We start from the raw sequence: 57,671 nt of genomic DNA, 5'->3' as shown, positions 1-57,671 counted from the left end.
CGACCTGATCGAGCATGCAGACGGTCTGATCGAAGGCTATCGGCCAGGAGTGATGGAGCGGCTGGGTGTCGGTCCGGATGTCTGTCTTGCCCGTAATCCCAGCCTTGTGTTCGGGAGGATGACCGGCTGGGGACAGAGCGGGCCGATGGCCATGCGCGCGGGACATGACATCAACTATCTCGCAATCACAGGGGCGCTGCATGCCATGGGCAAGACCGGGGAGCCGCCGCCAGTCCCTCTCAATCTCGTCGGTGATTACGGCGGCGGCGCGATGTTCCTCATATTCGGAATGTTGAGCGCCTTGCTTTCGGCACGGCGGACGGGGGCGGGCCAAGTGGTTGATGCCTGCATCACGGACGGCGTCGCGTCGCTCATGAGCCTGTTCTACGCTTGGCAGCCGAAGGGCCTTTGGAATGATGCACCCGCATCCAATCTTCTTGACGGCGGTGCGCCGTTCTATCGATGCTACGCCTGTGCCGACGGCAAATTCGTGGCCGTGGGCTGTCTGGAACCCAAGTTCTTTGCGCAGATGCTCGAGGGTCTGGGCCTTGCAGGTCGCGGTTACGATCAACATGAGCGGGCGGGGTGGCCTGGGATGGAAGCCGATTTCGAAGCGGTCTTCCGGACGCGTACGCGCGACGAATGGGGCGAGACCTTTGCGTCGACCGATGCCTGCGTGACGCCGGTCCTAAGCATGGCCGAGGCTCCGGCGAGCCCTCACAACAACGCCCGAGATACTTTCGTCACCCTGGGCGGCGTAACGCAGCCGGCGCCATCGCCCCGTCTCACGGGGACTGTCCCGGCAATCACCGCCGGGACTGAGGCCACCATCGCGGACCTCATTCGGGCTTGGGCGCAGCCGCGTTATTGAAACTCGCAGTGACCATACGCCTCGCAGGTGGCGGTGGTAAGTATCGGCGGAGCCCCGGCTGCCCAGTCCATAAAACTGAACAGTTTTGCCCTCTTTTGTATCATTTCCTCTCCGAAGATAGGTGGTGAAAGACCGTGAATAGCGGCCATTCAGAGTGCTTTGAAAAGCCTGCGAAGAGACAGGCGGCGGGAGAGAGAGTTGATGAAATCGCGTTTGCTGAGACTTGCGCTGTTGTCGGCAGGAACGACCTTGGCCGTCCCGGCGTGGGCGCAGGATGAGAACGCTTCTGCCCCTCAGATGGAAAGCGCGGCGACGGGTGACATTATTGTCACCGCTCGCCGGCGCGAGGAGCGACTGCAGGATGTTTCCGTCTCCATTTCAGCGTTTTCCGCTGAAGCGCTCGAGCGCAGCACGGTCCAGACAGTGAGTGATTTGAGGACAATTACGCCAGGGTTCACGTTCTCGGCTGAAGGCGGTAAGGACAACGTGGCGCTGACGCTTCGCGGCATTGGCCAGCTCCCACTGGGTGAAGTAACCCCGGGCGTCGTGATCTACGTGAACGATACGCCGCTCCCGGCTGTGGGATCGAACGTGCCGACTTACGATATAAGCAGCATTCAGGTTCTGAAAGGCCCCCAAGGCACGCTGTTCGGGCGCAATACGCTCGGCGGTGCGGTGGTGATCGGCACGCAAAAGCCGACATACCGTTTCGAGGGCTTTGGCGAAGGCACATACGGCCGCTTCGACTATCGGGAGCTGCAAGGCGCGATCAACATCCCCATCGTCGAGGACAAGGTCGCGTTTCGCGCCGCGGGTCAGATTCGCCGTCAGGACCCGCGAACGATCGCCTTTGACGAGGGCCCCGGGTTCGACAATATCCATCAGGACGCCTTCCGGCTTTCGCTGCTGATTGAACCCTTCGATGGGTTCACCAGCACCACCGTATATGAGTATTTCAAGGGCGACGAGCTGGCTGGCGGGCTCTATCTTTTGCGTCAGAATTTTCCTTTCGCGGCGCTGGGCCTCGCGGCCGTCGATCCTCAAGTCGAAGCCGCGTTGGCAACCCAGGCTTCCAATCGGCGCGGATCGTTCGACGGGGGAATCGACGGAGGTGCCTCGTATCGCAAGGCAACTGCGATCACCAACGACACGTCTTACAGTTTCGGCGACATGACGGTTCGGAACATCTTTGGTTATCGGAAGAACTACAGTTACCAGCTGATCAATACGGGCGGCCTGCCGATACTCCAGATTCCCACCGGCCTCTCCGCCCCGCTGCCGGCATGGGTGCCATTCACGCTGTTTACGGCGTCGTCGGTAATTGACCGCCAATATCTCACCAACGAGACACAGCTGCTCGGCAACTTCGGCGCGTTCAATTTTATAGCGGGCGTCTTCTACAACAACGACAAGCCCCACGGGCCCACCGGATCGCAGTTCACCGCGTTCTCGGTGGGCGGGGTTCCCGCTCCTGCGGTCACGTCCCATGTCCGTAACCGAAACTGGGCTATTTATGGGCAGATCGGGTACGACATAACCGACAAGCTGAAATTGAACCTGGGGGGACGCTACAGCTGGGACAAGGTTTCAGCGTGCGGCGGCACTATCGGGACCAGCTATGTGGACGAAGCGACTTGCCTGGCAACCGCGAACACCGGGGCAATTGATGGCGTGGGCACAGTATCGAACAAGGGGCAGGAGCCCAGTTGGACGGTCGGCCTCGACTACAAGGCGACGCCCGATTGGCTGCTCTATATCGTATCGCGTCGCGGCTATCGTGGTGCCAACGTCAACACGCCGAAATTCGAAACCGTCTATACGACTGGTGGAACCGATCCTGCTTGTGTCGCAACCGGAGGTGTTTGCCCCGATCTCCGGCCATTCCAGAAGACCAACGAAGAGACGATTACCGATCTCGAAGTCGGTTCCAAGTATGACTATCGCGTGGGAACCGCGCGGGGCCACCTCAATATTGCAGCTTACTATAGCAAATACAAGAATGCCCTCCAGTTCCTGAATACGCAGACGACCGTTCCCAACGGAACGCCGGATTCTCCTTCGAATGGTTCGCTCGCGGTCAATGCGGCGAACTTGCGGATCTGGGGCGTCGAACTCGAGGCCTCGATAAGCCCGGCACGCAGTGTAACCGTCGGCTTTAACGCGGCCTATACGAACGTGACGGTCGAAAGCCTTACCCTTCCCGCTGATTTGCCGCCGACGATCGTGCTCGGAAAGGATCAGATCAACAAGTATTCACCGAGCTTTTCCGGTACGGCCAGCTTCAACTGGATCCTCCCGGTGCGGCCCGCGAATGGCGAAGTCAGCTTCAATGCCGACGTATTCATGACCGCCGATTACGGTGGCCAGAACGGCGAGAAGCTGCCCGGCTACGAATTGGCGAATGCGCGCCTGGACTGGCGGGGAATTGCGGATACCGGGATCGATCTCGGAATCTTTGTGAAGAACGTTTTCAACGAAAAGTATTTCTCGGCCGCGAGCGTGCTTCTCCCGTCCTTCCCGACGAGTTCCGTTTATGCCGGCGACCCCAGGATTTGGGGCGTGTCGGCAAAGTACACGTTCTAGAGCGGCCGGAGCGACCGGTATGAAAATCGGCCTCGAACTATCACGGAGAATGTTGTGATGCTCGACCAACTGCACCTGAGCCACGATGATGCAAATCGCATTTACAGCGCTCTCACTTCGATTTCCCTCAACGAAATGATGGCCACGGCGGAGGCGATGACGCTCGCCGCCCATGGTCCGCGCATGACATATTCGCGCAAGGTCTTCATCCCGCTGACCAAACTGTGCCGCGACGTCTGCCACTATTGCACTTTCGCCACCACGCCCGGTCGGATCGACAAAGCCTACCTGGCCGCGGAGGATGTACTGGCGATAGCGCGCGCCGGTGTGGCGGCAGGATGCCGCGAGGCGCTTTTCACACTCGGGGATCGACCTGAACTTCGCTACGGAGCCGCACGCGACGCCTTGGCCAGATTGGGGCACGAAACGACCCTTTCCTATCTCGGCGAAATGGCAGCGCTCGTCTTGAACGAAACCGGGCTGCTTCCGCACCTCAATCCGGGGCTGATGGGTGCTGCCGACTATGCCTCACTGCGTCCGCATGCGGCCTCGATGGGCCTGATGCTTGAAAGTAGCTCGCAGCGCCTGTGCGAGAGAGGAGGGCCGCACTTTGGATCGCCCGACAAGGAGCCGGCGCGGCGGCTTGAGTCGATTGCTCAGGCAGGGCTTGCCAAGGTTCCTTTCACTACCGGCCTGCTGATCGGCATCGGCGAAACGTGCCGCGAGCAGGTTGATGCACTTGTCGCCATCCGCGACCTGCATCGCCAATACGGGCACATACAGGAAGTCATAATCCAGAACTTCCGCGCCAAGCCCGGCACGCAGATGGTAGATTTCCCAGAGCCGGCATTGGATGACCATCTCTGGGCCATCGCGGCTGCTCGTATCATCCTCGGCCCCGAGATGACGATTCAGGCTCCGCCAAATCTTCAGGAAAGCCATAATTTCGCTCCGCTGCTTCGCGCTGGCGTCAATGACTGGGGAGGAGTCTCTCCGGTAACGCCTGACCATGTCAATCCGGAAGCGCCTTGGCCGCACCTCGACATGCTCGAACGCGCCACCAATGCCGCCGGGCGCACATTGCACCAGCGCCTTGCGATCGGCCCCCGCTATGCAACGGCCGCAAGGCAATGGGCCGCGCCGCCTGTCGCGGCAACCGTTCTTCGGGCAATCGATGCTCGCGGACTGCCAAAAATCGACGATTGGGCCGCGGGCAGAGGCGATGCTGCGCCGCAGCAGATCTCGGCGGGTGGATTTGCGGTATCCCCGCGCATATCGTCGATACTTGACAGCGTGAAAGCCGGCCACGTGCTGGGCGAAGCGGATATCGTGTCGATGTTCGATGCCGAAGGAGCCGACTTCACAGCGATCGTGAACTTCGCCGATCGCCTTCGCAGGGACGTAGTGGGCGAAACGCTGACTTTTGCGGTCAACCGAAACATCAATTACACCAATATCTGCCTCTACAAATGCGGCTTCTGCGCGTTTTCCAAGGGTAGTACCAAGGCCATGCGCGGGCCGGCATATCGGCTCGATTTCGCCGAGATTGGCCGCCGGTCCGCCGAAGCCTGGGATCGCGGGGCCACCGAAGTCTGCCTGCAAGGCGGTATCCACCCCGATTACGACGGTAACACCTATCTGGATATACTTCGCGCAGTGCGTCAGGCGGCGCCGGATATCCATATCCATGCCTTCTCCCCGCTTGAGGTGACGCACGGCGCGAGAACATTGGGGCTACCGCTCGAAGACTTTCTGGCCCGTCTGAAAGCAGCCGGGTTGTCGACGCTGCCCGGCACGGCCGCCGAAATCCTCGATCCCGAAATCCGCGACATCATCTGCCCGGACAAGGTTACAGCGGACGAGTGGATCGAGGTCATGCGTGTCGCCCATGGCGTTGGACTGCGCAGCACCGCCACGATCATGTTCGGCCACGTCGAGGGATATCGTCACTGGGCACGTCATCTCCTGTCGATCCGATTGCTTCAGGACGAGACAGGTGGGTTTACCGAATTCGTCCCGCTGCCTTTCGTCCATATGGAAGCGCCGATCTGGCAAAAAGGCCTGGCACGGTCGGGTCCGAGCTACCGCGAGGCGGTGCTGATGCATGCCGTCGCCCGTATCGTGCTGCATCCCGTGATCGCCAATATCCAGGTCTCGTGGGTCAAGATGGGGCCTGAGGGCGCAGCGGCGATCCTGCAGGCAGGTGCAAACGACATGGGCGGCACCCTGATGGACGAGTCGATCACCCGTGCCGCCGGCGGCGTCAACGGGCAAGAATTTGGGCCGACGCAAATGCGGGCGCTCGCCGCTTCCGTCAACCGGCCCGTGCGCCAGCGCACCACTTTGTATGAAGATCCGCCGGTTCGTCACGGCCATTGCATGGAGACGTTATGATCGATCTATCCTTTCCGTTGCGCGACAAGGTGGCTCTCGTCACCGGAGGCGGCAGCGGCATCGGGCGCGCTACCGCCCGCATGTTCGCGCAGCGCGGCGCCATGGTCGCCGTCGCCGGCCTCGACGAGGCGCCGCTGCTTCTGGTTGCCGAGGAAATTGTCGCCGCCGGCGGGCAGGCATTGCCGATTGTCATGGACGTGACGAGCGAAGACGCGATCGCAGGGGGCGTTGCGCGCCTCGCGGATCGCTTCGGCAGGCTGGATATTCTTCACAGCAATGCGGCGCAGACCGGCGAACTGCAGGAGGATGGCCTCATCGATGCAATGGACGCGGACTTTTGGGACCGCACGTTCTCGATCAACCTGCGCGGATCCATGCTTTGCGCCAAGCACGCCATTCCGCTCTTGCTGACGAGCGGGGGGGGCTCGATCATTTTCACCGGCTCCGGCAAGGGTCTCGCCGGCGATCTTGATTACCCGGCTTACGGCACGTCAAAGGCGGCCTTGCTGGGACTTTCGCGCTACATCGCGACCCAGTACGGGAAGCAGGGCATTCGCTCCAATGTCGTTGTCGTGGGCCTAGCCATGACCGAGGCGCTTGACAGGAACATGCCCGAGGCGGCGCAGAAGCTGATGACCGAGCACAATCTGGTCGACCACCTCGGCAGGCCCGAGGACATTGCCGAAGTGGTCGCATTTCTAGCTTCCGAGCAATCCCGCTACATCACGGGAGCAGCGATCGTCGCTGACGGCGGCTTCACTTCGCACTCGGCCGTCTATGCGGACATGCTGCGCTTTGCAGCGATGGATACCGGAGCCAAGGCATGACGCAACCTTCTATTGCCGTCGTTGGCGGCACGGGAAACCTTGGTGCGGCTATTGCCTGGCGGCTTGCCCGAGCAGGTTATGAGGTCGTAATCGGATCGCGAAATGCCCAAAGTGCGCAGGACGCGGCATCGGGGTTGGGGCACGGACTTCGCGGCGCGAGTAATGTCGACGCGGTGGCAGGAGCCGATATCGTGATCGTCACGGTTCCCTTCGCCGCGCAGCAATCGACGCTTGCTGATATTGCGCCGCATGTCGCAGGAAAGCTGGTGGTGGATACTACCGTTCCCCTAGTTCCTCCCAAGGTCATGCGCGTGCAACTGCCCGATGAGGGATCGGCAGCCATGAGAGCGCAAGCGGCTCTTGGCCCCAGTGCCGTGGTCGTGTCGGCGTTCCATAACGTCGCTGCGCACAAGCTCGCTCAGGACGTCGATGTCGGCTGCGATGTCCTCGTATTCGGAGACGACAAGGAAGCGCGCGGACGGATTGTGGACCTTGCCGATGCCATGGGGCTTCGGGGTCTTCACGGCGGCGCGCTTGTCAATTCCGCCGCAGCCGAGGCGCTGACCTCCATCCTCATTTTCATGAACAAGACGTACCGTGTCGACGGCGCCGGCATTCGGATCACGGGCGAGCTTATCCCGCCAGATCAGCAATAGGCAGCGGCGATGATCGAAATAGTCGAACTGAGCGGCATCGGCGAAATCGCGCCCGGCGACGACCTCGCAGCGATACTTCGAGATGCCCTCCAACGGTGTGGATCGCCGCTTCGCGATGGGGATGTACTCGTGGTAACCCAGAAGATTGTCTCGAAGGCCGAAGGACGGCAGGTCGATCTTGAGCAAGTCGAACCGGGTGAGCCGGCCCGCGAACTGTCCCAATTGACGCGCAAGGATCCGCGCATGGTTCAACTGGTGCTCGACGAATCGAGTGAGATTGTGCGAGCGGTTCCCGAAGTGCTGATCACGCGGCACAAATTGGGTCACGTCATGGCCAACGCGGGGATCGATCGTTCCAACATCGGTCCATCACTGGGCGCTCGTGCACTGCTGCTCCCCCTGGATCCTGACGCAACAGCGGCGAATTTGCATAGCGCGCTTGGAGTGCCGGTAGTGATCTCGGACAGCTTTGGAAGGCCCTGGCGCCTTGGTGTGGTCTGTGTTGCCATCGGCGCAGCGGGCCTGCCGGCTCTCCACGATCGCCGCGGCGAACTCGATCGCGACGATCGCCCTCTGGAAGTCACTCAGGTGGCGCTGGCCGACATGATAGCCAGCGCGGCAGGGTTGGTGACGGGTGAAGGCGCAGAAGGCATACCGGCCGTTCTCGTCCGCGGATGCCGCCTTGAGGGGATGCCGCGCAAAGCCGCCGAACTGGTACGCCCGAGGCGCGAAGACCTGTTTGCATGAACGGGGCGCCTGCGCGCGCCTTCGTATTTGCAATTAGCTCCGCCGCAGGACTTGCACGATGAGAAACTGGATCGCTGTGGTTCCCTGGAAACAGGGGAGGGAAACGAAGTCGCGACTGGCCCCGAGCCTGAGTGCGAGAAAGCGGCAGGCGTTGGCCTGCACGATGGCGGCGCACGTCGTGGGCTGCCTTTCCGGGATCGAGGCAATCGAATCGACTTTCGTCCTGGCGCCTGCCAGCGTGGAAGGTTGGCCGGTGCAATGGCTGCGCGACAGCGGCTTTGGTCTCAACGGCGAACTGAACAGGATCCGCGAACATTTCGGCAGTCGGCCGCTCCTTGTTATCCATGCCGACCTGCCTGCGTTGGTCGGTGAAGACGTGGAGGCCCTGCTTGCCGCGGCGCGGGGGACAGGACGCGCATTCGCCCCCGACCGGCATGGCAAAGGCACCAATGCAATCGCTCTTGCGGACTCGGGCTCTTTCACCTTCGCATTCGGTCCTGGCAGTCTAGCACATCACCGGGCGCAGTCGCCTGCTGCCGCCATTGTCGAAAGGGCGGGCCTGGGTTTCGATCTCGATACTCCGGCCGATCTCGAACACGCAGTTTCCCGACGCCTGATCAGGCAAGCCGCATGAGCCTTCGCCGCTCGCTCCCCTTCCTAAGGAAAGGTGCGAGCACGCCGCCGCGCTTCACTATCCGCCCGACATCGTGAGAGGACAGCAGATGAAACTGAACGTCAGTGTGCCCAACAGCATGCACGTGGCTGCGATGACCCAGCCCTGGGAGCATGCCCTGACGGGCGACGATATTGGGCATGCGCTGAAAATTGCAGACGATCTCGGCTTCAACAAGTGCATGCTGGGCGAGCATTTCATAATTCCCCGTGAGCACATCGAACTGTCAGGCGACCATTACGTTCATGGAACAGTGGCTCTCGCATTCCTTGCCGGCCGAACCTCCAGGATGAAAGTCAGCTCTTCGGTCACGATCCTGCCCCTCCAAAACCCGATCGTCCAGGCCAAGGCATGGTCTACGCTCGACTGGTTGAGCGGTGGGCGGGCGACCGCGCTGTTCGGCGTGGGATGGCTCAAGGAAGAGTTCGACATGCTGGGAGTGGATTTCCATAACCGGGGACGAATGGCCGACGAGTACGTGGCTGCGATCATCGAGCTGTGGACCGCTGACAATCCGGAATTCGACGGCGAGTTCGTGAAATTCAGCAATGTCGGGTTCGCACCGAAGCCGGTCCAAAAGCCGGGCCTGCCGATCTGGTTCGGCGGCGACGCGGAAGCTGTTCTCAAGCGCGTGGCAAAGTTTGGCGACGGTTGGTCTCCGTTCAGGACACCGCCCGAAAAATTCCCGGAGTGCCTGGATTTCATCCGGTCCCAGCCCGAATATGACGGGCGCCCCATCGACTTGTTCTTCGCGCTCGAAATGCTCAATGTCGGTGCGCATCACGAAATCATGGACGACCCGCGCGCGCCAGGAACTCGCGACGCGCAGAAGATCATCGACCAGATCGGATGGCTTCGCGACCTGGGTGTCAACGAGACGATCGTCCCTCTGCCGCCAGGGATTGGTGGAATGGATGAATACGTCGAGCGGCTGCAGTGGGTCGCGCAAGAGATCATGCCGAAAATCTGAACTGGGCCGTCGGAACGACGGGTTTGGTGAGCGCCGTTCCATCCAAATCGAAAAACGGGAGGTAGCAATGACCCAGTATGATGTGGTCGTGGTGGGTTCGGGCGCGGCAGGCATGACTGCCGCGCTGCGCGCGGCGGCGGCGGGGAAGTCGGTGATCGTTCTCGAGAAGGCATCGCATTTTGGGGGAACGACCTCGATCTCGGGCGGCGGTATCTGGGTTCCGGTAAGCCCGCAGGCGCGGGCCGCCGGGGTCGACGACAGCAAGGACAGGGCGCGGCAATACGTCCTGGATGTCATAGGTCCCTCGGCCGAGCCGGCGCTCATTGATGCCTACCTCGATGCAGGGCCCCGGATGGTGGAGTGGCTGGAAAAAAACAGCCGGGTCGAATTCCTGCTCTCGCCGCCGAGCAGCGATTGGTATCCCGAAGTTGACGGCGCAGCCGATCACGGTCGTTTGCTCGCCCCTAAGGAGTACGATGGCAAGAAGCTGGGCGAACACTTCGCGCAGCTGAGGCCCGCGCGGGAAGAGTTCAACGCGCCGGGAGGCTTCATGATCGACCTGTTCGATCTGCCATATCTTGCGCAAATGCCCTCGGCAAAATCGCTCGTGCACTTCGGCAAGCTGGCTGCCAAATTCGGGTTCGACAAGCTTCGCCGCTATCCTCGCGGCACGCGTCTCACGATGGGAAATGCACTGGCGGCCCGTCTCCTTCGCTCCGCGCTCGACGCGGGGATTACGCTGCGCACCAATGCGCCGGTCGATCATTTGCTGGTGCAGTCCGGCCGGGTGACCGGCATTCGGGTAGGTGACGAAGATATCGGTGCAAGGCTGGGCGTCCTGCTGGCATCGGGTGGATTTTCCGCCAGCGAGCAGCTTCGCAAGGCTTATATCCCTTTTGCCGAAAACCATGTCTCGATCCTCCCCTACGAAAACACGGGCGACGGCATGAACATGGGATTGGAGGCAGGCGGCGCGCTTGCCGAGGAAAATCTGGTCAACGCGGTATGGGCGGTGGTCTCCAAGCTCACGCGGCCCGACGGATACGTGGCACGCTATGCCCATCTCATCGATATGTCGAAGCCCGGATGCATAGCGGTCAACGCCAAGGGCGAGCGCTTCGGTAATGAAGCATCTGTGCATTTCGTTGAAGCGATGCACCGTGACGGAGCTGTTCCGGCCCACATCATCTGCGATGCCGATTTCATCAAGAAGTACGGCATGGGCATGGTCTATCCCGGCGGCGGCGGTCTCAAGAAGCTTATCGCAGCAGGCTATGTGACCGAGGGGCGCAGTCTTCGCGAACTCGCAGAGAAAATCGGCGTAGAACCGGACGGCCTTGTCGCCAGCGTGGCCAAGATCAACCGCTATGCGGAGATCGGGCATGACGCCGACTTCGGAAAGGGAGAGACACAGATCGACATCGAGATCGGCGATCCCCGGAACAAGCCCAATCCCTGCCTGGGGCGCGTCGAGCGGGCTCCATTCTATGCGATCAAGATCTACCCCGGCGATGGCTCGACGACCGTGGGCCTCAAGGTCGACGCGCAGTTTCGCGTGGTAGGGGGAGACGGCACACCTGTTCCCGGTCTTTATGCTGCCGGGTTGGATGCCAATTCGATCTGGCGAGGCAAATCGCCTGCGCATGGGTGCAACGTAGGTCCTGCCATGGTCACCGGCTTTATTGCGGGCAATTCGATGGCGCAGGCCCTGACACTCGCAAACTAGCTCTCAAGTCACATACACGGCGCTTCTCGTCCCGGCGGGAAGCGCCCTGTGCTGTGCATTGCCGGAGGGCAGCGGCAATAAGGCTGCCGAGGCGGCCCCCGCGACGCATCGGTTGATTGACCATAATCGCCGCCATCCGGGGCGGAGCGCGCAGCAAGGAACGTGACGAAGGTCGACGGCTAGCGCGCTATGCGGCAACGCCGGTTCATTCGGCACAGAATTTGGGCCGCATCGCCGCACCGTGAACGCTCCCCAGCCTCGTGCCGTCGGACGCGTCCCAATACCCACGCCAGAACCAGACCCGCCCATCGAAGTCCAGATCGAACACCGCCGCGACGAGCGCTGCCGAGCGCCGTCAATCCCAAAGCCGGCGCGCTGTGCCTAACCATTCCGTAGAGACGGGGCCGGCGTCGTGATTTCCCGGACCACGCAGTAACACTCATCGTACAGCTCACTTCGTCGCGCCAGCTCTCGGCAGATCGGATCGGCACCCTGGCGCAGCGGGGCGACTGGAAGGGCCGATTGATAGTTGGCCCTCGGTGGCAAGCGCCACGCGCAATTGGCTTAGGTCGAGATGGGGACCATGGATGAGCGCCAAAACCTGCAAAAAGCCGTATCCCAGGTCTCCGTCGAAGGTCGGGGTGGTCCCTCTCTTCGGGCAGGTTGCGCTTCGGTCGCGCCTGCGATGCTCGGTATCCCGGATGCAGCGTAAAATCGGTCCGCAAAGCCGGCAAGCTCCCTCGGCCCAGGTTCGAGGGCCTTCGCCGGGACGGACGACGCTGTAACACAAGAACACATCAGGAGAGTTCGATGGACCCACAAGCCCAACCGCAATACCGCAATGCGACGGTCGATCCTGATTGTGTGCCTCGTCCTTATCCTACCCGAACTGGTCATCTGCCGACCTCGATGGAGGGGATCGATGCCGCGTGGTTGGGATCGATTATGGCCCACAAGTATCCCGGCGTCGCGGCACGCAGCATGGAAACGGTCCAGCTGCTGAACAGCCACACGACCAAGTGGCGCGTCAAAGTGGATTGGAACGAAGCGGGCCTTGCCGCCGGGCTCCCCGCGAACCTGTGCCTGAAGGCCAACTGGTCGGGCAGCTTCGACAATGTCGATATCCATGCCGTCGAGGCCCGGTTCTATCATTTCCTCGCCAAGGAAATGAAGGTTCCCACCGCGCAGTGCTATTACGCCGACTGGGACGACGATGGCAGCGCTCACGGCCTGCTCGTGCTGGAAGACCTCAATGATCGCGGTGGACACTTTGGTCACAGTACGCAGCACTCCGGCATCGACATGATCGCCTCCAACCTCGAGGGACTGGCTGGTCTTCACGCCAGTCTCTGGGGAAGCGAAAAAATCTCCAAGGCCAATGCCCCGTGGCTGCAGACGCAGATGGATACTCCGGTCGACAGCGACCAGGTCCGCATCATGTGGCAGTGGATCGACGACAATCTGAAGGATCCGAATTTCCGCGCGATCGCGCCAAAGCACTATCTTGACGATCCGCGCCGCGTCGAGCGCGCATTCGACCGGCTGGGCGAACTTGAGCGTGCCTATGACGCGCCCTATTGCATCGCACTGGGTGATTGCCACCAGGGGAACACCTATATCCTGCCTGGCGGGGAAAGGCTTTGGTTGGATTGGCAACTGGTGCGACGTGGACGTCCGTGGCGTGATCTTACTTATTTCCTAGTCGGATCGCTGACCATCGAAGAGCGGCGCGCCCATCACAAGGATCTGCTCAAGCAGTATCTGTCTTACCTGACCGCGACGGGCGTTCCCGGAATTCCCAGTTTCGAGGAGGTCTGGGAGCAGACGCGCTTGTGGGTGATGTACGGAATTCAGGCGTGGGTCGCCAACCACGACTCCTGGGGGCAGAACGGGTTGCCTATGAACGAGCGGTTCTTCGTCGCGGGCGAGGAACTGGGGACCTGGAAGATACTGCTGGGAGAGTGAGGATGGGACTGGTTCAGGGAAAAATCGCCGTCGTCACGGGATCGGGATCCAACATCGGGGAAGCATGCGCTCGCAAGCTCGCTTGCGAGGGCGCTAAAGTGGTTCTGGCAGACATTAATCTGGCGGGAGCAGAGCGCGTGGCGAAGAGCATCCGCGCCGCCGGTGGGGAGGCGATGGCATGTCCGCTCGATCTTGCAGAAGAGGCGAGTATCGCTGCATTGGTCTACGCAGTGATCACGGCTCATGGCCGGATTGATGTCCTGCACAACAATGCCGCCAACACCGCCGTCAACCAAATGGCCGCTGACGGTGCTCTGGTCGATATGGACGCAGCGGTTTGGGATGCAGCGTTTCGTATCAACACGCGCGGCACGATGCTGATGATCAAACACGTCGCTCCCCACATGATCGCCGCGGGCGGTGGGTCGATCATCAATACAAGCACGGGCGTTTCGATCCTCGGGGATGTCTTCAACCCGGCCTATTCTTCCTCGAAAGGAGCGGTGAACAGTCTTACGCGCAACACTGCCGCCCAGTTGGGCCGCCAGAACATCCGCTGCAACGCAGTGATGCCCGGTTTGGTTCTTACACCGCAGGCGCGCGAAATGATGCCTGCAGAACAACTGCGCATGATCCAGCGGCATGTCCTGTTGCCACGAGAAAGCGTGCCTGACGATATCGCCGGGGCCGTGCTGTTCCTTGCCTCGGATCTTTCGGCATTCGTCACGGGCCAAGTCTTCTCGGTCGATGGCGGTATTTGCCACCACACTCCATATTTCGGCGATGTCATGGATATGCAAGCGGCCGCACACTAATGAAAACGGAGCGGTCAGTCGCAGACTGACCGCTCCCCACAAGATTACCTGATCGGCTCCGCGGATAACGCGGAGCCGAATTGATTTCAGAACTGGACCTTGGCAACGACCCCGTAAGTGCGCGGATCGCCTACAGCTACCGAATTGACCGGGAAGCTCTTGAGCAGGACATCCGCAGCCGCGAAATATCGCTCCTTGGTCAGATTGCGGACGAAGAAGCTGAGATCGACGCCAGTATGAGCGATGTTCTCCCAGTCCAGGCGCATGTTGACGAGATTGTAGCCTGGCAGCTTTTCACCATATTGACCACCGAAGTCCGCAGTCATGAACAGGTCACCGCTCAGCACCAGATCACCATCCGCCGGACGGACAGGCAAAGTCCAGTTCGCGCTGAAAGTGCCGGAAAAGGTCGGCGCGTATTTGTTTACGTCGGAAGAGGTGAAGGAAATTCCCTCCACGTCGGGCAGCGTGAGCTTGTCTACCCTCATGTGCGTATAAGCGCCGTTGAAGGAGACCGTCAGGTTTCTGCTGGGGCTGACGGCGGCATCCAGTTCCACGCCATAGATCGACAGGTCTGCGGCGTTCACGCCGAACGAACCGTTGGTGGGACTGTCCGGGGCGGAAGCGGGAATCAATGTTTGCGCGTTCAGAAATTGCAACGCGTTTTTATACTTGCTGTAATAGGCTGCTGTGTTGATGTGACCGTGGGCACCGGCGATGTTGAACGTCCATTTCTCGCCGATCTCGATATCGGTAAGCGTCTCTTTCCCGGTTTTCTGGAATGGCCGCAAATCAACGCATTGACCCGAGCCGGATCCGCAGGCGGGGTCGGTTCCCCCGGTCGTAAAACGCGTTTCGAACAGCGGCGTGTTTACATTGACACCGCGGTAGCCGCGACGGCTTACCACATAAAGCAGGAGGTCAGGCGCGGCCTTCCAATCCGCACCAATCGTCCAACTGGGCGCGGAGCCGCGATTGGATACCACGCCGATGCCGTCGGGAAGATTGAGCTCTGCAAGCGACCGGCAGGTCGAATCCTCGGCATAGGAAGTTCCGATGGCGCCGCCGCAAGCCGACACACGGTCCCAGCTGTAGCGCAGGCCGGCGTTGAGCGTGACGGCGTCCGTCACCTTGTAGGAGATCTGTCCGAACGCAGCGTAGTTGGTGTTCCTGACATTGGCGGTGACGACTGCGGCAGGTGTTCCGGGCGTGGTGAATGCGGAGAATGTCGAACCGGAGGGACCATCGGGTGTGTCATGGCTATAGAAGCCGCCGACAATGAAATTGAATCGGTCGAAGCTGCCAAGGAACTGCACTTCGTCGGTCAGATACTGGCGCTGAATCAGCGCAGCCGCATGGAATACTGTGAAGGGAACATCCACCGGACTGCCCAGTGCGGCGCCCGGCAGGTACATTGGGCCGAGAGCAGAAGTGTTGATCAATTGGTCGCTGCGATTCTTGCGATAACCGAAAATGTTTCGCAGCGTGAATTGGCCGAAACTTGCGGATGTGTCGTTCGAAATGCCCCAGTTGCGACGATTGGCCCGGCCGGATCCCGAATCGTCCGTGAAAGCACCGTAGAAATTCTGCTTCTGCAACGCGAGATACTGCGCTGTCTGAGCATCAAGGGAAGCGCCGATCAGTGACCCCGCAGCCGCGCCGACCGACGGGGCGAACAGGTCCGTAAAGCTGAAGTTCTGGCGAAGCAGATAATACCCTGAAGCAGATTCCCTGGCTTTGAAGTAGTCGAAAATGGTCGTGCTCTTCAGCCAGTCGGCGGGCGTGAAGAGTACCGAGGCTCGTGCGCTGTCCTGACGGACGTCATTGAACCCATCGCCGCCGTTGATCGAATATGTCATCGGATCGCGCCGTCTGATCTGTCCTGCAACGCGGATGGCCAGAACGTCCGCGATGACCGGGACATTGAGGGCGCCCTGAACTTCGCGATAGTCGTAATTGCCGTAAGTCCCCTGCAGATAGCCGCCAAAGTCCTGGCCAGGTGATTGCGGGGATATCAGAACTGCACCGCCAAGGGTGTTGCGGCCGAACAAAGTGCCCTGCGGGCCCTTGAGGACCTGGATGTTGCCGATATCGAACGTCGGCACGTTCGAGCCGAGCGAGGCAAGGGGCACGTTCGCGAAATAGGTAACTACACCGGGCGTGACTTCGCCAGTCGGTATCTGCCCGATCCCGCGAAGTGAAACCGAGGTGTTGTCCTTGCCGCCCTCCGAACTGAATGTAAGACCGGGCGAGATAGTCCGAATATCGGCAATCGTCTGGACGCTGCTACGTTCAAGGGCGGTATCGGAGAATGCTACGACCGATACAGGCACGTCCTGAAGCCGCTCCTCACGCCGCCGCGCTGTGACGACGATCTCGCCGGTCAGGGACGGGGCGGCGGAGGACTGCGCTTCAGCGGTCTGGTCGGGCGTGGGCGGGCCATCGGCGGCCCATGCCTGAACAGGAAGCACGCTCATTGCACAGAGCCCGGTCCCCGCTACGATGCGGACGAATTTAGTTTTCATGTATCGCCTCCCACTTGCGTCCGGCTTCTTGCGCCGCGCGTAGATATTCCCCGCTGCTAAAGAACGGGCAGACGGCGGGAGCTATAGAGATCTATCTCGTTTCGATTCCTATCTTCGGAGGGGGCGAGGCCCAAATTGGTTTCGGTTTTTCTGGCGCAAGGATCTGCCTTCGAAACAAGCAGATTCTGGTCGGTGACGAACATTGAGCAGAACGTCGCTTTGCTGGCTTTCGCTCAGTCTCGGCACTTCGCGCTTCACGGAATATCGGCATTCTTCCCCGTCGAGGTTATGCGCGGCGAGAATTCTTAGCCCGTTCTTGACAACGCTGTTTGCAAATCGCCTGAAATTGAATAATGACGAATTTGTCATTATAGGAGACAGGGATGCAAATCGGCAAGTTTGACACTGGCAAATTGACTGTCGCCTGCGTCGAGAATCCTGTGAACGCGGCTCGCGCATTACGCCCATTGCTCGCAGCAAATGCCGACAGATGCGAAAAGGAACGCCGCATCGTCGCGCCGGTGATAGAGGCTTTGCGCAACTCCGGCTTGTTTCACATTACTGCACCCCGGCGCGCTGGAGGGCCGGGGCATAAACTGATCACCCATATTGAAACGGTGGCGGAACTCGCTCGTGCCTGCCCGGGCACCGGCTGGGCCTACGGTTTGCTGAGCGGAATAACCGGTACTGCTCTTGGATTAGGGCCGTCGATGACAGAGCTGCTTTTTCGTCATGGGGGTGAACTGTTCTGCAGCGCATCGGCGCCCAGCGGCAACGCGACGGGAGTACCCGGCGGTTACCTCGTCTCGGGACGGTGGGGATACGGTTCCGGATGCCTTCATGCCGATTGGGCGCTGAACGGCATCATGCTTGATACAGCGGTTGGCGCGCAGCCAGCCATGGCATTCTTGGACCTTCATGATCCGGCATGTTCCATCGAGGACAACTGGCATGTTGCAGGTATGGCCGGCTCGGGGAGCAACATGATCGTTGCCGAAAACGTGTTCGTGCCGGAAGAGTTGATCCTGAAACCCAGTGATACACCTCCACCAGAAGTGCTCCTCGAGATGGAAGGTCTCGAGGCGCGGGACCGCTGGCCGATGGAGCCGTTGTTCCCGCTGGGCGTGTTGGCGCCGATGCTCGGCGCAGCAATGGCGATGCTGGAGCACGTAGTAGAGGTGATGGACCGGCGGCCGGTCGTAGGCTGGACTTTTACCACTCAGACTGCCTCCGAAGCCTTGATCGGAATGACAGGACGCGCGGCAATGGAAATCGACTCGGCCTGGCTGCACGTCCGTCAAGCTGCCGCGATGCTGGACGAGGCGGCACAGCAACGGGTCTTGACTGGATACGACAAGGCGCGGATCCAGGCGGACTGTGGTTATGCCATGGAACTACTGCGTGGGGCAGGCGAGCGGCTGATGGACGTGGCCGGACCTGGTGCCTTCGCGTTGTCCAATCCCTTGCAGCGCTTCTGGCGCGACCTCAGCGTGGGCACGCGCCACAACGCGCTCAATAGCCATTTGTCCCTGGAGCTTTACGGGCGGGCAATCACGGGCCGTGCATCGAACATCCGCCTCATTCCCGACATCGGGCCGGTGCCTGTCCTTTCAAACGACCGATAACCCTTTCACCACAGGAGAGAAAATGATGCCCATTCCAACACCTCAGGCAATCGCGACCTTCCTCAAAGAGCAAGCCGAGATGTTCACCGCCGGGCGGCTCGACGATTTTCTGGCGGCGTTCAGGGCTATCGCGCCTGGAGGGTTTAGGGTGCAGGATCCAGCAACAGGTCCGATCCAGGAAGGGTGGGACAAGCTGGAGGCACTATGCCGTGAATATGCGGGCTGGAAGCTTTTCGTGGAAGATGTGAAAGTCAGCGGCAACGAAGCCGTAATCTACGTCCGCAACGAAGGGGAATATCAGGGGCAAGCCATCACTGCGTATAGCATCGAACAGTATGTGTTCAGCGATGATGGCAGCCTGCTTGCGCGCTATTTCCATCCCGTGCAATAGGACAGCATGTCCTCGGTTGCCTCCCACCTTCAAGAGCCGGATCCGCGCAGCAAGGCAGCAGCGCTGCGGCGCGAGCGGATGCGGCAGAGGCTGATTGAGGCGGTACTTGAACTCTACCAGCCAGGCCAGGCCGCGCAGCATGTCCTCATCGACGACGTGATCAAGCTGGCGGACGTCTCGCGTGGGAGTTTCTACAAGTATTTCGAATCCATCGATGCGGTAGTCGAGGAGTTGGCAGAGGCGATGACGGTGGGCATGATCGCCGATTATCGCCGCTTGTTCGAGGATATTTCTGATCCACTGGTGCGGGCCGTGGGCGGTGCGATGATGGTGATGCTGCGCGCGCTACACGATCCGCGGTGGGGAGGCTTTACCTGCCGCATCGACTTTGTGGATTATTTTGCGCGCGAGCGAGCGTTTGACCTCATGGTTCGCGATGCGCTGGAGGGTGCCAGGGATGGTGGCCAGATAATGTTCACATCGGCGGACGCCGCCGTAGACCTCATCGTGGGAATGACTGTCGAAGCTCGGCGGCGCCTCGTTCGCGGAATAAGCGATCCGCATGACTATATGGACGAGATGATCCGATGCACATTCTGCGGGCTGGCGGCAGCCCCCGACGTAGTGGCTCTCGCATGCGAGCAAGTACGGTTTCGCATTTTCCAGGAGGCAACCGAGTTGGACTGGTGGTCAAGTTCGATCGCACATGGGTGATCTGCCTTATTCGATCGCCGTCGGCCGTTCTTGAACCAGGCGTTGGCGAGCCGCACATCCATTCAGTATTTTCGCGTTGAGAGTACGCTTTGCGTCGCCAAAATCCGGTCGCTCCGTCGCCGCCAGCAAACCGCAATCGAGCCTTCATCGCACCAAAGCCTGCCAATCTGATGGTCCGGATTCCGCAGCAGGCAGCGATGACAAGGTGGGCAGCGCACACATCCGCTGCGTACCATGGCCCGGTGGAACCAATTTCGCGTTTCGCCTGCACGGGCATGCGCGGGGGCAATCTTAATCCCCGACGCCGGCCCGTGGCATTCTTTCTCGACAAATGGTGCAATAGGCTACGCTGATCAGGCCGGCGCCGGAATTGCCGTGCCTGCTCGTGTCTTAGCGGCAGCGACCAATTGGAAGAGGCCTGAATTGTACTGGGTCAACTGTTCCAGCGTTAGATCGCGGTAAGGCGTCATCGGGCAAAGCGAATCGACCACCTCCCAGAAGGGTTCGATCTTCTCAAGCACCTCATCGACCGGTCCGCAGGTGACGAACGCCTCCACCATCTCGTCGGAGACATTGCCGATCACTTTTGCAATGTCTCCATGTTCGCCGAGGCTCAGTTGGCAGGCCCGTGCCTGATCTCCAAAGCCGATCGCCTCGAAGAATGGCTCATATTCCTTGTAGCCGGAATAGGCGGCAACCGTAGCCCGGCTGTCGTTGATCGCCTGCTGTTTGTCGTCGTTGACCGCGATCCAGGGCCACGCATTAATCTCGATATCCTGACGTCTGCGGCCGTGCTTTGCCAGTGTCTCATTTATGAAGGGCAATTTGCTCCTGGTATAGGCCGCAGACCAAAGGGCGTGCACCATGAGCCCGTCGCCGATTTCGAGCGCCAGCGCGGTCATCTTGTCCTGGAGCGCCGCGATCCAGATCGGAACGCGCTCGCGAACCGGCGGCGGGGTCAGCATCATTTCCTCGAAATCGGCGGTGAAGTATTCGCCCTTGATCGGATCGAGGCCCTTATGCGCATTGGCGATCACGTAACGGATGACGCCGACGCTCTCCCGCAGGTGCGTCAACAGCTTGCGTTCCGGCTCTCCGTACATGCCGGTCACGCAGCTCTTGATGCTGGAGCCAAGGCCCAGCACGAAGCGCCCTTCGGAGATTCGGTCAACTTCTATCGCCGCATAGGCCGTTTCGAGAGGACTGCGCGTGCCGACGATAGCCACGCCAGTGCCGACCTTGAGGCTACGGGTCAGTGCGGCAGTCGCCGTCATCGGAATGAACGGAGGGCCGTAAATCTGCAGAGAGAAGCAGCCTTCGAATCCGACCTGCTCCATTTGCTGGCCAATGCCGGCCATGATCGGGGCGGAAAGAGTGGGCATGACGCCCCACCAGCGGCGCTCCGCGCCAACGGCATTGACAAGCTCGGGCATGAGTACTCCGAAGATAAAAAAAGGGCGGACACTAATGTCCGCCCAAGGGGAGAGGTCAGGTCAGAACCGGAAGAGTTCGTTGCGAAGTCCGATGATCTCGCTGCAATCTGCGCTGACGTTGTCGCGATAGGCGAAATCGCCGTTGGCTTGCCGATCGGCTAACTCCATCATCGCCATGCGGTAACGCTGACCAGCCTGGTCGAACTTGCTGTGGAGGTCCTTGCGGTCGGTATGACGCATGTAGCGCGGGCTTTGCGGGGAGGTCATGTAGCTGTCCTGGCGCGAGACCTTGTAGCCAGCTTTGGGCATGACATGACGGAACATGAGCCCGGCATTGGTCGTGTTCATCACCATTTCCATGCGCGTGCGATCCCGCGTTTCGGGCGTGCACGGATGGAAAAGAGGGACGTCGTCCCCTGGGCTGAACCGGCCATAGGCGATCGCGCAGTGCGAGCGGAGGTAGATGCGAATGACCTGGCGCACGTTTTGCGTGGGCTGCCTGATGCCGCTGAAGAACTTCATTACCGGCGCGACCGACTTGTTCACGCAGGTGCGAACCATAGTGACTGTTTCGCTGTCGTAGAAGGTTTCCACTGTCTCGCTGTCCGATCGCTCATCCCCCACGACATCGGCATGAAGGAAATCGGCGTGCGTAAGGTCGATCAGGTTTTCGAGGCTGATCGGTGCAGCGCTCTCAAAGCGTACCGTCGCGGTCATGTGCCGCGGAAGTCCGCCGTCCGGCGGCAGGAACGGCAGGCTCGGAAGGTGTACCGGATCTGCTGCGAGCGGATTGCCGAACCAGACCCACACGACGCCGTAGTGCTCCATCACCGGATAGCACCCGCGGGCGTCGGTATATTCGCTCTTGTCGCGCGCTATCCGTTCGTTCGGATGGAATTCACTGGCGATCACGGTGCCGTTCTCGCGCCAGAGAAAAACCGGATAGGAATAGACCGCACGTCGGACGGGCTTGGCCGTCACAGAATAATTGTGCGCGACTGGAAACCACGTATCGCGCATGACGATATTGTGGGGCACCCAGCGATTGATCGCATTCAGCGCGATCTGACCGGAGCCGGTGCCGGTGCCGGTGCCGGAAGGGGGACTTCCGTCGTGTTCGGCGGAACGATCAGCGACTTCAAGCATCTCTAGTTTCTCCTTCAGGCCGCTTCGGTCTTGTCGCGCACGAGCGGTGTCTGTTCGAGCATTGCGCTGCGCAGGTCCTCGCCGTGCAGTGAGACGGTGGGTTTCGTGGCACGCAGCCTGGATCCGTCTACCGATGACAGTACCGAAAGCGGATTGATTCCCCGCAGAATTGCGCCGTGCAGGCCGGGTTGGCGCACGCCCAGTGCAGATCTCCAACGCACAGCCGTGACGCCCCGCGCCGAGGGAACGGGACACAGCATCGCTCGCATTAGCTCGTTGAATTGATCGTCCCGCAGGATGAGCGTGGTTTGACCGGTCTGCGGGTGCGTTCGCGTCAGCAACGTCAGCGGAAATTCCGACACAAAGTGCGATGGCCAGTGCGGCGTGCTCCACTGACAATTGCGCTCCATCACCAGCATGCCATCTTCTTCATGAAGTTCAGACATGAGATATGGCGTGAAGCGGACTCCCCTGATCTTGAGGATCAGGCTGGGATCGTCATAGAGCGCATTGAGATACTCCTGATGGCTGCAACTCACGTTTGCAGTGCCGCAGTAGTTATACTTGTCCTCGGCTATTAGTGGAACTTTCGCCTTCGGGTCCAGGCACACACGTACAAAGCCGCCTTGTTCGAACACGCCGAACGCGTTGGCCTTGTAGACCGGCGGAAACTTCTGCTGGTCCTTCATGTTCGGGATTTCCTTCAGGCGCCCGGTCTCGCCGTCATAGCTCCATCCGTGATAGCCGCACTGAATCCAGCCATTGTCGCGGATGCAGCCGAGCGAGAGAGGAGCCCTGCGGTGCGGGCAGCGATCCTCGAGCGCGCGCGCAATGCCCTGGCTATCCCGCCACAGCACGAGCGGCTGATCGCCAATATCGACCGACAGGGGCTTCTGGGAGGTCACTTCCTCGGAACGGGCTACCGCCCACCAGAGATCATTCTCGAGACTCATAACGTCTATCCACTCTCCCTTTTGATTAAATTGACGCGTGACAATTTATAAGTCAATGACTTTTGAATATGGCCTTCCAGATGCTCGATAGACCTCAGCGCGCCCGCGGCCGTCCTGCCCAGAATGCCGACCTGGCGCTGGATGAGGACAAGCTTCTGGGCCTTGCGTTCGCCACATTTGCAGAGCGCGGATACGAGGCAACGACCTTGCGCGACCTCTCGAAGCGGCTGGGCGTCAGCCACAATCTCCTGAATGTACGTTTCGGACGAAAGGAGGATCTGTGGGTCCGTGCGGTCGATTGGCGGATGGCCCAGGCCTCTCCCTTCGTTGAAATTGCTTTCGACGAGCAGGCTGACGCCGAAGTGCGTCTGCGGCACCTGGTGGAGCGGTTCTGTCTGTGGGCGGCGAGAAACGGCGACATAGTCGCGCTTACCAACGTCGAAGGTTGCCGTTCGACCTGGCGACTGGATCACATCGTCGAGCACTTCGTGCGGCCATTCCAGCGAAGGCTGGACGATCTTCTCGATGCGGTTAGGCGCCAGCGGCCCGTCCACGGCCTTTCGACGGCTGCCCTGATGGCCCTGCTTGTGCAGGGCGTTGGATACTATTTCTGCGCGGTCCCGATGCAGCAACGACTGGGCGCCGGGCATGAGGTCGACGCGGACCACGCCGACCAGCAGGCAGCCCATTTGGCCACTTTTCTGCTGGCGGCCTTGCTCCCGCCTGTCGAGTGAACAACGCGGCGGGAGCAAGTGCAAATCACTTGTAGGGGTCGACGGGCTGCGGCACGTCGATCACACCGATGTCCTTGAGCATCGAGAGAACGTCCGAAATGCTGAAGATGCTGACGATCTTTTCGTCCTTGAACTTGACGATCGAGAACCAGTTCACCTGGAACTCGTTGCCGGTCGGTTGCACGCCCATGTACGGGCCGCCTACGTGCTTGCAGTAGTGGGTCGCATAGATCCAGATCTCGTCGTCGCCCTTGCCTACCGCGTCGATGGTCTTGTAGGCGGCGGGGAAGAAGGTCTTGTACAGCGCAACCGGCGAGGTCTTCCACTGATCGTAAGTGCCAAGATCCGGCCGGTTGGGGTTTCCATACCGAAAGTCGGAATGGAAAAAGCGGTCCATGCCATCGAAGTCACCCGCGTTCAGGGTTTCCTGAAGGTCGGTCCAGTGCTTGACCATCTTCTTCTGGGCATCGGTGAGCAACGGGGAAGCGGACACGTCCAGTTGTTCGCGAATTGATTCTTTCCAGGCCACGTTTGTCCTCTCTCTCTTTCTCTGTTCAGTCTATTGGTATTATCAATCCTCGGGCGCGATAGTCACGGTAAGACCGGACAACGCATCCGTCATCATCAGCTGACACGACAGTCGTGACCTGTCGCCGCGGTGAGGCGACCCATCCAGCAAGTCGCTTTCATCCTCCGTCACCGGAGGCAGCGTCGCTGCAAACGAGGGATCGACGTAGACATGGCATGTCGCACAGGAGCAGCAGCCGCCGCAAAGAGCCAGAAGTTCGTCGAGGCCGGAATCGCGAATGGCTTCCATTACCGATGCATTCGCGGAAGCCGCGATCGTCTGCTGCGAGCCGTCACGGGTAATGACATTCAATTCAGGCATGGCATTCCTCTGCTGGAGTCTGGTCGATGCATGGCTGTTAGCGAGCGCGCCTCGGCTCACGACCTGCCGAAAGACAGGTCGGGGAAGGAAGTTACGTCACTTCAACCTCGACATCGAAGCGGTCGAAATAGAACCCGAACGGCCGGCGCAGCTCTTCCGCTGTGACAAGGAAATCTCGTTCCAGGTCGTAGACGATCTTTCCTTTCGATTGTTCGCCGTGCTCGGCGAGATAGCGATGGAGTTCAGCCAACGCTTCGTCCGTCAGCTCAACGCCTGCGATGCGATAAATCTCTCTCAGTATCCGGTCCGGGGCTTGCGTCCATTCATCGAAATAGACATCGATTGTCTGGTCCGCTGGCAGGACATCGCGGTCCCTGACGCAGGCACGCAGCAACCTCTGATACCGATCGGGCCAGTAGCCGAGCGGTTCCGCGATATCGACGGTCTTGCGCAGCATCCGGGCAGCGTAAGTGTACATCGTAAGCTGCGAGCGGATTGAGCCGACGGGATCGCGATGGGTCAGCACGAAAGTCGCATCCGGGAATGTCTTGTAGAGGGCCGGTAGCTGTTCCATGTGCTGCGGGCACTTGATGACCCACCGATTGGGCCCCTTAAGGAACGTCAAGACTTGGAGGCATTTGCGCAAATAAGCGTATGTTCCGGATTGATCGTGACTGAGATAGTAGTCCCGCCAGCGCGGCACGAGGGCAAGCCATTCTATGAGGTAGGAGGAGAAATCGACAGCCTGCAGCTCGATGTCCTCGCTGATGTGATCGGGCGAGAACTCGTGCATGATAGCCATGTAAGGCAGGATGGATTCCATCGTTCGCCAGCCTTGTTCGGCCTTTGTCCAGCGCGGGTTGGAATCTTGGGTCGTAGGCGTTTCATCGGGCGCCGCTACCGGCGCGATTGCCTCCCACCAGGGCAAGGAACGAAACCGGCTGTCTGCCGCAAGCAGCCCCAGCAAGTGCGTCGTACCGGACCTTGGAAGGCCGGCAACAATGATCGGCCTCTCGATCGGTATTTCGAGAATCTCGGGGTGTCGCTTCACGATATCCTCGACGCGCAAACGTGTTGCTGCATAGCGGATCATCATCTGGAACAGATTTGCCCGTGTCACGGCAGAGGCGTTTTCGTCCTCGTCGATGGACTGGCACCAGACCGCCAGACGTTCCTGAAAGTCCTGGGCGCCGAAATCCGAAAGGCCCGTCTGCGCCATGGCGGCTGTCAGAATGACCTGCGGCTCGAACACAATATGCGCAGCGGCAGCTTCGGCGCCGGCGAGCACCTGCTTCTGGATTTCGTCGAGCACGGGGTGATGAAGGTCGGTGATATCTATAACGTTGGGGTGCGTTGCCCCCTTCTGAGCGGAATCGACCATGTCACTCTCCCTTGGCCTTTGCCGCATTTAAGGAGATGGACCCTGTCCTAGGCAAGGTGATCGGGCATCGCAGCTCTGCCAAATCCTGCTTCATAACGCCAGTCGCCGTGCGCGGCGGATTTCGGGAAAGGGCGCCTGGGAGAGTTTGATGGACACTGTTTCACAAATCTACGACCTGCCAGCCACTCCGGAGATGGAGTGCAGGGTCGAAGGGCGCATCGAACTTCCTGGCGTGGTGATGGAACTCCATCGCTACCGTTTTTTCGGGCGGCAGGAAGGCATCTTCACTTCGCATCGTGGGTTTCTGGATCTTGCCTTGTCGCCGCGGCCAGGCCGTCCGCGTGGCGGCTTTGAAAGCGGCGGGGAGGGAGCGCTGGGCGAAATTATCTTCGTTCCTGAGGGAAGCAGGTTGCATACGCGCTGGGGTGACGGTGAGCAGAAATCCATCTGTTGCGGATTTGACGGAGTCGGTTTCGATCTCGCGGACGCGCGCCGTCCAACAGCCGATTTGGGTTTGGCATTGCTCGACGTTCGCAGCGCGGCGGTGCGCGCAGCTCTGAGGCGTATTGCGGGCGAAATTGCACAGCCCGGGTTTTGCAGCGAATTGCTGGTGCAGGCAATGTGGCTCGAGGCGGCTATAGAGTTGCAGCGGTATTTGCGGCTGAATACGGGGGATCGAAGCGCGCGCAGCGCACTCTCGCGCCGTCAAATGGAGCGAATTAACGAGCGGATCGAAATGCCTGGAAAGCCGCCCTCAATTGCCGAAATGGCAAAAGATTGCGGTCTTTCCACGCGTCATTTTTTCCGATCGTTCCGAGCTGCCACCGGCGAAACGCTCACCAGCTACGTCACCGAGCGCAAAATCTTCAGAGCCAAGGAGAGGCTCAGCCAGACCGAGATGGCTATCAAGGTCATCGCGTGGGAATGCGGTTTCGATAGTCCCGCGGCGTTCTCCGCCGCATTTCGCAAGGCGACCGGAGTGACCCCGCGGCAGTTCCGGGATGCCCTGATGCACTAAGGCCGTTTGGCGATGGCTTTGGCAGGGCTGCGAAAGTTCCGATTGTTGATGTGAAGGCCGCAACGGGCAATCTTTCGCCGAGCGGGCCAGACTTCAAAGCGGTCACAGGGAGATAGAGCGTGCCGGAGAACCTGTTCGACCTCAGCGGCAAAGTGGCACTGGTCACAGGGGCAAATTCCGGGCTTGGCTTCGGCTTCGCGCGGGGGCTTGCCCGTGCAGGCAGCGACATCGTGATCTGGGGACGCCGGCGGGAGAAGAACGAGGAGGCTGCTGCGGCCCTGCGCGCCTATGGAGTCCGGGTCTTTGCTGACAGTGTGGATGTGGCCAGTGAGCCGGCCATCGTCGCCGGGTTCTCACGCGCGCTCGAAGCCATGGGGCGGATCGACACGCTCGTTGCAAACGCAGGCATCGCAAGCCAGGTGCCCTTCACCGAAATGGACGTTACACGGTATCGTCAGCTGATCGACGTCAATCTCGACGGCGCGGTCTTCACGCTGCGCGAAGGTGCACGCCACATGAAGGCCCGCGCCGAGGCTGGCGATCCGGGGGGCTCCCTGATCATTTGCGGCAGCGGCTCGATCTTCCAGGGTGTGCCGACAATGGCGCATTACGGTATCGCCAAGGGGGCGCTCAATGCGCTTGCCAAGGCGCTGGCAGCGGAGCTCGGCCACTTCGGTGTGCGCTGCAATGTCATAGCGCCCGGCTTCATCGAGACGGAAATGACGTTCGCGGACCCGGAGATCGGCCGAAAGATCGCCGATATCGTCGCATCGAAAGCGCCGCTGGGAAGGGCAGGAACCCCGGCCGACCTGGAAGGCGCTGTGGTCTATCTGGCGAGCGACATGGCAGCATACCACACCGGTGACACGCTCGTCGTCGATGGCGGGAAGATGTCGGCCAACTGACCGGACGGCAGGTGCGAGAGGGTATTTCGCCGCCAGTCTGGAGCCTAACATCAGGAGGATTGCATGTTCGCCCGGCCAAACAGCCTGCACAGTCAGGTCGCCTACGTCACCAATGACCTGCCCACTGCCATGGCGAGGCTCAAGCAGGAATACGGTACGCCCGGCTTCTTCGAGATGTGCAACATCCAGCCAGGGGAAGATCCCACAGGCAAGCCGGTGCTCAAGATCGCCATTGCGGTCGTGGGGGGCGTCGAAATCGAACTGATCGAGCCGGTGGGCGACACTGCGCCGCTGTTCAGGGATTTCCTGCCGCAAGGGGATGAGCTTGCTATCCGCTTCCATCATATCGCGACCCGGATCGGCGGGCCAATGGCGAATTGGGAAGCGCATCTGGGCTCGATCGATCAGGAGCGCCACCCGGTGGTGTTCGAAGGCGCGGTCGGAGACATGCTGCGCTATGTCTATACCGACGAGCGCCCAACGCTCGGGCATTTCGTTGAACATGTCTGGATGTCTCCAGAATTGCTTGCACAAATGCGAACGCTGATCCCGAGCTTCCCCCCGGTGGAGGGCTGAGACGATGACCCTCGCGCTATCCCGCCTGAACTTTCGCGATATCGGCGGAACGCCTACCTCAGACGGCCGAAGGGTTCGGCACGGCATTCTTTTCCGGTCCGAGGGGCCGGCCAGTTTCGTGGAAGATCACCGCGAAGAACTGGTGAGGCTTGGTTTTCGCAGCGTTGCGGATCTGCGCTCGGACATTGAACGTCAATCGGCACCACACGATTGGTGCGGACCGGATTGCAGGCTTCTCAATCTCGACATGAATACCGACCTGCGCGCGCAAGGGGAGGATATGTGGGCATCGCTCGGGCAGGAGCCGAGTGCCTCGCGCGCGTCGGAAGTAATGGCGCATAACTATGGCCTGATGCCCCAGGCTTTCCTGCGCCATTTGCCGACAATGGTTGAGGCACTTCTTTCCCGCGAAACACCGATGCTGGTTCATTGTACGGCCGGCAAGGACAGGACCGGGGTCGTCGTGGGACTACTCTTGGAACTTCTGGGCGTTCCGCGAGCGGTGATTGCCGAAGATTACCGCAAGTCCGATGTCTTCGGGGAAAATCTGCGCATGTCGGATCATCTCAAGCGTGACCTTGAAAAGACGTTCGGCTTCGTGCCGCCCGACGAAATGGTCGCGGTGCTGATCGGCGTTCAGGACAGTTTCCTCGCGCGCGCCTTTGACGAGATGGAGAGCCGGTGGGGCGGCGTCGACGGTTATTTTGCCGCTGCCGGAATCGATGAGGAACAGCGCGCGGCGCTGCGCGCGCTGCTTGTCACTGACTAGGCGCGAGGTTCGTGCGGGGATGACGACAATCGCGGCCTTGACGACGATGCCGGAAAGCGGAGCGACCCAAGGTGCAGCATGGATCGGTCGCAGAAAGGTGGAGAGCGATATGAGCGATAACGGCGTATTCGAATGGGAAGACCTTCTCGACCAGCTTCGTCCGCTGGGTCAGCAGATGCGCGATCGCATTCCCGAGCGTCTCCGCAGCGATCCGCATGTCATGCAGGAATCGATGCGGCTCTTGCTCTCCGGAGTGCTCAGGACCGCGAACGATGCGATCATGCACGATCGTAGTCATCCGATCTTCGTCCCCGAACTCAATATCTGCCAGAACATCTTCCAGCCCAACGCAGACACCATTTACAAGGCGGCGCTGATCGAGAAGGGCGGCACTTACCGCATTCGCGGCGATCGCGGCACCACGCGAATGATGATCCTGGCCCAGCTCGGTCCCGACACGCTCCGCACGGGGAAGCATCATCCCGCCCAGGATGCGAATGATTTCGATGACCTGCGGATTGCGCCTGACGGCAGTTTCGACGTTATCCTCTCGCCGCAGCGTCCCGCCGATTATGACGGCGACTGGTGGGAGCTCAAGCCCGAGACGGAAAAGTTGATGGTGAGGATCGTGGCCTGCGACTGGGGTTGTGAGCGCGAGCCTCGCTTCGGCATCGTCCGCCTGGATGCCGAACATGCCGCCAAGGGAAGACCAAGCCTCGCCCAGCTCGCGCACCGGTTCGCGGAGATTCCCATGACGGCGGCGGTATGTGCGATGGCATTTCCCGACAAGGTCCAGAAGCTGCGGGACGAAGGGTTGATCAACACTCTGAAAGTGGCTGATTTCTCGCAGATGACGGGTCTTGCTCGGCAGTCGTACTATGAAGGCGCCTACGAACTCGCCGAGGACGAGGCCCTCATAACCGAAGTGCGGATCCCGAAGGAGGTCGGGTACTGGTCCTTGATCCTGACCAACGAGCTCTACGAAACGACTGACTGGTATCACAATCAGTCCAGCCTCAATGCTGCGCAGGCCGTGGTCGACGTCGACGGCGTCTTTCGGGCTGTTATTTCCGCGCGCGACCCGGGCGTGCACAACTGGCTCGATACCTCGGGCTATTCCAGCGGCGCGGTGCAGGGACGGTGGTTCAACACTGACGAGCGTCCAACCCCCAGCATGAAGAAGGTGAAATTGAACGAGGTCCGCCAGTATTTGCCGGCAGGCACCGTTTTGGTGGCACCGCGCGAACGCGCCGAGGCAATCCGCGAGCGGGCGCTGCGAGCGCATACCCGCATCATCTGGTGAAGGACGGATGCGATGAACGATGCACTTTCGATGCTGCTCGATTACGAGGCGATCCGCAACGTCAAGGCGCGCTACTGCCGCATGCTCGATACCAAGGACTGGGAGGGGTTCATCGACCTTTTTACCAGCGACGCGGTGATGGACGTACAGGAGGATACCGGACACGCGCCGATCACCGGCCATGAGGCGATACTCGACCAGGTGCGGTTTGCAGTGGCGGATGCCCGGTCGGCCCATCAGGTTCATTCCTCTGAGATCGATCTCAAAGGGGATGAGGCGAACGTCGTGACTGCTATGCAGGACCGCGTCGTCTGGGCGCCGGGCAAGAGCCCAATACCCGGCGCGCAATCCATCACCGGATTTGGTCATTACACGGAGCGTTACGTCCGCCAGGCCGGGACATGGAGGATCGCCTCGCTCAAGCTGACACGTCTTTATGTCGAGGTTCATCCCGAGCCTGTCTTTTGACAGGTTGCAATCAAAGTCGCGGCCGCAAATCTGCGGCGCATAACGAACTGAGAGGATTTCAATGACGCTGGCGGTGGAACCGGGAGCACAGGCGCTTTTCGACAGGTTCGGCACGTATATTCTGCCGGGGCGTGTCAACGACCCGCGGCGCGGCATCGAAGAAGCCCGGGAAGCCGAGCGGATCGGCCTGGGGTGCGTGTGGATCTCCGAACGCTATGCGCTCAAGGAACCGGCTGTGCTCTCGGGCGCTGTGGCTGAGGCCACATCGAAGATCCGCATAACGGGAACCATGTATGCGACGATGCGCCATCCGCTGGTGACTGCAAGCGTTGCGGACATGATGCAAGCGATGAGCGGGGAACGCTTCCGCCTCATGTTCGCCCGCGCGGTACCGGCCTATATGAAGATGCTCGGATCCCCGCCCATCACGATGGAGCGGCTTGCCGATCTGATCACGATCTGTCGCCGGCTCTGGGCCGGTGAAAAGGTCGATTACGACGGCATACTCGGCAAGTTTCCGGCCATCAACCTGACCGATCGCCACGGAGGAACGCCCCCGCCGATCATTTTCACGGCGATCGGGCCAAAAAGCCTCGAATTTGCAGGCGAGCACTGCGACGGCGTGCTGCTTCACCCCTTCGTTTCGGCGCAGGGCGTGAAGAACAGCGCCAGAATCGTCCGCGAGGCCGCGGAAAAGGCAGGGCGCGACCCGATGTCAGTGCGCATCTACCATAATATCATTGTCGCTCCCGATCTGCCCAAGGACGAGGAAGAGGCCGTCGTCGGCGGGCGCGCGATCACCTATTTCGAACTCCCCGGTTTTGGCGACCTGATCGTCGACATCAACGGCTGGGACAAGAAGGTGCTCGACGACATCCGCGCCCACCCCAAGATTGCAGGGCTCAACGGAAAGCCCGCCGACCAGGCCTATACGCGTCAGGAACTCGTCGATGTAAGCCGTCTCATACCCCAGCAGTGGCTGGACGAGGGGGCTGCAGTGGGAACGGCAGCGCAGTGCGCCGATCAGCTGATGTCCTTCCTTGATGCAGGCGCCGACGAAATCCTACTGCACGGCTCCTCCCCCAAGGACATGGGTCCTCTCACGAGCGAACTGAAGCGCGCATTGGCTGCAAAGGGACTGTGATCATGGACGTGCTGACCCCCGATCGCATTACCGTCCAGTTGCAGGATTGGCTGGCCGGGCAGAAACCGCAATGGCGCCAGATCCATGTTCGCCCCCTCGACGTGACATTGGGGGCGGGCTTCTCTGCCGACATCTTCTTCGTGGAGGTCGACTATGTCGACGAGGCAGGCCCCCAGGCGCAGACACTTGTGGTGCGCCGCCAGCCGATGGACCTGGAAGTCGTCTTCGGCAGCAGTCTGGCCCTTCAGGGGAAAATGATGGCCGCGCTCGATGCGCGCGGAGATCTCCCCGTTCCGCCATGGATCGGGATGCACCTCGATCCCGAGATTCTCGGCCTGCCTTTCCTCGTGATGGGCAAAGTGGCGGGTGAATGCGCCAAGCAGACGCCGAACTACAATCTTGAAGGCTGGCTGGTCGACATGGCGCCGGAGCAGCGGCGCGCGGCCTTTACCAATGCCATATCGGCGTTTGCCAGCCTGGCGAGTATTGACTGGCGCGACGGGTTCGAATTCCTCGCACAACCCGAAAACGGTGAGCCGGGCCTCGATCAATACGTCGGTGCATTGGAAGCGTGGCACAAGGCCGCAGGACGCGGGCGGGCAATGCCCATTGTCGATACGGCAATGGCTTATGTGCGCGCCAACATGCCGCAAGATGCGGCCGTCAACGTACTGTGGGGCGATCCCACACCGTCCAACGTCATGTTCGCGCCCGATGGCCGCGTCAACGCGCTGATCGACTGGGAACTGGCAGCGTTAGGACCGGCCGAGCTCGACCTCGCATGGTGGCTTTACTTCGACGACCTGTTCGGTCGCCGGTTCGGCATTACCCGGCTTGAAGGGCTGCCCAGCAAGCAAGAAACGATCGCGATCTGGGAGGAGACCACCCGGCAGACGGCGAGAAACCTTGAATACTACGATATCGTCGTCGCACTGCGCATGGCGCTGGTGGCGATCGGCGCGTTCGACCGCCAGGTTGGTATCGGCAATATTCCTGAGACCAACAAGTCGCTGAATGACAACTTCATGACGCTCTACCTCGCGGAACGTCTGGGTTTGCCAATCCCTGAATTGGGTCCGGATTTCGTTGCTTTCATGAAGAACCTGACACCGGTCGAAGACAAGGCCTGAGCGACCGGATTCCATACCGGATCGCGGCACCTGGGAGAAGTACGGCAATGGCGCAGCACCGTGAAAAGCGGCCTGCATGAACGCGGGCTCTTGTGAAGCGGCGGTTTTGGAACCGCAAACCCTGATCGCGCGCGCGCGCGATCTCACGGGCCTTACGGATTTCGGAAATGACCTTTCGTTCATGGCCGGCTTTCAACGTCTGGTCGAGGCGGTGGAGACGATGGATCCGCCGCCGCAACTGCGCCAGACAGTAAGTGAGAAGATTGTCGGCCTGCTGGCGACCCGGCTGCGCTACATCGAGGATGAGAAACGCCACCCGGAGATTACGCAGCAGGATCTCGGCGACCCTCTCATAGTCTGCGGTCTGCCGCGCACAGGGACAACGATCACCTACGATCTGCTCTGTCTCGATCCGTCCGCGAGGGCGCCGCGCGAGTGGGAATGGTATATTCCCTGGCCCGCTCCTGAAGAAGCAAATTTCGAGAGTGATCCGCGCATCGGCCAGGTCCAGGCGATCTACGAGAATTGGCTTAAGCATGCCCCGCAGCTGGCCGACATCCAACGGATGGATTGTACCCAGCCCGGTGAATGCAATCACGGGATGATGCTGCATTTCGCCAGCACCAATTTTCCGGCCGAACTCGGTGTTCCCGATTTTGCGCGCTGGCTGCAGGAAACCGTGCCCGACGGGCAATATCGCACGCATCGGAGAATGCTGCAGCAATTCCAGTGGAAAGGTCCGAAGGGACGGTGGACGCTGAAGTCGCCGCAGCATCTGATGGACCTGCCAGGCCTGCTGCAGGCCTATCCCGGCGCGATGCTGGTCTGGACCCACCGCGATCCGGTTCTCACCTTCTCCTCGCTCTCGAGCATGATTGCAGGTTTCCTTGCTGCTGTGGGCGGCGCGAACGACCTGGCGGCAATCGGGCGATCGGTCGTCGACACCTGGTGTGCGGCGATGGCGCGCGCGACAGAAGCACGGTCGGGCGATCCGGCGTTGGAAGGTCGCATCGTTGACCTTGCTCACCGCGATGTCGTCAGCGATCCAATGGCTGCAATCGAACACATCTACAGCCGGTTCGATCTGCCATTTTCGGTGCAGCACCGCGATCGCATCGCCCGCTTTCTTGCCGAGAATCCTGCAGCGAACCGGTTGGGGAGGCATCGGCACAGTCCGGAGCAGTTCGGGATTGATCCGGCCGAGGTACACGCGCGCCTTGCCGGATACTACACGCGCTACGGCCATCTTTTCGACCATTCATAGGCCTGACCTGGGGAACGAGACCATGGGCATTCTCGACCGTTTCCGCCTTGACGGGCGCACTGCAATCCTGACCGGCGTTGGTCCGGGAGTGGGGGAACATGTTGCGCGGGCTTACGCCGAACTGGGGGCGAATGTGGTGATCTCCGCCCGTTCGGGGGATCGTCTCGAACGGCTGGCAGGAGAGATCAATGCGGCCGGCGGCGGCCGCGCTGCCGCCATTGTCGCGGACGCCGGGAAAAGGAGTGATCTTGAGCGGCTCGTGGCCTGCGCACGCGAAGCCTTCGGTCCGATCCACATCATCTTCAACAATGCTGCAGCCGGGGTCGTATATGCCGCCGATGGCGGGCTTTGGGCGAACACCGACGAAGTGTGGCGCACCGCGTTCGACGTCAACGTCATGGCGACCTGGTGGCTGGCCGAACTGACCGAAGCCGACATGAAGGCACATGGGAAGGGTAGTATCATCTCGGTGCAAAGCTGCGGCGGTTTCACGCCCATCCCGCCGGCTGTCGCCTATGGAGTATCGAAAGCAGCGCTCCACTTTCTGGTGAGGGAACTTGCCAAGTCGCAGGCCCCGCACACGCGCGTGAACTGTCTGTGCGTCGGTTCCATGAGCCCCGATGGGCAGGAAGCGGAAATCCACAAGGGTCTGGGGCTGGCAGAGCGGAACGCCATCAAGCGCTTCGGTGCCGCGGACGAAGCTGTCGGGGCGGCCATCCTGCTTGCTAGCGATGCCTCCAGCTACACTACGGGAAGCACGATCTTCGCTGAAGGCGGTAGGGTGGGAACGATATCATGACGGTCAATCCGCTATGGACGGAAGATCAGGCTTCAGCCGAGCGGCTGGCCCTGCGCCTCATCGAACGGCCTGACGTTCGCGCTGCGCGCGAAAGCGCACGGCAGATTCTGCTTGGCGATCCGCTATCAAAGACGCTCGATGGGCGAATTGGCCTCGATCGTGCGCTGGATCAATGGGTCCTCGGCCTTGCTATGCGGGAAGCTAACGGCGATCCCGCCGATCCCAAGGTCGTGTGGAATATCAGCAATGCGCCTCGGGATTGGTTCGGTCACATATTTCCCGGCGCCGCCGTCGCGATCGATAATCCGGATAATATCAATCGCGAGATTCCGATCGACGGCGATGGCGGGTACGCGGTCCAAATCCGCTTCTCCGCCGATCCGCCCCAATTCAGCATCGTTGCGGAGGTCGAGCCCGAACACCATGCCGGCCTCGGTCGAAATCTCGGTGCGCTCACTCTTCAAGACCTGTTGCCGCTCTGCGATTCAAGTCGGCGCGTGACGGTCACGGTGGGCCCTGGGGACGGCGGGCCGGCCCATCTGAAAACCGAGAGTGGTGCGCGCATTCAGGTCTACACGCGCGACAGCCAATGCGGCTGGGAACAGGTACCCGCCGAAGTCAGGGTCAGTCGTCTCGACCAATTGCATGCATCGATGCCACGCAGCGAGGAGGATATCGCCCGCGCCATCATTGCCGACATGCCAGCCTGGGTGACATTCTGGTCGCGCTTCAAGGACGACTTTCTCGGGTATCCGCAGCCCAATCGGCTAGTCGGACCTCAGGGGCGGGATGGTGACTGGGGTTATCTTGCAGGAGGTCGTTTCGCGCTCGGGGACGGCGAGGGGCTGCTCATCACCATTGATCCAGCAGGAAGCCGTTACACGGGTATCCAGGTTGCCGACCCCTGGACAATATCGCCCGATCCAATGCTGCGCACGGTAAGTCTTGCTAGCTCACAGGTTGCGCCCTCCGCCGACGGCACGATCACTTATGTCCTCGCCGGCGTGGATGCCGGTATCGCCAACTGGATCGACACCGCAGGGCTTGGGGAAGGCTGGGTATTGCTGCGCTGGCAAGGCGTGCCGGAGGGAAGCGATCCTGCGGCATTCATCCGCGACGTGCGCGTCGTCGATCTTGCGACGCTTGGGGATGGTGAAGGACGGCTGCCGCCCTCGGATATCGCGCTGCGGCGCAGGCAATTGGTTGACCGGGCCCGCAGTCACGGGCTGCGGACCGCCGCAGCGAAGTGGAGTAAGGGCTGATGCAACCCAATGGCTCGATTCTCGAACTATGCCAGGTCGTACGCGACATGGACCGTGCGCTCGACCACTGGACGAGGGTCATCAAGGCAGGACCTTTTTTTGTCTTCGACGTGCCGGTGTTACCGGGCCAGATCTATCGAGGCGAGCCAACGCAAGTTGCACTGAAGGTCGCCTTCGGGTTTTCCGGCGGCCTGCTGATCGAACTTCTTCAGCAGACGAACGAGAGACCATCCGTCTTCACCGAGATGCTGGATCGCAGCGGAGAGGGCTACCATCACGTCATGCTGCGGATTCCCTACGAGGAGGGCGTTCAGCGGCTCTCGGCCGAAGGTCATGAAATCGCTTTCAGCGGCACGATGCCTTCGGGTGAGCGCTTTGCATTGTTCGATACCCTGGCCGCCAACGGGGGGTTCATCGAATTGATGGAACTGTCGGGAGCCATGGAAGCATCGCTTCAGAGGATGCATGCAGCCCATCTCGAATGGGACGGCATCAGCCGGCCCATTCGCGCCATCGCCGATCTTGCGTGAACCTGCTGGCAAGAGCCTCGGCCCGTTCGCCTCAAAAAGTCATGGCTCGCGGCGAGACCGACCGGTAAATCCGCCTAGAGCTTCTTGATGTCGTCGGTCGACATGCTCGTTGTGACGCCCTTTTCACCGGCGGTCAGCGTGGCGACAGGGATCGTGATGAACTTGCCGCGGAAGATGATGCGCACAGCGGTCGCGGTACCGTCGCTATCCGTCAGGACCCGCTCAACTTTGCCGATCCGTGTGCCGTTCGCGGAATAGACCGCGTCGTTCCGCTTTACCGCTGCTCCGTCGGCAAGCGCAGGAACGGACAGGCCAAGTGCCATGAGTGCGATGATTATCTTCTTCATGCAATAAGATCCCCTCAATCAAGGTTGGCGGCGTGGTGGCGCAGGTCTTGCCGTCGATCAAGTGAAAAATGATACACTTGAGAGAAAAAGTGTTCTACCTGTCTCATGCGAGGCAAAAAGTCCGCCTAGGGAGAGCTGCCAAACCTATGTCCAGTTTCACGATGCGTGACCGTTGGTTTCTGCTGCTTCTGGGCGGAATCTACATGCTCAATTTCATCGATCGCACCATTATCGCGGTGGTTGGCGAGGCGATCCGCCGCGATCTCAAGCTCACCGATCTCCAGCTTGGAATGCTTGGAGGATTGGCCTTCTCGCTCTTCTACGCAGTCCTTGGAATTCCACTTGCCCGTCTTGCCGAGCGGTATAGCAGAGTGAAGATCATCGCGGCCGTCACTGTCATCTGGTCGCTGATGACGGCTCTTTCCGGCATGGCGGGGAGCTACGTTCAGCTCCTGATCTGCCGCATGGGAGTAGGGGTGGGAGAGGCAGGATTCACGCCGGCCCTCGTTTCCATGATTTCCGACAGGTTTGAGGCCAGCCGCAGGGCGGTCGTGTTCTCGCTCATTGCGCTGGGGGTCCCTATCGGCGGCGCGGTTGCCGCAATTGCGGGAGGGGCGGTCGCCCAGACATTTGGCTGGCGCCTTGCCCTGGTCTGCGTTGGATTGCCCGGGATTCTTCTGGCGGGCATGCTGATAACGACGATCCCTGAGCCCGCTCGGATCGATGCCGGCAAGAGCGCCGATACGCCAAAATTCGGCGCTGTTCTGCGCAGGCTGGGCCGTTCGCCCGCTTTCCTCTTCCTTACCGCCGGGAGCGGATTTGTAGGAATGGTCGGCTTCGGTACCAACCTCTTCCTGATTCCGCTGCTTGTACGGCGATATGAATTGTCCTTGTCGCAAGCCGGGCTCGTCTTTGCATTGTCGTTCAGCCTTGCCACGATGGTGGGACAGGCAAGCGGCGGATATGTCATCGCGAGCCTTCTTCGCCGCGACCTGCGTTGGGGAGGCTGGGCACCGGCGGCGGCCGTTGCTCTAGCCTTTCCACTCTATCTGCTCGCTATCTACCAGGACGACTGGCGCTGGCTCGTGGGCTTCCTGTTTGGTGCGACGGCCCTGCTTTATGCCTTCACGCCCGCAATAATGACAATAACCCAATCCCTCGTCGAACCCAGGATGCGCGCTTCGGCAGCGGCACTTCATTCCTTCGGCCAGACCGTGGCGGGGCTTGGACTGGGGTCAGTGCTCCTGGGCTATCTCAGCGATCACCTTGCCGCCTGGCGCTATGGGGCCGGTTACGCGAGCGATTGCGTGGGCGCCGCGGGAGGTTCGATGACTCGAGCCTGCCTTCAGGCTGCGGCCGGCGGGTTGCAGCTCAGCATGGCGGCAACAGCATTTGTGCTGGTTTTGGCGGTCTTTCTATATTTACGCGCCGCAACAAACCTCCCCGCCGAAGCAAATGCATCGTGAGAAGCTGTAAATTTGTCGCGTTTCGGCCAACGGGCAGCTGTCAGGATGACGTCGACGGCCCAGCTATGCCACGATTTGAAACATGTCGATCAAGTGGCCGAGGCGCCGCGCATGAGAGGTAGAAAATGGGAAAAGCAGGAGTCATCGGGTTGGGTCAGATCGGTGCCGGCGTTGCCATATGCCTGGCACGATCTAAGCAACTCGCGGCAGTCTACGACATCCGGCCGGATGCATCCGATACGCTGGACGGCGTGCCCGCGGTAGAGAGCTCCCCTGCCGCTGTTGCCGAGCAGGCCGACGTGATCGTCATCGCTGTCGTCGATGCAAAGCAGACGATCAGCGTGCTCACCGGCCCCGATGGAGTGCTTGCGCGGGCGCGTCCGGGCATGACCGTCGTTCTCGTGGCGACCGTCTCGATCGAGGACTTGAACGCCATCCGCAGGCTTACGGAGCAAGCCGGAGTGGAGTTGGTGGATTGCGGCGTGACCGGCGGCCCGAAATCGCGCGAACACGGGCTCGTCTGTCTGGTGGGCGGCAGCGATCAAGTGATTGACCGGGTTCGGCCGGTGCTTGACGGCTTTGCCAAGCACGTTGCCCATATGGGCGGTCCAGGTTCCGGCATGGCTGCAAAGATTGCACGAAACGTCATTGTCTTTGGGGGACTTCGCGCAGGATACGAAGCGTCGATATTGTGCCGCAACGCCGGCGTCGACATCCGTCAGCTCAACGAGGTGATCGAGGCCAGTTCCGACAGTGTAGGGGGGCCGCTGATGCTGGCCATTCGCGACGACCCGTCGTCGAGCAAGAGCGAAGCGGCGGTGCGCGAATATACCCGCTCACTGATGGTGAAGGATCTCGACGCCGCGATCGACCTTGCGCAGAGCTACGGGATTTCGCTTCCGCTTATCGAACTGACCCGCCGCACCGACCTGGCGGTTGTCGGCCTTGAAGCAGTATTGGGAGAAAAGGCATGAGTATCGACGAAACACAGTGGCAAAAGGGTCTCGAAACCTTTGATCAGGTCTATGGGCCGGGTTCCTCGGACATGGTGCTGCCATTCCGGAACTCATCGTTCAACCAGGAGATCGTCGGTAATCAGTTCGCCAACCTTTGGGCAAGCGATGTCCTGTCGATGCGCGAGAAGCGTCTGCTCGTGCTCGGTGCAACAGCCATGCTCGGCCGCACTGATCTCGTGGAAATTCAGATGAACGGCGCCTTGATCAACGGGGAGTTCACTGACGAAGAGCTCGATTTCATTCCCCTTTTCACGCTGTTCTATGCCGGCGCAGGCAATACCACGGCGCTCTTTAGGGGGATCGAGGCCGCCAAGGCCCGGCGCCGCGATCGCGTCGAAGCGGCCCAATAGGGAACAGAGATTTCAAGTTTTCGGGAATGGCCCGGCTCGCACGAGCCGGGCCATAATTCTTTAGGCGATTTGTTTCTTCTGCGCGCGGCGAATGGACCGCGATGCCAGCAACAGCACCAGTCCACCGGCAAACGTGAACAGCATAGCCGTCCCGATGCCCCATGCGACTCCCTCGGTCCCGCCCACGAAGTCGCTGACAGCTCCGATCAGATAGGTCCCGGCGCCAACACCGATCAGATTTGCGCCAAGTTGCACAAGCGATACGGCAAGACCGCGCAGGCGCGGGCCGGCTATCGTGACGATCACCGCATAGATCGGGCCGTTGTAGGAGGCGCTCAGGAAGCCGCAGGCCATGAGGAGCGCTTGCATGGGACCAGTTTGTGAAACGACCACCGTGCCGATCCCGGTCAGGGCAGTAAGAATGGGGATCACCGCGCCAAAGAGGGCGGTTCTTGCCGGATCGAAGCCGCCGCGCTGGCGATTTATCTGATCGATTGCCCACCCGGCAAGGAAACCGCCCACCGAGCCGAGGCCGCCGTAAGCAATGGCGATGGTGACGCCCGCGCGCGAGATCGGCATACCATGAACGCGAATGAGGAACGTCGTAAGCCAGGTGCTCATCCCGTAGATGCCGGCCGCAATCAGAATGATGGCGGCTATGCACAAGAACAGTCCCGGCCGCGCGGCGAGTTGAAGGATGCGTGCGGCAAGACCGGGCTGGCCCTCGGCTGGCCGTGCAGGCACCGGATCGTCGTAGGCGCCTCGCTGCGGCTCACGAACGGTCAGGAACAGGATCGGCGCCAAAACAAGGCCGGGCAGTCCAGCTGCGGCAAAAGCCCATCGCCACCCACCGACCTGAACGATGGCCCCTCCAATCAGGAAGGCGAGGGCAAGACCGATGCCCGAACTCAGGTACCATATGCCGATAGCCGTCGCCCGCCGTTCCTCGCCGAAATAGTCGCTAAGGAGTGACATTCCGGTGGGAGAGCCGGCAGCTTCTGCGGTGCCGACCGCGGCCCTGCCGAGTAGGAGCGTCCAGAAACCGGATGCCAGACCGCATAGCGCTGTTGCGCCGCTCCAAAGCGCGAGTGCGATCGCCATCAGGTTGCGCCGGTTCAGGCTGTCCACCGCGATGCCGAAAGGCAGCGCGGCCAATGCGAAGAATATCCCGTATGCAAACCCGGCCAGAATGCCAAGCTGACCGTCGGTGAGTGAGAATTCCTTGCCTACCGGTGCGAGCACCAGACCGATGATCGCGCGGTCGATCCCATGGCAAGTCTGCGATAGTGTCAAGATGCCAAGCACATACCAAGGGTAGCGATCGGCGGATTTGACTGGGTCCGGAGCTCTCATCGCACGGACCCGGTTTTGACCGAAAGGTTATGCATAGGTCTCCCCGTTGTGACGAGAACAGCCTAGTCCCCGGGAAACGTTCCGCCATCCACGGCCAATGCCGTCACTCGGCCAGATCGTGTCGCGCATGGGCCAACGGATAAATTGCCGACAGCACTTTCGGGCATCTTGACGACCTACCCGAAGATAGAGGAACTGGAGGCGGCACAGGTATCTGATGCCCTCATAAAAAAAGAGAAGAGGCAGAGGTAACGATGTTTCGTCCGGAGAGCGATTGGACCGGCCAGGACAGGTTCGGCGTCGATGATTTCTACATCGAAGCGTTGGCATCGGTGAACGATGCCCGCGTCGATATCCGGCACTTCAATTGGGTGCGGCCCTGCAGCGGCGTGTTCAGCCCTGAAAAGCATTACCTCGACTATTCCCTCAATACCCAGCCTCGTCGCAGCATGCTTTCGATGGGGCGTTCGGACGGGTTCGTGGCGAGTGGCGACATGCTCTACATGCCGCCTCACCGTCAGTACGTGGGTGAGCCGGCCCTGCAGGAACGTCATCTCGTTTGCGTCGCGCTCGGCGAGGCCTTCCTCGAAGAACTTTTCGATGGCGAACGCCCCTTCCACGGGCTGGAACCTTGTGCCGATGTTCAAAATATCGCGATGAGGCGCTTTTTCGAGGGGCTGGCGGCAGAGCTTCGTGTACCCGGATTCGCAAGCCAGGCCTTGATCGAATCCATGCTCATGGGACTTGCCGTGGAACTCGTTCGGCATGTGAGTACACAGGAATTCGGCGCCGGCAGCCCACGTAGTACACGGCAAGTGCGCCATATCGTCGACTATGTGATGGATAATCTGGCGGCGCCGCTCGGAGTTGCTGACATCGCTCGTGGTTGCAATATGAGCGTGCGGCACGTGGCGCGCGTGTTCAAGGACGGTACTGGCGTAAGTCTGGGGGAATTCGTTGCGCGCAGCCGGATTGCTCTCGCCAAGGAACTGCTGCGCGGCGACGGCACGCGGATCAAGGAGATCAGCTGGCGCTGCGGCTTCAGCAGCACCTCGGCTTTTTCGGCCGCGTTCCGTGTGGCGACCGGCCAAACGCCCAAGGACTTTCGCTGCCAGCCGCGGCAGGTTCACTGACAGACGCCTGAACATATCGAGCGACGGCCAAAACATGTCGCGCCGCAGTCATTAACTCCGCAACCACTATGGAGGAAAATCCCCCGCGCTTAGGCTCCCCCCCGCGTCAACGTGCCGAAACAGGCACGGAGCAAAACAAAAACGACGTGGGAGGAACGGATGACCAAGGCTGTCATACTGGCGACTATAGCGACAGGCGCGTTGATTGCTGCGTGGGGGCAACCCGCACACGCGCAGCAAACACAATCAAACGAAACTACCGGGATCCAGGACATCATCGTTACGGCTCGCCGGATCGAGGAGAGTCTTCAGACCACGCCGATTGCGGTAACGGCGCTCAGTTCCCAGGCACTGACGACTGCCAAAGTCGAAAACGTCGTGGATCTTCAACGTACGGCGCCCGGCCTGGTGATCGGCCGCGGTTCGGCGGGCGGCGATGGCATCGTGTTCGTGGCCATTCGCGGACAAGGAAACCTTCAACCGATCCTCGCCAACGATCCGGCAGTGGCGACATACGTCGACGGTGTCTACATTCCGCGCCCTTCGACCGGCATGACCGACATCCAGGATGTCGAGCGCCTTGAGGTGCTGCGTGGACCTCAGGGCACGCTCTTCGGGCGGAACACGACCGGCGGGGCTATCAACATCATCACCAAGGATCCAACCGACCAACGCGAAGGCAGATTCAAGGCGGAGTTTGGGAACTACAACAACCTCGGTGTTCAGTCCACGATCAACCTCCCCTTGGCCGAAGGGCTGGCGATCCGCGTCAGCGGCGCGATCAACGATCGCGATGGCTACGGGAACAATCCACTTACAGGTCGGGATTTTGCTGACAACAACAGCAAATTCCTGCGCGGTAAACTCAAGTACATTGGCAATGGCTGGGACGTCACTCTTTCCGGCGACTGGAACCGCCAGCGAAACAGCGGGCAGCAGATTGCTCTTTGGACCTTCAATCCCGCAATTGTCCCTGCTCCCTTTCAACCGGGTCTCACCGCAGGTCTGCTGACCAAGGACAACTGGTGGGACAATACCGCTACCGGTACCTCGGTGCCGGCAGGTATTGGCAGACTCACGCCGCAGGCGCAGGCTCTCTATGGGGTGCAGCCGTTCAACACTCTGGAAGTATACGGTTTTTCCGGCACCGTTAATGTCGAACTGGGCCAACTCAATCTGAAGTCCATTACTGGCTATCGTCATTCGATGAACTACGGCCTGAGCGATACCGATGGTACCGCGGTTCCCTTGCTCGGGACCTTCGCTGGATCGGGGTCCTATTACCTTTCCCAGGAACTCCAGGTTTCGGGTAACGTAACGGACGGGCTCAGCTTCATCGCCGGTGCCTACGCCGGGAAAGAAAGCGGCTACGAGTTCAGTCGATCCCAGATCTTCGGCGGCCTCATTCGCGATTCCAATGCGGACGTTACCAACAAGACGTTCGGCTTGTTTGCGCAAGCCTACCTGGAGCTGACCTCGAGCCTGCGCGCCGTCGGTGGCTTCCGCTACACGTGGGACACCAGGGACAGTGTTTTGCACAATGCCCAGATATATGGCCTGCCCTATGACGTGCCGGTCGCAGGCACGCCCACCGGCATCAATTGCACGGTCACTCCCACCGAACCGGTCACGGCCACGACCTGTAATCAGGACCAGAATGCCAAGTTCCACTATCCTGCATGGAACCTCGGTCTCGACTGGCAGGCAACGGACGATCTCTTCCTGTATGTCGCGACACGCGGCGCGGCGAAGGCCGGCGGCTGGAACCTGCGGGCAGGCGGGCTACCGGCATTCTCGCCGGAAAAAGTGAAGGATGTCGAAGGAGGTCTGAAGGTGGATCTCTTCGATCGGCATCTGCGCTTCAATACGGCGGTCTTCCATACTTGGAAGAGCGACAACCAGGCGATCGTCAACAGCTTCGTTCCCGGGATTGGCGTTACGCAGTATATCCAGAACAACGGCAAGGTGCGGATCTGGGGTGTCGAGGCCGAAGCAACTGCGGTTCCCTGGAAGGGTATGACCGTCAGCCTCAACGGGTCGCTTCAGGACGGCAAGTACGTCAAGGGCACATTTAACGAAATTCAGGTGGTCCCGGGCAGTGGCTGTACCAACGGATCGGGCGTGACAAACGGCTGTGTTGTCGACCTGAGCGGATTGCCGCTGCTGCAGCTGCCCAAGGAGCAGCTCAACGTCAGCGCGACCCAGAAGGTTCCGCTGGGTGCGGGCAGCTTCGCTGTTACGGGCGCCTATTCCTATATTGGGGCTCAGCATTTCGACGCGGTGAGGGCGGCCGATCAGGCATCCGCTGCGACCAAGGCCGCCTACGACACTGAGAACAGCCTCGGACGCGTGCCGGGATATGGTGTCTTCAACGGCCGGATCGCCTACCAGTTCGACAACCCCGACATCGAAATAGCCGTCTACGGACGGAACATCACCAACAACAAGTATCTGCTGCGAAGATTCCCGGATCTCTATCGAACCCTTGGAATTGTCGCAGCCTATGTCGGGCAACCGGCGACCTATGGGGTGGAATTGACGTTCAACTACTGATCGGCCGCGTCGAGGCGAACTATTGAGTAAGCGAGGGGACAACTTGGTCCCCTCGTACACGTCCGGGAGAATTGTGAGAGATGAAACGGCTAGAAAACAAGGTCGCAATTGTGACTGGCGGCGGCGGCGGCATCGGTACGGGTGTTGCGCGGCGGTTCGTTGAGGAAGGCGCGCTGGTCGTCGTCGCAGATGTTTCCGAAGAGGCCGCGGCGCGCACTGCTGCATCTTTGGGAGAAAGGGCGCTCGCCGTACAGTTCGACGCGGCCGCGCCGAAGTCGGTCAAGGCCATGGTCGACAAGACAGTCGCGCACTTTGGCAAGTTGGACATACTTCACAATAATGCGGCCATGACGGATCCGGTCAAAAGCCCGCAGGATACGACCGCAGTCGATATCCCGATCGAGATATGGCGCGAGATCCTCGACATCAATCTCACTGGCTACCTGCTCGGATGCAAATACGCGATTCCGCACATGGTGGCTGGTGGCGGCGGCTCGATCATCAATACCGCCTCGAATTCAGGCTCGGCAGGAGATCTGGCCCGTATCGCCTACGGTTCATCCAAAGCCGGTATCATTGGGCTGACGCGGTACATCGCGACGCAGCACGGACGCGACAACATTCGCTGCAACAGCGTGGCCCCCGGTGTCGTGCTGACCGAAGCGCTGGAAAAGACGGTGCCGGGTCTCAAGGAGATCATCCAGCGGCATATATTGACGCCCAATTTCGGAACACCTGAAGACATCGCTGCGCTTGTGGCGTTCCTGGCGTCCGACGAGGCTCGCTACATTACCGGTGAGAACATCTCCATTTCTGGCGGCGGCCTTGTCCATCAGCCGCATTATGCGGATCTGCTTGCCTTCATGCAGGCAGCGGACTGATCGATGCCCAAAACCCGCATTCGGACCAGGAAGCTTCTACCGGGCAGTCCGATGGAAGTATCTAATAGCCAACCGGCCGCCGGCAACTTTGTAGGTCTCGAGGCTGGTCAATCTGACCGTGCCGCTATCGGTCTGAAGGTGATTGGCGACATAGGCGGCGCCTTCCGTTCCATTGACTATCACATCAAGAAGTTCGGTGGTGCATTTGCCCCCGTATTCCTTCCACATGGCGGCCATCGCGGTGGGGCCGTCGACTGCGGAGGATCCGACATATTCGATCGTGAAACCTTGGGGCCCGAGCGAGCGAAAAAGCGCATCGAGCTCTTCGCGCTTGCCTTCGTTCCACAACCGGTAGTTGTCCCTGATCGCCTGCTCGAGATCCGGAGTGATTGCGTCGCCCATTTTCGTGGCCTCCATTGGCTGCGGATATTCCGCCCCGCCGCATTCGCATCCGTGCAGCGGGCGACGCACCCATCTTTGGCAAGGGTTGCCACTTTCCGTTGAGCTCTGGAGAATACCATGACTTCACTCGCCAAATCCTCGCTCCCCGCCCATGTTCCGGCCGAATTGGCGTTCACGCTGCCTCTCTTTGCGCGCAAGGTCGTCTATGAAAATCCGCAGGAAGTTCTGATCCCGGCAATGCACGCCGAGCTTCCACCCGTCTCTTACGTCACTAACATTTTTCCGGGGGATCAACCCGGCTGGCTGCTGAAAAACGCCGAAGATGTTCAGGCGATGCTCCGCGATCCGGACAACTTTACCAAAAACGGCATGGGAAAATGGGCTCAGAATATTGGTGAAGACTGGCTCGTGATCCCAACGGAGGCCGATCCGCCGATCCATACCCAGTACCGCAAGGCGCTGAACGGCCATTTCGCGCCGCAGAAGATGTTTGCAATGAAGGAACAGGTCCGTGAACGCGCGCGGTCTCTCATCGGCGCCTTGCGAGAGCGGGGACAATGCGACTTCATTGCCGACTTCTCGGAGAAGTTTCCCATCTACATCGTCCTCGACCTTTTGGGCCTGCCGCAGGGACGAATGACCGAGTTCCTGAAATGGGAAAAGGAACTGCTCCATTCCAACGACTGGGAAGTGCGCGGAAATGCCGTGCGAAAGGTAAAGGCCTACCTGCTCGAGGAAATCGCAGCGAGGCGCGAGCAGCCACGCGACGATTACATCACCAAGGTGCTCGACTTCGAAGTAGACGGGCGGCCCTGGAATGATGACGAGGTCTTGGGGCACTGCTTCAATCTCTACATCGGCGGCCTCGATACGGTCACGTCCCTGCTGGGCAACATCTTCAACTATCTGGCATCGCATCCGGAAAAGCAGAACGAACTCCGAGCCGATCCTTCGCTCATCGTTTTGGCTGTTGAGGAGTTCCTGCGCGCCTTCGCACCTGTCACCGTGTTTCGCATCGCGACCAAGGAGATCGAAATTCACGGCCAAAAGATCATGCCTGGAGACTATGTGGCCTTCAGTTCGCCGGTTGTGGGTCGCGATCCGGTATTTTACGATGAACCGCAGGAAATCCGGTTCGACCGCAAGGCGGCGCACATGTCATTGGGAAGCGGCATCCACAAATGCCTGGGCATGCATCTCGCCCGGCTGGAGTTGCAGATAGCAGTGGAGGAGTTTGTGACGACGCTGCCCGAATTCAGAATCAAGGACGGCTTCAAAGTTCCCTATTACGTCGGCAACATCTTGCACGTGCCCGATCTTCATCTTCAATGGGATAGCGCATCGGCCTGACAGCTGAGCGTCCGGGAAGCCTTGTTGGGCCTCCCGGACGCTCAGGAGTATCAGCCATCCAGCCTAATACTCTGCGCGTGCCGATAGCGAATTTTCCAGCCTAGAGCGGTTGATCCGACTGCATCGGATCAACCGCTTTAAACTTCTGGTTTGGCGCGTTTTCCGAGTCATCAGGTGGTTCCACCTGATTAGAAAACGCTCTAGCGACCGATTGGGTAGAACACGGATTTCTGGTTCTGATATTCGTGAAGCCAATCCGGACCATACTCGCGGCCGATACCTGACCTTTTGTAACCCCCGATCGGCGCATAGGTCATCCGCCCGGTCCCGCCATTCAGCATGACGCTGCCTGCGCGAATCTGCATTGCCATCTCATACCCTTTGGCAGCGTCAGCCGTCTCGATGCCGCCGTTGAGACCGTATCTGGAATCGTTGGCGATGCGGATGGCCTCGTCATCACTGTCGAAACCGATCACGCAGCCGACGGGCCCGAAGACTTCCTCCTGCGCGATGTTCATCTGGTTGTCGACATCGTCGAAGATCGTGATCTCCGTAAAATAGCCCTTGTCGAGCCCCGCCGGCCGTCCGCCGCCGTGAACGAGCCTTGCGCCTTGATCGCGGGCCTGGGCGATCATGCGTTCGACCTTGCTACGCTGGCTCTCGCGGATCAGCGGGCCCATCGTCACCGTTGAATCGCTGGGGTCGCCGATCCTGAACTGGCGGGCGACAGCGCAGACGGCCTCGACGAATTTGGCCCGCACACTGTTGTGCACCAGAAGCCGCGTGAGCAGAGCGCATCCTTGTCCAGCATTGACCGACAAGACAGCGGCGGCCATTGCCGCGGTTCGGGCAATATCGGCATCGTGCCTGACGATCAGCGCCGACTTGCCGCCTAGTTCTAGATGAACGCGCTTCAAGGTCGGGGCCGCCTGCGCCATGATCGCAGCGCCCACGGTTTCTGATCCCGTGAAACTGACAAGATCGACGCGCGGGTCGGTAGTCAACAGCGACCCCACGTCTGGTCCGCCGGTAACGATATTCAGCACGCCCTTGGGCAACCCGATTTCTTGCGCGATCTCGCCGAACAGCAGAGCGGAAAAGGGCGTAAATGGGGACGGCTTGAGCACCAGCGTGTTGCCTGCCAGCAAGGCAGGTACGATTTTCGCCAGGTTGAGCAGAAAAGGGAAATTGTAGCCGGTAATCCCTGCAACGACGCCAACCGGTTCGCGGACTACCGTCGTGCCGCCGATTTTCTTTGGGCCCTGGGGATCAAATGGATCGGGAGTCACGTCGATCGGTAACCGGACACTGTCGTCCCGTGCCGAGTGGTTCAGCGCAGCAAGCAGATGGTCGAGCGGGTTGCCGACCTGCATCGTATGGGTGACGCGTTGCGAACAGCCGACCTCTGCCACGATTAGCGTCGCGATCTGGGCTCGCCGACCATCCAATGCGGCATGCATCTTGCGAAGGTATTCCGCGCGCTCGGCCATCGCCATGCGGGGCCATACACCGTTATCGAATGCATCTCGCGCCGCGGCGATGGCTGCGTGTGCCGCGATGCTATCGCCCACGGGTGCCCGGCCGATTACCGCCTCGGTTGCCGGATTGAGGATGTCGTCCCGATCGCCGGCGGCTTCGGCCCAGGCGCCGTCGATGTAAAGACCATCGAAACTGGTGAAGGGAATAGTCAAAGTCCATCATCCTGCTGGGGCCGCAAAATCATTTCCGCGGCGTTGAGAGCGATCGCCATGGCCGGCGCGTTGGTATTGCCCGACACAATGGTCGGCATGATCGATGTGTCCACGACCCGTAGACCGGTGACGCCGCGAACGCGCAGCTGCGGGTCGAGCACCGCACCCGTATCGCTTCCCATCCGGCAGGTCCCGCAGATGTGGAACGATGTGCCGCCAAGCCCGATGGCATTCGCGAGGATGTCCTCGTCGGTTTCGAGGCCCGCCGTGGCGCCGGTTTCCTCGATAATCCAGTCCCGCAAGGCCGGCTGCCGGGCAAGGTTGCGCAGCCACCTGAACAGAGCCAGGAACCGCTCACGATCGTTGGCGCTCGCAAGGTGATTGGCATCGATGGCAGGCGCAGCATCGGGATCTGCCGAGGTAATCCTCACTTCGCCCAGACTGTCGGGCCTCATGTAGTAGGCGATCACCGTCAGGCCGGGGAATGGGTCGAGAACGACCGCGCCCTTTTCATCGGTATGAAACGAATAGAGACCCATGCCCACTTGTGCGTCGGGTCGCTCGAGCTGCGCTTCTGTCTTGATGAAGCCGCCAACTTCGTGCGCCGAATGGGTGAGGGGACCGCTCGAGGCAAACAGGTAGCGAAGGAACGATGCGACCAGACCAGCGCCCGACAGTCGCTGGTTCAGACTTTGGCCGCGAACCCGGAAAGTGAAACCCAGATATCGGTGCTCCTGCAGGTTGGCGCCCACCCCGGGTGCATCGACTACGACCGGAATACCCAGCCCCTCCAACAGGCGGCGTGGGCCGATACCCGAGAGCTGCAGAAGTTTCGGACTCTGGATCGCACCCGCACATACGATTACTTCGCGCCGTGCTTGCACCTCGAAAGTTTGACCGGCCTTGCGCGCGACAATACCGCAGGCCCGTTTGCCTTCGAACAGGATGCGCAGGACATCGGTGCCGGGCGTAACGTCGAGATTGGATCTCCCACGCACGGGTTTCAGAAATGCGCGCGCAGCCGAAAAGCGTTTGCCATTATGCGTCGTGGTCGGCTGATAGCCCATACCGCCGTCGGTGACCGAAGGGATGTCGTTCATGTCTGCGACCCGAGGAATTCCGGCTTGCTCACTGGCCTCCAGGAACGCTTCGCAAAGCGGATCGCCCGCGGGATGAACACTGACTTTCAGTGGACCGCCGGTGCCGCGCCATTCATTGGCACCAAGCGCGTGGTCCTCGAGTTCGACGAAATGCCGGCCCATTTCCGTCCAGCCCCAGCCATGACAGCCCGCCCGTTCCCACGCGTCGTAGTCGGCCGGAGCGCCCCGGACATAGACCATACCGTTGACGGAACTTGAACCGCCAACCGCTCGGCCCTTGAGCCACACTTCGTGTGACGCGTTCCCGCCCGGGGATACTTGATAGTCCCAGACATGCGGGTTTCCCGGGGCAAGCAGTTTGCCGATGCCGCGCGGCATCCTGATCAGAGGACTCTTGTCGTCAGGGCCCGCCTCGACCAGCAGCACCGAAACGTCGGGATCGGCAGACAGCCTGTTTGCCAGAACGCAGCCGGAGGATCCGGCGCCGACAATGATGTAATCATAGATTTTTTGCTGCATGCCGCGGAGTGAACATGCTGGCACGCTACGCCCACCTGTCTGAAGGAAGGTCGGCGCACCTTCTGTCCAAGAAGCTGAACGTTTGCGGGCTAATTTCCTGGCAGTCGCCATATCGGGGCGTCTACATTGGCGTAAGCCGCCTCCCGCCGCCAAAGTGGAGAGGGCTGGGCCGGGCAACATGTTCCAGGCCACGATCCTGCGTTGGCATTCGCGGGAAATCTGACGAAATGGGGTGCACACCGATTCCCTGCGCCGGTGCGCAGGTCACGGTCTGAACGGCCCAAGTGGCTGGTTTAAACCGGCTATCAAACACTGACCGGAATGGCACAATATGCCATTCCGGTTTGCTGCAGTTCGCATGCGTTGCGTCAGCTTGAGGCTGGCTTCGTAACTGGAACGGGTTCCACGCGCCGATAGTGCGTCAAGAACGCACAGCGTCTCTTAGTTCCACTGAAGTTCGAGGCGGGGCACGAAAGTGATATTGCCCACGAAATATTTCGGTTCGAAACCGTCTTTGAATCGAAATTGCGGAATTTCTTTCAGAAACAGTTCCAGGGCAGTCTGCAGTTCGAGCCGGGCGAGATGCATGCCGAGGCACTTGTGGATACCCCCGCCGAGCGCCACATGCGCGGCCTTGCGATCGAAACGGACCTCCGCTGGGTCTTCATGGATCTTCGGATCCTGGTTCACGACGGGCGTGCTGACCGAAACATATTCGCCCGGCATGATCTTCTGCCCGTGAATCTCGATTTCGCGCGAAGCGATACGGAATGCCGTAACCGGCCCGTAGACCCGAAGAAACTCCTCGACCGCCAGGACCATTCGATCCGGATTGTCGCGCAGTTCCTGCTGCTGATCAGGATGGCGTGCGAGATGTGCGAAGATATTGCCCAGCATGGTCGTGACCGTGTCGAGGCCGCCGAGAAAAAGATTGAAGCAATGGCCGAGGACCTCTTCGTTATTCCACTTGCGGCCGTCTTCGGCTTCGAAGTCGAATATCTTGGTGATGTAGTCGTCCTGAGGAGTACGGCGGCGAGCATCGATCTCGGACTGCAGATATGCCACGACCTGGCGCACCGCGTTGCTGCGCACCTGCCAGTCATTGGTGTGCAACATCTCCTTTTCCCAGACCAGGAATTCGGCCATCCGTTCCTGCGGAAGTCCCAGGAGGTCGAGAACGATGAAGATCGGGTAGCGTTCGGAAAATTCGTTCACGAAATCGCAGTGGCCGCGGTCTTTGAATGCCCCGATGAGATCGCTTGCGCGTCGCCGCAGCTCGTCTTTCATCGCGGCCATCTTCTGCGGCGAGAATTGGGGGTTCAGGGCCTTGCGGTAGAAACTGTGCATCGGAGGATCCACCTCCGTGGGCACGACCAACCAGTCTGCGCCGATGCTCTGCGACCATTGGCCCATGCCGTTCTTGGTGAAATTGTCGGGATCGCGCAGCATGGCCATGGTGTCATCATAGCCGGTGAGCAGCCAGCCGGGCTTGTCTCCGGGGAAGATGTTGGTGACATACGTAATGGGTCCCAGGGTGCGGTGCATCTCGGGAATGAGCGTTTCCTGAGGGCACTCCTTCACTTCCTCACGAGCGAAATAGGGCAACCACTTTGCCATCTCGGCCGGTACGTGGGGAGGAATTTCCTGTGTGGGTGCGCTCGCCATCAAATCTTCTCCGAATCCTCTTTGCCCCGCTGGCCAGACCGCTCGCCTGTGCGCTGCCATTCTGGTTTACCGAAGCGTCTAGTCCTGTTTCGCGCTGCGATCAGACGATGGGAAATGCGTCAACGCGTGGCCTGCGCAACCTTCCATAAGATAGGCGCCGGGCCGCCGTTCGCTGCGAACCGGCGCCCTGTCGCGTCGCAGTCACGTCAGAGCGGTTTGGCCGGTTGTTGAGGTAATACCGCTGGCTCGCATTCACAGGGGGCGTCGATGAAAGACATTGGCCGCGCCCCTGGTGGCCGGGAGTACCTGCGCGGCGGCGCCGGACGAAATCTGCGAAAGCATCTCGCTTCACTGCTTCCGGCGCCTTGCGTGTCGGCACTTCGGCTACCCCTATCAGACCGCGCGACGACTATGGCGAATGGGCTGAGCCATATCCGATTGGTCGCCCGCGGCCTGGTTAGGGGCACTCAGGCGCCGATTGGTTGGCCGAGCGGATATTCCAGTCCTGATGTGGAAGCGGCGTTCTCCCGGATCAGTTCTACCATGGGAAGACGGACGCCGAAGCGAGCCGCCTCGGCAATCGCGACCTCCAGATCCTTCACCATGAGCATCTGGAAATATTCGCGTAGCTTCGTCTCGTCGGCATTCCCAGCCGCTTCGGGACGTCTCGCCATGGCAAGGGCGCCCTCAAGCCCGCCGCCGGCGGTCGGGTCGCCTGACAACGCGAGAGTGAGCTGATCGAGGCTGACGCCATAGTTGCGCGCAATAACTGCCCCCTCGTAACCCGCTCTCATGCAGCCGAAGTACGTGGTGTTGCGAGCGATCTTGGCGGCCATGCCGGCTCCCGGGCCGCCCATGTGAAGGACCTGCTGCGCGAATCCGTCGAATACGGGTTTGGCGGCCGCCAGATCACCGTCTTCGCCGCCGGCCATACAAATGAGGCCGTTTTCGGCAGATTTCGGTCCGTTCGTGACCCCGCAGTCGATGAGGATAACGCCGGCATCCTTGCACATCGCCTGCGCTCCGGCGAGATCTGCCATATTGATCGTCGACAACAGAATGACGGTCTGGCCGGGTTTGTTTGCCGCGAGCACTCCGTCCGGTCCGGAGAGGACTGCAAGGGTCTGCTCCCCGTTGAGGACCGCGATCAGCACGCAGTCCGAAGCCTCGGCCAAGGCACGGGGGCTAGAGGAAATTGGAGGTGCACCCTTAACGCGATCCGCGGCTGCCGCCTGAACGTCATAGATTGCTGCAAGCTGGCCGGATCGCTGAAGGCATATGGCGACGCCTCCGCCAATCGATCCCAAACCGATAACGCCGCCGGTCTTCACCACTATTCTCCTGTATCGGAAAAACACTGGTGCTGCCGAGGGGGGCTCGACGCTTCCAGGATAATTCAAAGTCAAAAAGGGGCGGATCGCGTCCGCCCCTTCATGGTTGTTCCGGCTATCAGAACCTGTAGGTCGCCTCGACGCCCCAGGTGCGCGGAGGGCCGAGATAGAGGCTGTTATATGGGGCATTCGGCAAAATGACCGAAACGCCCGCCTGATATTGAACGTCAAACAGGTTCTTGACGTAGAAGCCCAGGTCCAGCCCCGTGCCGGCAATTCCCTTGACGTCGATACGCCCGTTGGCGAGGGAATAGCCCTTCAGCTGGTAGCCTTGCTGGCCGCCGTAGTCGGCCGTCATGTAAAGATCGCCGCTGATGATGACATCTGCATTTGCCGGATGGACTGGCGTAATCCAGCTGGCCGTGACGGTACCGGAGAATGTCGGTGTCAGCCTGTTGATCTGATCTGCGCCGAAGGATCCGACATTTGGTCCGAGTTCGCCATTCGTATTGATGGGAAGCAGCTTTGCCACGTCCGTTTTTGTGATGGCGCCATTAAAGCCCAGAGTCAGGTTGCGATCAGGCGACACACTGGCATCGATTTCCACACCGTAGATGTTGAGATCGGCTGCATTGATGATGATCGAGGAGGGCGGCGCGTCCAGGGTTCCGCGAGGAAACAGGAAGTTGCCGGAATTCGACAGGAACTGCGTGGCGTTGTCGTAGCGCGAATAGAAGGCCGCGACATTGAGCCGTCCTTGTGCACCGGCCACATTGAAGCTCAGTTTCTCGCCGATCTCGACATCGGTTACCCGTTCCTGCTTGATTGTCTGGTACCCACGCAGATCCACGCAGGACATCGAGTACGCCTGGGATGGGCAGGTCACCGGAGGAGATTCGAACAGCGGGAAATTGAGGTTCTTGGGGCGAACGCCGCGGCGGCTCGTGATATAGACCATGAAATCCGGGCTGATCTTGTAGTCAAACCCAACGGTCCATGTCGGATAGTTGTCTTTGACCGATGCCTGTCCGAAACCGTCGCTGAATTCGGTCGGCGTCCCCACCCGATCGGCGATATTCTGCTTGCACTGTGAGAAGTCAACAGATGCGAACGTGGCCGTATTGCCAGGATTGTAGCAGAATTCCGACTTGTCCCAGCTGTAGCGACCGCCGATGTTGAAATTCAGCTTATCCGTGAGCGGAATGCCAAATTGCCCGTATACCGCGAGGCTTTGATTTTTCACATGAGTGGTGGTGGGCGGAACGCGGCCAAGCGACGAGAACACGGTAAACTGGTCGCCGGAGGGGCCGGCCGGGCCATCCACACTGTAGTAGACGCCAAGAATACCGTTCAGTCCGCCCGAACCCTTGTAGATGAACTGGAAGTCGTTGTCGATATAGTCGCGAACATAGCGTTGTTCGGCGTAGTAGGTAATGAAAGGCTGGGTAACAAGGCCGCCCAGGAACGGATTCGCTACGCCTCCCTGATCCAGCACCGGCACGGCAGCAGTGTTGATCGACTGGTCATTCGTATTCTTGCGATAGCCGAAAATGTTCCGGAGAGAGAAGCTGTCGCTCAGCTCAACGTCGGTCGTGTTGACGACCGCGATCGACTTTCGATAAGCCCGGCCTCCGTCGATCCCGCCGTCGAACGCGCCGCGAGGATGCGCCTGCGCGTAAGCCTCGACGAGGCTTGCAAGCTGGACGGCGGTGGCAGCCCGACTGGCGCTACCAAGGAGCGGCAGGAAAACGGCCGACTGGAGCGGCGCGAAATCTGCCTTGTAAAGGTAGAGACCGGATGCCAGTTCGTCGGCCTTGAAATATTCGGCGACCGTCGTGTTCGTGATCCCCTCGGTCGGGGCGATTGTAAGCGACACACGAACGCTGTCGTTCTTGATGTTCTCGAAGCCGGGATAGCTGTTGGCTTTCGGATCCGTAGCGCCCAGGGCCTTCACTTCAGGCAGCGCGAAGAAGTCTGCGTCCAGAGAGCGGATCCTGGGGTCCTGGCGCCGTATCTGGCCGGCAATGCGCAACGCGATCTTTTCCGACACGATCGGGACGTTGACCGCCCCTTCGATCGCCCAGTAGTTCCAGCGGCCATACGTGCCTTTCACGTAGCCTCCGAAATCGTACAGGTCCGGTTGAACGGTATTGACGAGGATCGCGCCGCCGAGCGTCGATTTACCGAACAGAGTGCCCTGCGGTCCCTTGAGAACCTGCACATTCGCGATGTCGTAGGTAGGAATGCTCGACCCAAGGCTGGGAATCGCGATGTTGTTGAAATAGGTTACAACACCTGGGGTCGTAAGACCGACGGGAAGCTGGCCTACGCCGCGCAAGCTCACATTCGTCGTGCTTTTCCCGCCCTCCGAATTGAAGTTCAGGCCGGAGGCGATTGTCCTGACATCCGAGAGTTCCTGTACAGTCGAGCGCTGGAGAGCGCTGCTGTCAAATGCGGCGACCGCAACCGGAACATCCTGCAATCGCTCGGCGGTTCGCCGAGCCGTAACGATAATTTCCCCGGTACTTTGTGCGCCGGCGGTGTTTGCCGGAGCATTGTCTTCTTCCGCCCAGGCCTGGCCCGAACAGATCATCAGGGCGCTCGAGCCGAGCAATACCCTACAAATGCCCTTTTTCATTTCCATCTCCCTGCCGACTCCGATTTTCTTGCAGTCTACTGGTGGTCCGCCGCAGGGCTACCTATCGAAGGGTGGGGCGGTCCTGTTTCCATTTAGGTTGCGCAAGATCTCCGACCTGAAAATACGCAATAGGTGAGGTGTCACTAGACTGCCGCAATGTGTTTGGGAATCCGAAGCGCGGGGCACATTTTCGCTGTTTCCGGCGTGCTAGTCTTTCAGTCGCAAGGCGATCACGGGCCGTGCGTGAGCACGCCGGACAAATGTGTCGAAGCGGTCTCTCTCATACGAATGGTTGAAAACACCTCGGGTGCAATATGGCGGATCGATGCTCCGATGGCATTTAGCAAATGGTCCTTCAGAAGCACCGCCTTCCGCAGGTGAAAGCCGTCTCATCCGGCAAACCCTATCCTCGGGTGGGTGCTCTTCGCATGGGCGCTACTCACGATCCAGGAGAACAAATCCGCGGAGGGGTGATGGGTAGCCAGAGCACGACAATGAAGCTGTGCACTTACATGGGCGCGATTGCAGGAACAATGATGTTCCTGGGAATCTGGCCGGTTGCACACCTCTTTCCGCCGCTCGCGCCTTCAATGCCATATGCTCAAGTAGCCCAATACTATCGCGAGCATTGATCTGCCCCCCGCTGAGTGGCCCAGAGACTATGATAGTTTGGACCACGAAAGGGACGAT

Annotated in this window: 49 protein-coding genes (1 of these 49 running past the window's edge); 34 read left to right on the top strand and 15 right to left on the bottom strand. The window is 60.3% G+C overall.

Annotated elements, in window-relative coordinates; all coding sequences use genetic code 11:
• The 11 genes from NTCA1_RS16845 to NTCA1_RS16795 form a co-directional block, all read left to right on the top strand.
• Positions 1-871, top strand: partial view of a CaiB/BaiF CoA-transferase family protein gene (locus tag NTCA1_RS16845; RefSeq protein WP_133085056.1) — the 3' portion only. 236 nt of this gene lie to the left of the window's left edge; the window shows 871 of its 1,107 coding nt (coding positions 237-1,107); its start codon lies beyond the left edge, outside the window; its stop codon occupies positions 869-871.
• Between the two features lie 201 nt (positions 872-1,072).
• Entirely contained in the window at positions 1,073-3,454 is a 2,382-nt protein-coding gene (locus NTCA1_RS16840) for a TonB-dependent receptor (protein ID WP_133085057.1), read from the top strand.
• A 54-nt stretch (positions 3,455-3,508) separates the two neighbouring features.
• Positions 3,509-5,848, top strand: a complete 2,340-nt coding sequence (gene cofH / locus NTCA1_RS16835) for a 5-amino-6-(D-ribitylamino)uracil--L-tyrosine 4-hydroxyphenyl transferase CofH (protein ID WP_133085058.1) — start codon at positions 3,509-3,511, stop codon at positions 5,846-5,848.
• Positions 5,845-6,675, top strand: coding sequence for an SDR family NAD(P)-dependent oxidoreductase (locus NTCA1_RS16830; protein WP_133085059.1), 831 nt, complete (start codon positions 5,845-5,847; stop codon positions 6,673-6,675). The genes cofH and NTCA1_RS16830 overlap by 4 nt, the downstream gene beginning before the upstream one ends.
• Positions 6,672-7,331 carry an NADPH-dependent F420 reductase gene (npdG, locus tag NTCA1_RS16825; protein ID WP_133085060.1) on the top strand — a complete coding sequence of 220 codons (660 nt, stop codon included), beginning with the start codon at positions 6,672-6,674 and terminating at the stop codon, positions 7,329-7,331. The genes NTCA1_RS16830 and npdG overlap by 4 nt, the downstream gene beginning before the upstream one ends.
• 9 nt (positions 7,332-7,340) lie before the next feature.
• A complete protein-coding gene (gene cofE, locus NTCA1_RS16820) occupies positions 7,341-8,078 on the top strand; it encodes a coenzyme F420-0:L-glutamate ligase (RefSeq protein WP_133085061.1) in 738 nt (245 codons plus the stop codon).
• 58 nt (positions 8,079-8,136) lie between these two features.
• A complete protein-coding gene (cofC, locus tag NTCA1_RS16815; RefSeq protein ID WP_133085062.1) occupies positions 8,137-8,712 on the top strand; it encodes a 2-phospho-L-lactate guanylyltransferase in 576 nt (191 codons plus the stop codon).
• Positions 8,713-8,800: 88 nt separating this feature from the next.
• The gene (locus NTCA1_RS16810; RefSeq protein ID WP_133085063.1) at positions 8,801-9,721 is read left to right on the top strand and encodes a TIGR03619 family F420-dependent LLM class oxidoreductase; all 921 of its coding nucleotides are present in this window, start codon (positions 8,801-8,803) and stop codon (positions 9,719-9,721) included.
• Positions 9,722-9,788: 67 nt separating this feature from the next.
• Positions 9,789-11,447, top strand: coding sequence for an FAD-dependent oxidoreductase (locus tag NTCA1_RS16805; protein ID WP_133085108.1), 1,659 nt, complete (start codon positions 9,789-9,791; stop codon positions 11,445-11,447).
• 810 nt (positions 11,448-12,257) lie between these two features.
• A complete protein-coding gene (locus NTCA1_RS16800; RefSeq protein ID WP_236549398.1) occupies positions 12,258-13,412 on the top strand; it encodes an oxidoreductase family protein in 1,155 nt (384 codons plus the stop codon).
• A 2-nt stretch (positions 13,413-13,414) separates the two neighbouring features.
• Positions 13,415-14,227: an SDR family NAD(P)-dependent oxidoreductase gene (locus tag NTCA1_RS16795; protein WP_236549397.1), complete on the top strand. Its 813-nt coding sequence runs from the start codon at positions 13,415-13,417 to the stop codon at positions 14,225-14,227.
• Positions 14,228-14,313: 86 nt separating this feature from the next.
• On the opposite strand, the gene NTCA1_RS16790 is transcribed toward NTCA1_RS16795, so the two are convergent.
• Positions 14,314-16,752 (bottom strand): TonB-dependent receptor, encoded by a 2,439-nt coding sequence (locus NTCA1_RS16790; protein ID WP_133085065.1) that lies wholly within the window; start codon positions 16,750-16,752, stop codon positions 14,314-14,316.
• 383 nt (positions 16,753-17,135) lie between these two features.
• On the opposite strand from NTCA1_RS16790, the gene NTCA1_RS16785 reads away from it, so the two are divergent.
• Genes NTCA1_RS16785 through NTCA1_RS16775 form a run of 3 tightly spaced genes read left to right on the top strand, consistent with a single transcriptional unit; the run spans position 17,136 to position 19,482 of the window.
• Complete coding sequence (locus NTCA1_RS16785) at positions 17,136-18,377, top strand: acyl-CoA dehydrogenase family protein (protein ID WP_159831189.1); 1,242 nt, start codon at positions 17,136-17,138, stop codon at positions 18,375-18,377.
• Between the two features lie 22 nt (positions 18,378-18,399).
• Positions 18,400-18,768, top strand: a complete 369-nt coding sequence (locus NTCA1_RS16780) for a hypothetical protein (RefSeq protein WP_236549396.1) — start codon at positions 18,400-18,402, stop codon at positions 18,766-18,768.
• Between the two features lie 6 nt (positions 18,769-18,774).
• A complete protein-coding gene (locus NTCA1_RS16775; RefSeq protein ID WP_133085066.1) occupies positions 18,775-19,482 on the top strand; it encodes a TetR/AcrR family transcriptional regulator in 708 nt (235 codons plus the stop codon).
• A 353-nt stretch (positions 19,483-19,835) separates the two neighbouring features.
• Here the strand turns inward: NTCA1_RS16775 and NTCA1_RS16770 are convergent, their stop codons facing one another.
• The 3 genes from NTCA1_RS16770 to NTCA1_RS16760 are packed head-to-tail and all read right to left on the bottom strand — an operon-like array spanning position 19,836 to position 23,014.
• On the bottom strand, positions 19,836-20,915 hold the full coding sequence (locus NTCA1_RS16770) for an LLM class flavin-dependent oxidoreductase (RefSeq protein WP_133085067.1): 1,080 nt from the start codon (positions 20,913-20,915) through the stop codon (positions 19,836-19,838).
• Positions 20,916-20,975: 60 nt separating this feature from the next.
• The gene (locus NTCA1_RS16765; protein WP_236549395.1) at positions 20,976-22,061 is read right to left on the bottom strand and encodes an aromatic ring-hydroxylating dioxygenase subunit alpha; all 1,086 of its coding nucleotides are present in this window, start codon (positions 22,059-22,061) and stop codon (positions 20,976-20,978) included.
• Between the two features lie 14 nt (positions 22,062-22,075).
• Positions 22,076-23,014, bottom strand: coding sequence for a Rieske (2Fe-2S) protein (locus tag NTCA1_RS16760; protein WP_159831188.1), 939 nt, complete (start codon positions 23,012-23,014; stop codon positions 22,076-22,078).
• Between the two features lie 68 nt (positions 23,015-23,082).
• On the opposite strand from NTCA1_RS16760, the gene NTCA1_RS16755 reads away from it, so the two are divergent.
• The gene (locus NTCA1_RS16755; protein WP_133085069.1) at positions 23,083-23,748 is read left to right on the top strand and encodes a TetR/AcrR family transcriptional regulator; all 666 of its coding nucleotides are present in this window, start codon (positions 23,083-23,085) and stop codon (positions 23,746-23,748) included.
• Positions 23,749-23,773: 25 nt separating this feature from the next.
• Here the strand turns inward: NTCA1_RS16755 and NTCA1_RS16750 are convergent, their stop codons facing one another.
• From NTCA1_RS16750 to NTCA1_RS16740, 3 genes are all read right to left on the bottom strand, one after another.
• Complete coding sequence (locus NTCA1_RS16750) at positions 23,774-24,241, bottom strand: ester cyclase (RefSeq protein ID WP_236549393.1); 468 nt, start codon at positions 24,239-24,241, stop codon at positions 23,774-23,776.
• 78 nt (positions 24,242-24,319) lie between these two features.
• Entirely contained in the window at positions 24,320-24,637 is a 318-nt protein-coding gene (locus NTCA1_RS16745; RefSeq protein ID WP_133085071.1) for a 2Fe-2S iron-sulfur cluster-binding protein, read from the bottom strand.
• Positions 24,638-24,728: 91 nt separating this feature from the next.
• Positions 24,729-26,018: a sulfotransferase gene (locus NTCA1_RS16740; RefSeq protein ID WP_133085072.1), complete on the bottom strand. Its 1,290-nt coding sequence runs from the start codon at positions 26,016-26,018 to the stop codon at positions 24,729-24,731.
• Positions 26,019-26,166: 148 nt separating this feature from the next.
• Between NTCA1_RS16740 and NTCA1_RS16735 the strand changes: the two genes are divergently transcribed.
• The 12 genes from NTCA1_RS16735 to NTCA1_RS16680 all read left to right on the top strand — a co-directional run bounded on the left by NTCA1_RS16735 (position 26,167) and on the right by NTCA1_RS16680 (position 37,186).
• Positions 26,167-27,036: an AraC family transcriptional regulator gene (locus NTCA1_RS16735; RefSeq protein WP_133085073.1), complete on the top strand. Its 870-nt coding sequence runs from the start codon at positions 26,167-26,169 to the stop codon at positions 27,034-27,036.
• Positions 27,037-27,155: 119 nt separating this feature from the next.
• Positions 27,156-27,941, top strand: coding sequence for an SDR family NAD(P)-dependent oxidoreductase (locus NTCA1_RS16730; protein ID WP_133085074.1), 786 nt, complete (start codon positions 27,156-27,158; stop codon positions 27,939-27,941).
• Positions 27,942-28,004: 63 nt separating this feature from the next.
• A complete protein-coding gene (locus tag NTCA1_RS16725) occupies positions 28,005-28,517 on the top strand; it encodes a VOC family protein (protein WP_133085075.1) in 513 nt (170 codons plus the stop codon).
• Positions 28,518-28,521: 4 nt separating this feature from the next.
• Positions 28,522-29,286, top strand: coding sequence for a tyrosine-protein phosphatase (locus NTCA1_RS16720; protein ID WP_133085076.1), 765 nt, complete (start codon positions 28,522-28,524; stop codon positions 29,284-29,286).
• A 19-nt stretch (positions 29,287-29,305) separates the two neighbouring features.
• Positions 29,306-30,589 carry a DUF1214 domain-containing protein gene (locus NTCA1_RS16715; protein WP_236549392.1) on the top strand — a complete coding sequence of 428 codons (1,284 nt, stop codon included), beginning with the start codon at positions 29,306-29,308 and terminating at the stop codon, positions 30,587-30,589.
• 12 nt (positions 30,590-30,601) lie between these two features.
• Positions 30,602-31,057: a nuclear transport factor 2 family protein gene (locus NTCA1_RS16710; protein ID WP_133085078.1), complete on the top strand. Its 456-nt coding sequence runs from the start codon at positions 30,602-30,604 to the stop codon at positions 31,055-31,057.
• Positions 31,058-31,118: 61 nt separating this feature from the next.
• Positions 31,119-32,201: a TIGR03857 family LLM class F420-dependent oxidoreductase gene (locus tag NTCA1_RS16705; protein WP_133085079.1), complete on the top strand. Its 1,083-nt coding sequence runs from the start codon at positions 31,119-31,121 to the stop codon at positions 32,199-32,201.
• Positions 32,202-32,203: 2 nt separating this feature from the next.
• Entirely contained in the window at positions 32,204-33,331 is a 1,128-nt protein-coding gene (locus tag NTCA1_RS16700) for a phosphotransferase family protein (RefSeq protein WP_133085080.1), read from the top strand.
• A gap of 76 nt (positions 33,332-33,407) precedes the next feature.
• Positions 33,408-34,595 carry a sulfotransferase gene (locus NTCA1_RS16695; protein WP_133085081.1) on the top strand — a complete coding sequence of 396 codons (1,188 nt, stop codon included), beginning with the start codon at positions 33,408-33,410 and terminating at the stop codon, positions 34,593-34,595.
• Between the two features lie 22 nt (positions 34,596-34,617).
• The gene (locus NTCA1_RS16690) at positions 34,618-35,394 is read left to right on the top strand and encodes an SDR family NAD(P)-dependent oxidoreductase (protein ID WP_133085082.1); all 777 of its coding nucleotides are present in this window, start codon (positions 34,618-34,620) and stop codon (positions 35,392-35,394) included.
• A complete protein-coding gene (locus NTCA1_RS16685) occupies positions 35,391-36,656 on the top strand; it encodes a hypothetical protein (RefSeq protein ID WP_133085083.1) in 1,266 nt (421 codons plus the stop codon). The genes NTCA1_RS16690 and NTCA1_RS16685 overlap by 4 nt, the downstream gene beginning before the upstream one ends.
• 47 nt (positions 36,657-36,703) lie before the next feature.
• A complete protein-coding gene (locus NTCA1_RS16680; RefSeq protein ID WP_236549391.1) occupies positions 36,704-37,186 on the top strand; it encodes a VOC family protein in 483 nt (160 codons plus the stop codon).
• Positions 37,187-37,260: 74 nt separating this feature from the next.
• Here the strand turns inward: NTCA1_RS16680 and NTCA1_RS16675 are convergent, their stop codons facing one another.
• A complete protein-coding gene (locus tag NTCA1_RS16675; protein WP_133085085.1) occupies positions 37,261-37,533 on the bottom strand; it encodes a PRC-barrel domain-containing protein in 273 nt (90 codons plus the stop codon).
• 146 nt (positions 37,534-37,679) lie between these two features.
• Here NTCA1_RS16675 and NTCA1_RS16670 point away from each other — a divergent pair, with 146 nt between their 5' ends.
• The 3 genes from NTCA1_RS16670 (at position 37,680) to NTCA1_RS16660 (ending at position 40,365) form a co-directional block, all read left to right on the top strand.
• On the top strand, positions 37,680-38,999 hold the full coding sequence (locus NTCA1_RS16670) for an MFS transporter (RefSeq protein ID WP_133085086.1): 1,320 nt from the start codon (positions 37,680-37,682) through the stop codon (positions 38,997-38,999).
• Between the two features lie 125 nt (positions 39,000-39,124).
• Positions 39,125-39,973 carry an NAD(P)-dependent oxidoreductase gene (locus NTCA1_RS16665; protein ID WP_133085087.1) on the top strand — a complete coding sequence of 283 codons (849 nt, stop codon included), beginning with the start codon at positions 39,125-39,127 and terminating at the stop codon, positions 39,971-39,973.
• Positions 39,970-40,365: a carboxymuconolactone decarboxylase family protein gene (locus NTCA1_RS16660; RefSeq protein ID WP_133085088.1), complete on the top strand. Its 396-nt coding sequence runs from the start codon at positions 39,970-39,972 to the stop codon at positions 40,363-40,365. The genes NTCA1_RS16665 and NTCA1_RS16660 overlap by 4 nt, the downstream gene beginning before the upstream one ends.
• Before the next feature lie 60 nt (positions 40,366-40,425).
• On the opposite strand, the gene NTCA1_RS16655 is transcribed toward NTCA1_RS16660, so the two are convergent.
• Positions 40,426-41,658 (bottom strand): MFS transporter, encoded by a 1,233-nt coding sequence (locus NTCA1_RS16655; protein ID WP_236549389.1) that lies wholly within the window; start codon positions 41,656-41,658, stop codon positions 40,426-40,428.
• Between the two features lie 314 nt (positions 41,659-41,972).
• Here NTCA1_RS16655 and NTCA1_RS16650 point away from each other — a divergent pair, with 314 nt between their 5' ends.
• From NTCA1_RS16650 to NTCA1_RS16640, 3 genes are all read left to right on the top strand, one after another.
• Positions 41,973-42,851 carry an AraC family transcriptional regulator gene (locus NTCA1_RS16650; RefSeq protein ID WP_133085090.1) on the top strand — a complete coding sequence of 293 codons (879 nt, stop codon included), beginning with the start codon at positions 41,973-41,975 and terminating at the stop codon, positions 42,849-42,851.
• Between the two features lie 159 nt (positions 42,852-43,010).
• Complete coding sequence (locus NTCA1_RS16645; RefSeq protein ID WP_133085091.1) at positions 43,011-45,404, top strand: TonB-dependent receptor; 2,394 nt, start codon at positions 43,011-43,013, stop codon at positions 45,402-45,404.
• A gap of 80 nt (positions 45,405-45,484) precedes the next feature.
• The gene (locus tag NTCA1_RS16640) at positions 45,485-46,285 is read left to right on the top strand and encodes an SDR family NAD(P)-dependent oxidoreductase (RefSeq protein ID WP_133085092.1); all 801 of its coding nucleotides are present in this window, start codon (positions 45,485-45,487) and stop codon (positions 46,283-46,285) included.
• A 36-nt stretch (positions 46,286-46,321) separates the two neighbouring features.
• Here NTCA1_RS16640 and NTCA1_RS16635 read toward each other — a convergent pair whose 3' ends face one another.
• On the bottom strand, positions 46,322-46,687 hold the full coding sequence (locus NTCA1_RS16635) for a hypothetical protein (RefSeq protein WP_133085093.1): 366 nt from the start codon (positions 46,685-46,687) through the stop codon (positions 46,322-46,324).
• 117 nt (positions 46,688-46,804) lie between these two features.
• On the opposite strand from NTCA1_RS16635, the gene NTCA1_RS16630 reads away from it, so the two are divergent.
• On the top strand, positions 46,805-48,037 hold the full coding sequence (locus tag NTCA1_RS16630; protein WP_133085094.1) for a cytochrome P450: 1,233 nt from the start codon (positions 46,805-46,807) through the stop codon (positions 48,035-48,037).
• Between the two features lie 200 nt (positions 48,038-48,237).
• Here the strand turns inward: NTCA1_RS16630 and NTCA1_RS16625 are convergent, their stop codons facing one another.
• The 5 genes from NTCA1_RS16625 to NTCA1_RS16605 all read right to left on the bottom strand — a co-directional run bounded on the left by NTCA1_RS16625 (position 48,238) and on the right by NTCA1_RS16605 (position 56,981).
• On the bottom strand, positions 48,238-49,728 hold the full coding sequence (locus NTCA1_RS16625; protein ID WP_159831187.1) for an aldehyde dehydrogenase family protein: 1,491 nt from the start codon (positions 49,726-49,728) through the stop codon (positions 48,238-48,240).
• The gene (locus tag NTCA1_RS16620) at positions 49,725-51,347 is read right to left on the bottom strand and encodes a GMC family oxidoreductase (protein WP_133085096.1); all 1,623 of its coding nucleotides are present in this window, start codon (positions 51,345-51,347) and stop codon (positions 49,725-49,727) included. The genes NTCA1_RS16625 and NTCA1_RS16620 overlap by 4 nt, the downstream gene beginning before the upstream one ends.
• 441 nt (positions 51,348-51,788) lie before the next feature.
• Entirely contained in the window at positions 51,789-53,012 is a 1,224-nt protein-coding gene (locus NTCA1_RS16615; RefSeq protein ID WP_133085097.1) for a cytochrome P450, read from the bottom strand.
• Between the two features lie 467 nt (positions 53,013-53,479).
• Positions 53,480-54,343: an NAD(P)-dependent oxidoreductase gene (locus NTCA1_RS16610; protein WP_133085098.1), complete on the bottom strand. Its 864-nt coding sequence runs from the start codon at positions 54,341-54,343 to the stop codon at positions 53,480-53,482.
• Positions 54,344-54,461: 118 nt separating this feature from the next.
• Positions 54,462-56,981 carry a TonB-dependent receptor gene (locus tag NTCA1_RS16605; RefSeq protein WP_133085099.1) on the bottom strand — a complete coding sequence of 840 codons (2,520 nt, stop codon included), beginning with the start codon at positions 56,979-56,981 and terminating at the stop codon, positions 54,462-54,464.
• Between the last annotated feature and the right edge of the window lie 690 nt (positions 56,982-57,671).

The sequence above is a fragment of the Novosphingobium sp. TCA1 genome (assembly GCF_009811895.1).
Classification (GTDB): Bacteria; Pseudomonadota; Alphaproteobacteria; order Sphingomonadales; family Sphingomonadaceae; genus Novosphingobium; species Novosphingobium panipatense_A.
Note: the sequence above shows the minus strand (reverse complement) of the source record. Positions and strands in the feature narration are given on the sequence as shown.

Excerpts from the sequence above, each read along its gene's own strand:
- NTCA1_RS16840 (WP_133085057.1), top strand. The coding sequence starts at position 1,073 with ATGAAATCGCGTTTGCTGAGACTTGCGCTGTTGTCGGCAGGAACGACC.
- NTCA1_RS16830 (WP_133085059.1), top strand. The coding sequence starts at position 5,845 with ATGATCGATCTATCCTTTCCGTTGCGCGACAAGGTGGCTCTCGTCACC.
- npdG (WP_133085060.1), top strand. The coding sequence starts at position 6,672 with ATGACGCAACCTTCTATTGCCGTCGTTGGCGGCACGGGAAACCTTGGT.
- cofE (WP_133085061.1), top strand. The coding sequence starts at position 7,341 with ATGATCGAAATAGTCGAACTGAGCGGCATCGGCGAAATCGCGCCCGGC.
- cofC (WP_133085062.1), top strand. The coding sequence starts at position 8,137 with ATGAGAAACTGGATCGCTGTGGTTCCCTGGAAACAGGGGAGGGAAACG.
- NTCA1_RS16810 (WP_133085063.1), top strand. The coding sequence starts at position 8,801 with ATGAAACTGAACGTCAGTGTGCCCAACAGCATGCACGTGGCTGCGATG.
- NTCA1_RS16805 (WP_133085108.1), top strand. The coding sequence starts at position 9,789 with ATGACCCAGTATGATGTGGTCGTGGTGGGTTCGGGCGCGGCAGGCATG.
- NTCA1_RS16800 (WP_236549398.1), top strand. The coding sequence starts at position 12,258 with ATGGACCCACAAGCCCAACCGCAATACCGCAATGCGACGGTCGATCCT.
- NTCA1_RS16795 (WP_236549397.1), top strand. The coding sequence starts at position 13,415 with ATGGGACTGGTTCAGGGAAAAATCGCCGTCGTCACGGGATCGGGATCC.
- NTCA1_RS16790 (WP_133085065.1), bottom strand. The coding sequence starts at position 16,752 with ATGAAAACTAAATTCGTCCGCATCGTAGCGGGGACCGGGCTCTGTGCA.
- NTCA1_RS16785 (WP_159831189.1), top strand. The coding sequence starts at position 17,136 with ATGCAAATCGGCAAGTTTGACACTGGCAAATTGACTGTCGCCTGCGTC.
- NTCA1_RS16780 (WP_236549396.1), top strand. The coding sequence starts at position 18,400 with ATGATGCCCATTCCAACACCTCAGGCAATCGCGACCTTCCTCAAAGAG.
- NTCA1_RS16775 (WP_133085066.1), top strand. The coding sequence starts at position 18,775 with ATGTCCTCGGTTGCCTCCCACCTTCAAGAGCCGGATCCGCGCAGCAAG.
- NTCA1_RS16770 (WP_133085067.1), bottom strand. The coding sequence starts at position 20,915 with ATGCCCGAGCTTGTCAATGCCGTTGGCGCGGAGCGCCGCTGGTGGGGC.
- NTCA1_RS16765 (WP_236549395.1), bottom strand. The coding sequence starts at position 22,061 with ATGCTTGAAGTCGCTGATCGTTCCGCCGAACACGACGGAAGTCCCCCT.
- NTCA1_RS16760 (WP_159831188.1), bottom strand. The coding sequence starts at position 23,014 with ATGAGTCTCGAGAATGATCTCTGGTGGGCGGTAGCCCGTTCCGAGGAA.
- NTCA1_RS16755 (WP_133085069.1), top strand. The coding sequence starts at position 23,083 with ATGGCCTTCCAGATGCTCGATAGACCTCAGCGCGCCCGCGGCCGTCCT.
- NTCA1_RS16745 (WP_133085071.1), bottom strand. The coding sequence starts at position 24,637 with ATGCCTGAATTGAATGTCATTACCCGTGACGGCTCGCAGCAGACGATC.
- NTCA1_RS16740 (WP_133085072.1), bottom strand. The coding sequence starts at position 26,018 with ATGGTCGATTCCGCTCAGAAGGGGGCAACGCACCCCAACGTTATAGAT.
- NTCA1_RS16735 (WP_133085073.1), top strand. The coding sequence starts at position 26,167 with ATGGACACTGTTTCACAAATCTACGACCTGCCAGCCACTCCGGAGATG.
- NTCA1_RS16725 (WP_133085075.1), top strand. The coding sequence starts at position 28,005 with ATGTTCGCCCGGCCAAACAGCCTGCACAGTCAGGTCGCCTACGTCACC.
- NTCA1_RS16720 (WP_133085076.1), top strand. The coding sequence starts at position 28,522 with ATGACCCTCGCGCTATCCCGCCTGAACTTTCGCGATATCGGCGGAACG.
- NTCA1_RS16715 (WP_236549392.1), top strand. The coding sequence starts at position 29,306 with ATGACGACAATCGCGGCCTTGACGACGATGCCGGAAAGCGGAGCGACC.
- NTCA1_RS16710 (WP_133085078.1), top strand. The coding sequence starts at position 30,602 with ATGAACGATGCACTTTCGATGCTGCTCGATTACGAGGCGATCCGCAAC.
- NTCA1_RS16705 (WP_133085079.1), top strand. The coding sequence starts at position 31,119 with ATGACGCTGGCGGTGGAACCGGGAGCACAGGCGCTTTTCGACAGGTTC.
- NTCA1_RS16700 (WP_133085080.1), top strand. The coding sequence starts at position 32,204 with ATGGACGTGCTGACCCCCGATCGCATTACCGTCCAGTTGCAGGATTGG.
- NTCA1_RS16695 (WP_133085081.1), top strand. The coding sequence starts at position 33,408 with ATGAACGCGGGCTCTTGTGAAGCGGCGGTTTTGGAACCGCAAACCCTG.
- NTCA1_RS16690 (WP_133085082.1), top strand. The coding sequence starts at position 34,618 with ATGGGCATTCTCGACCGTTTCCGCCTTGACGGGCGCACTGCAATCCTG.
- NTCA1_RS16685 (WP_133085083.1), top strand. The coding sequence starts at position 35,391 with ATGACGGTCAATCCGCTATGGACGGAAGATCAGGCTTCAGCCGAGCGG.
- NTCA1_RS16680 (WP_236549391.1), top strand. The coding sequence starts at position 36,704 with ATGGACCGTGCGCTCGACCACTGGACGAGGGTCATCAAGGCAGGACCT.
- NTCA1_RS16675 (WP_133085085.1), bottom strand. The coding sequence starts at position 37,533 with ATGAAGAAGATAATCATCGCACTCATGGCACTTGGCCTGTCCGTTCCT.
- NTCA1_RS16670 (WP_133085086.1), top strand. The coding sequence starts at position 37,680 with ATGTCCAGTTTCACGATGCGTGACCGTTGGTTTCTGCTGCTTCTGGGC.
- NTCA1_RS16665 (WP_133085087.1), top strand. The coding sequence starts at position 39,125 with ATGGGAAAAGCAGGAGTCATCGGGTTGGGTCAGATCGGTGCCGGCGTT.
- NTCA1_RS16660 (WP_133085088.1), top strand. The coding sequence starts at position 39,970 with ATGAGTATCGACGAAACACAGTGGCAAAAGGGTCTCGAAACCTTTGAT.
- NTCA1_RS16650 (WP_133085090.1), top strand. The coding sequence starts at position 41,973 with ATGTTTCGTCCGGAGAGCGATTGGACCGGCCAGGACAGGTTCGGCGTC.
- NTCA1_RS16645 (WP_133085091.1), top strand. The coding sequence starts at position 43,011 with ATGACCAAGGCTGTCATACTGGCGACTATAGCGACAGGCGCGTTGATT.
- NTCA1_RS16640 (WP_133085092.1), top strand. The coding sequence starts at position 45,485 with ATGAAACGGCTAGAAAACAAGGTCGCAATTGTGACTGGCGGCGGCGGC.
- NTCA1_RS16635 (WP_133085093.1), bottom strand. The coding sequence starts at position 46,687 with ATGGGCGACGCAATCACTCCGGATCTCGAGCAGGCGATCAGGGACAAC.
- NTCA1_RS16630 (WP_133085094.1), top strand. The coding sequence starts at position 46,805 with ATGACTTCACTCGCCAAATCCTCGCTCCCCGCCCATGTTCCGGCCGAA.
- NTCA1_RS16620 (WP_133085096.1), bottom strand. The coding sequence starts at position 51,347 with ATGCAGCAAAAAATCTATGATTACATCATTGTCGGCGCCGGATCCTCC.
- NTCA1_RS16615 (WP_133085097.1), bottom strand. The coding sequence starts at position 53,012 with ATGGCGAGCGCACCCACACAGGAAATTCCTCCCCACGTACCGGCCGAG.
- NTCA1_RS16605 (WP_133085099.1), bottom strand. The coding sequence starts at position 56,981 with ATGAAAAAGGGCATTTGTAGGGTATTGCTCGGCTCGAGCGCCCTGATG.